Source organism: Actinomycetota bacterium (assembly GCA_019347575.1).
Taxonomy (GTDB): Bacteria; Actinomycetota; Nitriliruptoria; order Nitriliruptorales; family Nitriliruptoraceae; genus JAHWKY01.
This window is the reverse complement of sequence record JAHWKY010000017.1, coordinates 57,672-100,234: the sequence shown is the minus strand read 5'-3', so window position 1 is coordinate 100,234 and position 42,563 is coordinate 57,672. Positions and strand designations below refer to the sequence as shown.

At 70.4% G+C, this 42,563-nt stretch carries 42 protein-coding genes and 1 rRNA gene (1 of these 43 only partly in view); 2 read left to right on the top strand and 41 right to left on the bottom strand.

Annotation, left to right across the window (positions count from 1 at the left end; all coding sequences use genetic code 11):
• Positions 1 to 60 (bottom strand): 16S ribosomal RNA (locus KY469_13135); the annotation flags it as partial.
• Between the two features lie 655 nt (positions 61 to 715).
• Between KY469_13135 and KY469_13130 the strand changes: the two genes are divergently transcribed.
• Positions 716 to 1,168 carry a hypothetical protein gene (locus KY469_13130; protein ID MBW3664039.1) on the top strand — a complete coding sequence of 151 codons (453 nt, stop codon included), beginning with the start codon at positions 716 to 718 and terminating at the stop codon, positions 1,166 to 1,168.
• Between the two features lie 11 nt (positions 1,169 to 1,179).
• Here KY469_13130 and KY469_13125 read toward each other — a convergent pair whose 3' ends face one another.
• From KY469_13125 to KY469_13100, 6 genes are all read right to left on the bottom strand, one after another.
• Complete coding sequence (locus tag KY469_13125; protein ID MBW3664038.1) at positions 1,180 to 1,881, bottom strand: ABC transporter ATP-binding protein; 702 nt, start codon at positions 1,879 to 1,881, stop codon at positions 1,180 to 1,182.
• A gap of 228 nt (positions 1,882 to 2,109) precedes the next feature.
• Positions 2,110 to 2,886 carry an ABC transporter ATP-binding protein gene (locus tag KY469_13120; GenBank protein MBW3664037.1) on the bottom strand — a complete coding sequence of 259 codons (777 nt, stop codon included), beginning with the start codon at positions 2,884 to 2,886 and terminating at the stop codon, positions 2,110 to 2,112.
• Positions 2,873 to 4,084 carry a branched-chain amino acid ABC transporter permease gene (locus KY469_13115; protein ID MBW3664036.1) on the bottom strand — a complete coding sequence of 404 codons (1,212 nt, stop codon included), beginning with the start codon at positions 4,082 to 4,084 and terminating at the stop codon, positions 2,873 to 2,875. The genes KY469_13120 and KY469_13115 overlap by 14 nt, the downstream gene beginning before the upstream one ends.
• Positions 4,084 to 5,034: a branched-chain amino acid ABC transporter permease gene (locus KY469_13110; GenBank protein ID MBW3664035.1), complete on the bottom strand. Its 951-nt coding sequence runs from the start codon at positions 5,032 to 5,034 to the stop codon at positions 4,084 to 4,086. Before KY469_13110 ends, KY469_13115 begins: the two co-directional genes overlap by 1 nt.
• Before the next feature lie 79 nt (positions 5,035 to 5,113).
• Positions 5,114 to 6,697 carry an ABC transporter substrate-binding protein gene (locus tag KY469_13105; protein MBW3664034.1) on the bottom strand — a complete coding sequence of 528 codons (1,584 nt, stop codon included), beginning with the start codon at positions 6,695 to 6,697 and terminating at the stop codon, positions 5,114 to 5,116.
• A gap of 27 nt (positions 6,698 to 6,724) precedes the next feature.
• Complete coding sequence (locus tag KY469_13100; GenBank protein ID MBW3664033.1) at positions 6,725 to 7,864, bottom strand: DNRLRE domain-containing protein; 1,140 nt, start codon at positions 7,862 to 7,864, stop codon at positions 6,725 to 6,727.
• 153 nt (positions 7,865 to 8,017) lie between these two features.
• On the opposite strand from KY469_13100, the gene KY469_13095 reads away from it, so the two are divergent.
• Positions 8,018 to 10,465, top strand: coding sequence for a PBP1A family penicillin-binding protein (locus KY469_13095; GenBank protein ID MBW3664032.1), 2,448 nt, complete (start codon positions 8,018 to 8,020; stop codon positions 10,463 to 10,465).
• On the opposite strand, the gene KY469_13090 is transcribed toward KY469_13095, so the two are convergent.
• From KY469_13090 to metK, 34 genes are all read right to left on the bottom strand, one after another.
• Complete coding sequence (locus tag KY469_13090) at positions 10,438 to 11,115, bottom strand: DNA-3-methyladenine glycosylase (protein ID MBW3664031.1); 678 nt, start codon at positions 11,113 to 11,115, stop codon at positions 10,438 to 10,440. The two genes, KY469_13095 and KY469_13090, sit on opposite strands and share 28 nt — an antisense overlap.
• The gene (gene polX / locus KY469_13085; GenBank protein MBW3664030.1) at positions 11,085 to 12,830 is read right to left on the bottom strand and encodes a DNA polymerase/3'-5' exonuclease PolX; all 1,746 of its coding nucleotides are present in this window, start codon (positions 12,828 to 12,830) and stop codon (positions 11,085 to 11,087) included. Before polX ends, KY469_13090 begins: the two co-directional genes overlap by 31 nt.
• A gap of 23 nt (positions 12,831 to 12,853) precedes the next feature.
• On the bottom strand, positions 12,854 to 13,426 hold the full coding sequence (locus KY469_13080; GenBank protein ID MBW3664029.1) for a hypothetical protein: 573 nt from the start codon (positions 13,424 to 13,426) through the stop codon (positions 12,854 to 12,856).
• 25 nt (positions 13,427 to 13,451) lie between these two features.
• Complete coding sequence (gene argH / locus KY469_13075) at positions 13,452 to 14,849, bottom strand: argininosuccinate lyase (GenBank protein ID MBW3664028.1); 1,398 nt, start codon at positions 14,847 to 14,849, stop codon at positions 13,452 to 13,454.
• Positions 14,846 to 16,057 (bottom strand): argininosuccinate synthase, encoded by a 1,212-nt coding sequence (locus KY469_13070; GenBank protein ID MBW3664027.1) that lies wholly within the window; start codon positions 16,055 to 16,057, stop codon positions 14,846 to 14,848. Before KY469_13070 ends, argH begins: the two co-directional genes overlap by 4 nt.
• An 83-nt stretch (positions 16,058 to 16,140) precedes the next feature.
• Positions 16,141 to 16,635 (bottom strand): arginine repressor, encoded by a 495-nt coding sequence (locus KY469_13065; protein ID MBW3664026.1) that lies wholly within the window; start codon positions 16,633 to 16,635, stop codon positions 16,141 to 16,143.
• A complete protein-coding gene (gene argF / locus KY469_13060) occupies positions 16,632 to 17,546 on the bottom strand; it encodes an ornithine carbamoyltransferase (GenBank protein MBW3664025.1) in 915 nt (304 codons plus the stop codon). Before argF ends, KY469_13065 begins: the two co-directional genes overlap by 4 nt.
• A 10-nt stretch (positions 17,547 to 17,556) precedes the next feature.
• Entirely contained in the window at positions 17,557 to 17,940 is a 384-nt protein-coding gene (locus tag KY469_13055; GenBank protein ID MBW3664024.1) for a response regulator transcription factor, read from the bottom strand.
• Positions 17,933 to 19,174 carry an acetylornithine transaminase gene (locus tag KY469_13050; GenBank protein MBW3664023.1) on the bottom strand — a complete coding sequence of 414 codons (1,242 nt, stop codon included), beginning with the start codon at positions 19,172 to 19,174 and terminating at the stop codon, positions 17,933 to 17,935. Before KY469_13050 ends, KY469_13055 begins: the two co-directional genes overlap by 8 nt.
• On the bottom strand, positions 19,174 to 20,094 hold the full coding sequence (gene argB / locus KY469_13045; protein MBW3664022.1) for an acetylglutamate kinase: 921 nt from the start codon (positions 20,092 to 20,094) through the stop codon (positions 19,174 to 19,176). Before argB ends, KY469_13050 begins: the two co-directional genes overlap by 1 nt.
• Positions 20,094 to 21,278: a bifunctional glutamate N-acetyltransferase/amino-acid acetyltransferase ArgJ gene (gene argJ, locus KY469_13040; protein ID MBW3664021.1), complete on the bottom strand. Its 1,185-nt coding sequence runs from the start codon at positions 21,276 to 21,278 to the stop codon at positions 20,094 to 20,096. Before argJ ends, argB begins: the two co-directional genes overlap by 1 nt.
• A 26-nt stretch (positions 21,279 to 21,304) precedes the next feature.
• Entirely contained in the window at positions 21,305 to 22,393 is a 1,089-nt protein-coding gene (gene argC, locus KY469_13035; protein MBW3664020.1) for an N-acetyl-gamma-glutamyl-phosphate reductase, read from the bottom strand.
• 115 nt (positions 22,394 to 22,508) lie between these two features.
• Positions 22,509 to 22,934, bottom strand: a complete 426-nt coding sequence (gene arfB, locus KY469_13030) for an aminoacyl-tRNA hydrolase (protein ID MBW3664019.1) — start codon at positions 22,932 to 22,934, stop codon at positions 22,509 to 22,511.
• Between the two features lie 3 nt (positions 22,935 to 22,937).
• Positions 22,938 to 25,379, bottom strand: a complete 2,442-nt coding sequence (pheT, locus tag KY469_13025; protein ID MBW3664018.1) for a phenylalanine--tRNA ligase subunit beta — start codon at positions 25,377 to 25,379, stop codon at positions 22,938 to 22,940.
• A gap of 27 nt (positions 25,380 to 25,406) precedes the next feature.
• Positions 25,407 to 26,447 (bottom strand): phenylalanine--tRNA ligase subunit alpha, encoded by a 1,041-nt coding sequence (gene pheS / locus KY469_13020; protein ID MBW3664017.1) that lies wholly within the window; start codon positions 26,445 to 26,447, stop codon positions 25,407 to 25,409.
• A gap of 62 nt (positions 26,448 to 26,509) precedes the next feature.
• Positions 26,510 to 27,553: a PAS domain-containing sensor histidine kinase gene (locus KY469_13015; protein MBW3664016.1), complete on the bottom strand. Its 1,044-nt coding sequence runs from the start codon at positions 27,551 to 27,553 to the stop codon at positions 26,510 to 26,512.
• A 5-nt stretch (positions 27,554 to 27,558) separates the two neighbouring features.
• Positions 27,559 to 28,356, bottom strand: a complete 798-nt coding sequence (locus KY469_13010) for an RNA methyltransferase (protein MBW3664015.1) — start codon at positions 28,354 to 28,356, stop codon at positions 27,559 to 27,561.
• Positions 28,353 to 28,715, bottom strand: a complete 363-nt coding sequence (gene rplT, locus KY469_13005; GenBank protein MBW3664014.1) for a 50S ribosomal protein L20 — start codon at positions 28,713 to 28,715, stop codon at positions 28,353 to 28,355. The genes KY469_13010 and rplT overlap by 4 nt, the downstream gene beginning before the upstream one ends.
• Positions 28,716 to 28,778: 63 nt before the next feature.
• Positions 28,779 to 28,973 carry a 50S ribosomal protein L35 gene (gene rpmI, locus KY469_13000; GenBank protein ID MBW3664013.1) on the bottom strand — a complete coding sequence of 65 codons (195 nt, stop codon included), beginning with the start codon at positions 28,971 to 28,973 and terminating at the stop codon, positions 28,779 to 28,781.
• A 49-nt stretch (positions 28,974 to 29,022) separates the two neighbouring features.
• A complete protein-coding gene (gene infC, locus KY469_12995; protein MBW3664012.1) occupies positions 29,023 to 29,700 on the bottom strand; it encodes a translation initiation factor IF-3 in 678 nt (225 codons plus the stop codon).
• A gap of 219 nt (positions 29,701 to 29,919) precedes the next feature.
• Positions 29,920 to 30,354 (bottom strand): hypothetical protein, encoded by a 435-nt coding sequence (locus KY469_12990; GenBank protein ID MBW3664011.1) that lies wholly within the window; start codon positions 30,352 to 30,354, stop codon positions 29,920 to 29,922.
• Positions 30,354 to 30,581: a hypothetical protein gene (locus KY469_12985; GenBank protein ID MBW3664010.1), complete on the bottom strand. Its 228-nt coding sequence runs from the start codon at positions 30,579 to 30,581 to the stop codon at positions 30,354 to 30,356. The genes KY469_12990 and KY469_12985 overlap by 1 nt, the downstream gene beginning before the upstream one ends.
• Before the next feature lie 131 nt (positions 30,582 to 30,712).
• On the bottom strand, positions 30,713 to 31,588 hold the full coding sequence (hisG, locus tag KY469_12980; protein ID MBW3664009.1) for an ATP phosphoribosyltransferase: 876 nt from the start codon (positions 31,586 to 31,588) through the stop codon (positions 30,713 to 30,715).
• A gap of 1 nt (position 31,589) precedes the next feature.
• On the bottom strand, positions 31,590 to 32,048 hold the full coding sequence (gene ribH / locus KY469_12975) for a 6,7-dimethyl-8-ribityllumazine synthase (GenBank protein MBW3664008.1): 459 nt from the start codon (positions 32,046 to 32,048) through the stop codon (positions 31,590 to 31,592).
• Positions 32,049 to 32,068: 20 nt separating this feature from the next.
• On the bottom strand, positions 32,069 to 33,463 hold the full coding sequence (locus KY469_12970; GenBank protein ID MBW3664007.1) for a bifunctional 3,4-dihydroxy-2-butanone-4-phosphate synthase/GTP cyclohydrolase II: 1,395 nt from the start codon (positions 33,461 to 33,463) through the stop codon (positions 32,069 to 32,071).
• On the bottom strand, positions 33,463 to 34,083 hold the full coding sequence (locus KY469_12965) for a riboflavin synthase (protein MBW3664006.1): 621 nt from the start codon (positions 34,081 to 34,083) through the stop codon (positions 33,463 to 33,465). The genes KY469_12970 and KY469_12965 overlap by 1 nt, the downstream gene beginning before the upstream one ends.
• On the bottom strand, positions 34,083 to 35,141 hold the full coding sequence (gene ribD, locus KY469_12960; GenBank protein ID MBW3664005.1) for a bifunctional diaminohydroxyphosphoribosylaminopyrimidine deaminase/5-amino-6-(5-phosphoribosylamino)uracil reductase RibD: 1,059 nt from the start codon (positions 35,139 to 35,141) through the stop codon (positions 34,083 to 34,085). Before ribD ends, KY469_12965 begins: the two co-directional genes overlap by 1 nt.
• A gap of 102 nt (positions 35,142 to 35,243) precedes the next feature.
• Entirely contained in the window at positions 35,244 to 36,182 is a 939-nt protein-coding gene (locus KY469_12955; protein MBW3664004.1) for a response regulator, read from the bottom strand.
• Positions 36,182 to 36,871 (bottom strand): ribulose-phosphate 3-epimerase, encoded by a 690-nt coding sequence (gene rpe, locus KY469_12950; GenBank protein MBW3664003.1) that lies wholly within the window; start codon positions 36,869 to 36,871, stop codon positions 36,182 to 36,184. The genes KY469_12955 and rpe overlap by 1 nt, the downstream gene beginning before the upstream one ends.
• A gap of 53 nt (positions 36,872 to 36,924) precedes the next feature.
• On the bottom strand, positions 36,925 to 38,181 hold the full coding sequence (locus KY469_12945) for a hypothetical protein (protein ID MBW3664002.1): 1,257 nt from the start codon (positions 38,179 to 38,181) through the stop codon (positions 36,925 to 36,927).
• Positions 38,178 to 39,095, bottom strand: coding sequence for a methionyl-tRNA formyltransferase (gene fmt / locus KY469_12940; protein ID MBW3664001.1), 918 nt, complete (start codon positions 39,093 to 39,095; stop codon positions 38,178 to 38,180). Before fmt ends, KY469_12945 begins: the two co-directional genes overlap by 4 nt.
• Entirely contained in the window at positions 39,095 to 39,658 is a 564-nt protein-coding gene (def, locus tag KY469_12935; GenBank protein MBW3664000.1) for a peptide deformylase, read from the bottom strand. The genes fmt and def overlap by 1 nt, the downstream gene beginning before the upstream one ends.
• A 94-nt stretch (positions 39,659 to 39,752) precedes the next feature.
• Complete coding sequence (locus KY469_12930) at positions 39,753 to 41,606, bottom strand: hypothetical protein (protein ID MBW3663999.1); 1,854 nt, start codon at positions 41,604 to 41,606, stop codon at positions 39,753 to 39,755.
• 9 nt (positions 41,607 to 41,615) lie between these two features.
• Positions 41,616 to 42,563: the 3' portion of a methionine adenosyltransferase gene (gene metK, locus KY469_12925; GenBank protein ID MBW3663998.1), read on the bottom strand. Its footprint extends 180 nt past the window's final position; the window shows 948 of its 1,128 coding nt (coding positions 181-1,128); its start codon lies beyond the right edge, outside the window; it ends in the stop codon at positions 41,616 to 41,618.

The window sequence follows — 42,563 nt, the reverse complement described above, 5'->3', positions numbered from 1 at the left end:
TTGCATGTGTTAAACCCGCCGCCAGCGTTCGTCCTGAGCCAGGATCAAACTCTCCGTTGAGAAAACGAAAACTGATTGTCGTTTTGACACGACACAGCCGCTTCGTTGTTCAAAAGCGGAGAGCCAGTATGACTTGGCTCTCTATTTAAGGGTGTCAGTCGCTGGACCCCACCGAAGTGACGGTCCGCACTGACGTGTTAAAACTCCATCTGAGCTTTCAGAGCCGTAAAGGCTCGTCCTGCCAGACGGGGTGACTGGTCTCGCGACCAGTCGTTACTGGCTTTTGGCACGCTGTGCAGTTCTCAAGGAGCGGCCCGTGACGCCCCTCCGGGTTCCCTCCCCAGTGGGGAGCGGCTTCCGGAGCACCGCGTCGTGTGGGCTCCTCGCGCCCGCGACCCGAGGTCGGGGCGTCGCAGGTATGCCAGCCCGGCAACACCACGTGCTGCGGGCTGGACTCCGGAAGGTACTCCCGCTCCCAGGGAGTGTCAAACGAGCCGTCACGCCCCCGCCAGGCCCGCTCACCGCGCGGATGGGTGCGCTGAGCGGTCGCTGAGTGTACGGACCCGCTGCGTCAGCCGCGAGCGCAGCACCAGGCGCCATCGCCCGACTACGCTGCCCCGGCGCAGGAGAACGCCCCGTCGGCGGCGAACCCGTCCGGGACGTGGCACCTGCGGGGATCGGGCGCGCACGCGCAGGCGAGGCTGGGAGCGGAGACATGAAGGGCTGGTCCAAGGCCACGACGTACGTCGGCGTGATCATGCTGGCGACGGGGTTCCTGCTCATCGTCCTGGGCTGGAACGGGGCGGCGACCTTCGACACCCCCGAGCAGCAGCTGCCCTACGTGATCTCCGGCGGCCTGGGCGGCGTGGCGCTGGTCGGTGCGGGTCTGGCCCTGCTCGTGGTCCAGGAGCTGCGTCGCACCACGATGATGCTGTCGCAGAAGCTCGATGAGGTCGTGGATGCTGGGGCCGGGGCAGGCGCGACGGGCGGGCCCACAGCCGTCCCCGACTCGGGTGACGCCGTCATCGCGGGCCGCACGACCTACCACCGTCCCACGTGCCACCTCGTGGAGGGCAGGCAGGACCTGCAGGTCATGGCCCCGAGCACGGCTGCCGACCGCGGCCTGGCAGCGTGCCGGATCTGCGAGCCCGCCGAGAAGTCGGCGTAGCGGCTGGGGTCTCACCCCAGGAAGATCTCGCGCAGTCGGGTGGGATCCTCGAGTTCCTCGCCCCGGACCTCGGCGATGATCGTGCCCTGCTCCATCACCAGCCCGACATCGGCCACGGTCAGGGCACCCACGTTCTGCTCGATCATGATGACGGTCACGCCGTCCTCGTTGATCTGACGCACGATGTCGAACACGTCCTGCACGATGACGGGGGCGAGGCCGAGGGAGGCCTCGTCGATGATCAGGAGCCTGGGGTTGGCCATCAGTCCACGCCCGATGGCCAGCATCTGCTGCTCCCCGCCCGACAGCGTCCCAGCGAGCTGTGTCTCGCGCTCGCGCAGGCGCGGGAAGTAGTCGTAGACACGCTCGCGCTGCTCCTCCATCCAGCCGTGGGCCTTGCGCTGTGACCACGCCCCGACCTGCAGGTTCTTGGCGACGTTGAGATCGGGGAACACGCGCCGGCCCTCGGGGACGAGGACGATGCCGTTCTCGACGGCCCGAGGCGTGTTCCAGCGGGTCGCGTCCTGGCCGTCGAAGAAGATCGCGCCGCTCCAGGGCCTCACCGCCCCGCACAAGTTCAGCGCCGTCGTGGTCTTGCCGGCGCCGTTGAGTCCGAGCAGCACCGCCGTCTCGCCCTGCTGCACCTCGAAGCTGATACCGTGCAGGACCGGCAGCGAGCCGTACCCGGACGTCAGCCCGTCGACCGTGAGCAGCGCGGCGCCGTCCTGGGCGAGGGGTATCGGGGCGGTCGTGTACACGTCAGCAGCGGGCTCTTCGACCTCGATCTCCTCCACCGGCTCGATCTCGGCCTCCTCCGGCACACCGGCGACCTCCGGGCCCGGTTCAGCGTCCCCCTCGCTGTCGAGCGCGGGCTCGTCGCCGAGCGGCTCGGGTGGGGGTTGCTCGTCGCGCTTGCGCCGTCGGAACATGTGGGATCCTCGTCAGGCCAGGGTGGTCGCGCCCTCGCCCATGTAGGCAACGGCAACCTGCTGGTCCTGGCGGATGTCGTCAGGCCGACCCTCCGCCAGGAGCTTGCCGAAGTTGAGCGCGTACACGTAGTCCGCGACCCGCAGCACCAGCGGGACGTGGTGGTCGACGATGACGATCGTCAGACCGAGCTCGCTACGCATCTGCAGCAGTCGCTCGCCGAACTCCTCGGCCTCCTCGGGCGCCATGCCAGCCAGCGGCTCGTCGAGCATCAGCACGTCGGGGTCGGTGCCGAGGACGGCGGCGGTCTCGATCTGCTTCAACGTGCCGTAGGGCAGTCCGCTCAGGGGCTGATCGGCGAGGTCGGCGAGGCCCATGAAGTCCAGGATCTCCATGCCGCGCCCGCGCAGCTCGCGCTCGACCGCGTAGGTGGAGGGGAAGCCGAACATCCCCGCCAGGTCGCCGTAGCCGATCTTCTGGTGCTGGGCGACCATCACGTTCTCGATGACCGTGAACGAGCGCACCAACCCGACCTGTTGGAACGTTCGTGCGACACCCAGGTGCACTCGCTCGTCGGGCCGCAGCTCGGTCACGTTGACGTCGTGGACCAGGATCTGGCCCTCGTCGGGGCGGTAGAAGCCGGTCACGCAGTTGAAGAAGGTGGTCTTGCCCGCCCCGTTGGGCCCGATCAGTCCGACGACCTCGAACTCGTTGACGGTGAAGTCGACGCTGTCGAGCGCCTGGACGCCACCGAAGCGGATCGAGACGTTGCGCGCTTCAAGGACGGGCACTGGTGCTCCCTTCGACCGCCGCCGCCGTCACGTGGACGTCGTGGGACTTGAAGCGCTTGAACGCCAGCCAGCGCTGGAGGTGCTCCTGTTGCTGCGCGATCCCGCCGGGGAAGAAGATGAGCGTGAGCACCAGCAGTGCAGCGCCGATCAACGGCTCCCACAGCGCGGTGATGGCGTTGAAGGGCCAGAAGTGCCACGCCTGGTGGGTGCGGTCGAGCAGCGTGGGCAGGATCGCGAAGACGATGCCGCCCTGCACGACGCCCCAGCGGTTGCCCAGGCCCCCGATCACGGTCATGAGCACGAACGTCAGCGAGACGATGAAGGTGAACTCCTCCGACGATACGGCGCCGATCATGTGGCCGAAGAGGCCGCCGGCAACGCCGGCGAGGATGCCGGAGATCACGAACGCGAGGAGCTTGTAGGACGTGACGTTGATGCCCCAGGACGCGGCGACGCGCTCGTCGTCGCGCAGGGCCTGGATGGCTCGGCCCGCCTTCGAACTGATGAGGCGCCAATCGACGTAGAGCCCGATGGCGAGGATGACGAAGACGACGTAGCTGTAGACGATGTCGCCCTCGAAGACGTCGGGGCGCGGTGCGACGACGCCGGCGCCTCCGTGGAACACGCCGAGCTTGAAGAGGGTCAACTCGGCCAGGGCCCCGTAGGCGATCGTGACCAGGGCGAGGTACAGGCCGCGCAGACGCAACGCGATGAGTCCCAGGATCACTGCGACGATGGCGCCCATGATCCCGGCCATGCCGATACCGGCGGCGAACCTCCAGATCTGGTCGACCGTGCCCGTGAACCCGATGCCGTCAACGGCCTCGGGCGCGAGCACGTCGACCTCCTCGATGGTGCCGAGCCACTCGCTGACGACGACACCGGAGATGAACGCGCCGATGCCGTAGAAGGCGGCGTGGCCGAGCGAGACCTGCCCTGCGTAGCCCATGAGGACGTTCATGCTGAGTGCGACCAGTGCGAAGATCCCCGCCTTGGCCACGACCTCGCGGACGAGGACCGGATCGAGCGCGTTCACCCAGAACGGCGCCAGCAGGACGATGGAGAGGATGACGACGAGGACCGCGATGCGGGCCACCACGCCCCCGGGGCTGGGGCGCCACGGACCATCCTCGGTGCGATCTTCGGGATCGAGCTGCTCGATCTCGATGACCTCGGTCGCGTCGGTGTCGTCCGCCATCACGCCTCCTTCCCGAGCAGGCCGCGCGGTCGCAGGACGAGCACGAGCACGAGGATCGTGAACACCCCGATCTGCGGCCGTCCCGGCCACGTCGCCGGCAACCACGTGCCCGACGCCGCCTGGATCATGCCCAGTAGCACGCCCCCGACGACGACGCCGGGCATCGAGGTGATCCCCCCGAGGATGGCTGCGGTGAACGCGGCGACGAGGTAGCGGCCGGTGATCCACCCGGGCGTGAAGAGCTGGTCGAACGCCCCGGCGAGCACCCCACCGATGGCGGCGAGGCCGCCCGCGGCTGCCCATGTGATCACGGCCATCCGCTCGGTCGAGATCCCGTACAGACTGGCGGCGAACGGTTCCTGCGCGGTCGCGAGCAGTGCGGTGCCGGTCCGCGTGCGGAAGAACAGGGCCAGGATCACCGCGACGGCGGCGAGCACGCCCACGATCAGGATCGTCTGCCACTCGATGATGACCCCGCCGACGCGCCAGAAGCACGAACCGTCCTCCCCTCGTGTGATGCAGGGGGAGCCGTCGATGAAGGGAGGGAAGTTCCTGGGCTCGGCGCGCCCGATGATGATCTGGAGCTGGATGAGGAAGAGGGCCACGCCGGCGGTCGCGACCAGCGTGGTGACGCCGGGCCGGGCCCGCAGCCAGCGGACCACGAGGAAGTAGGTGGCGACAGCGAGGAGGACGCCGACGACGATCGCGATGCCCGCCGCGGCCCACATGGTCATCCCGAGGCCGCCGGTGACCAAGCCCCAGGTCACGAACATCGGGACCGTGCCGAACTCGCCGTGCGCGAAGTTGAAGACCCGCGTCGCCTTGTAGATCAGGGCCAGGCCGAGGGCGATCAGCGCGTACACCGCGCCGATGCGCAGGCCGATGATGATGACCGACATCAGCTCGCTGCCGATGCCCTGCTGTGCGAGCAGCACTGATGTCGCGCTCACCGTCGGCACCCCTTCAACCTCCCGGCGGCCGGGGGGCGCAGCCTAGAGGCACAGCCCCCTCAAGTGGTCGGTGTTCCGGTCAGAACGCCGACGCGAACGTCGCCTCGGTCAGGTTGATGCCTTCATCGCAGTCGGCCCTGAGCAGGTGCGCCGTGTTGGCCCCGAAGTGGTCGTCCGGCGAGTAGCTCAGCGCCGGGTAGATGCCCGACTGCAGGTCCTGGGTGGTTTCGACCACCCCCCGGTAGTCCTCGCGGGTCAGGTCGGTACCCAGGCGCGCCTCGTACGCCTTGAAGGACTCGTGAAGCGTCTTCCCCAGGCCCCAGATGGCGAGGAAGATGTCCTTGTCGGTGTCGGGGGAGTCGGCGAGGTCGAAGTGCTCGAGCGCCTTGTTGAACTCCGGATCGAGCTGGTCGATCACGTCGAGACCAGGGAAGGGGGAGAGCCACAGCGCCCCGTGGCCCGCGCGGCCAGCACGGCACGCGTTCACGGTGACCGTGTTCAAGCCCATCGTGATCCCGGCCCCCACGAAGTGGGGCCGCCAGCCCTGGTTGGCTGCCTCGCCGGCGAACTTGATGTAGTCGACGGGGGCGGTGAGGGGGTAGACGACCTGGACCTCCTGGCGCATCTGCACGATGGCCTGGGTGGTCCAGGTGTTGTCGCCCTTCTCGTGGCGGAAGAAGCCCCAGAAGTCACCCTCGAGCCCAGCCGCCTGCAGGCCGGCGGTGAAGCCCTCCTCGGCGTCCTTGAAGTTGGGGGTGTTGGTGACGACCATGGCGATCTTCTGGCCCGGGTAGCGCTTCTTGATGAGCTGGGCGATGAGCGTCCCCTGGGCCTTGTAGCTCATGGAGCTGGCGAAGTACCAGGGCAGGCCGATCAGCCCGTTCTCGGTCACACCCGCCGAGAAGTACGGCACGCCGTTCTGGTTGGCCCAGCGACCGCAGGCCTGGATCTGGTCGGTCCCGCCACCGCCGACGAGCAGGAACGACTCGCGCGACTGCGCCAGTTCGCGACACGTCTGGATCGCCGACGACGGGTTGTACTGGTCGTCCTTGAACACCACCTCGACCTTGGACCGGCCGAGCACGGTCTCGCCCTTGCCTTCGGTGACCCAGTTGAAGTAGAGGTCTGCCTCCTCGAAGGCCCGTGAGGGCAGCGGGGCGGCGCCGGTCACGGGTGCGTGGATGCCGATGCGGATCAGCTCGTCGGTGGCGCCGGTGCGGTCGGTCCCCTGGACCTGCCCACCGCCGCCACCGGTCGTTCCACCCGTCGTCCCGCCCGTGGTGCCGGTGGTGCCGGTGGTGTCATCGGTCGTCCCCCCGGTGGTGCCACCGGTCGTCCCGCCGGTGGTGCCGCCCGTCGTCCCGCCGGTCGTCGCCGGCTGCGTCGTCTGCGAGGAACCGGTCGTCGTCGTACCGCTGGTACCGGTGGTCCCCGTGGTGGTCGTCCCGGTCGTGGACGTGTCAGCCCCCGTCGTGGAGGTGTCCGCGCCGGGCGTGGTCTCCACGCCGTCCGCAGGTCCGGCGACGACGTCGCCGGCACCCTCGACGTGCACGCCGGGCTTCTGGCCACACGCGACCACCAGCATCGAGGCGATCGCGATGGCCGCGACCGCGCGCAGCGGTCGGGGTCCTCGAGAGGTTCGGGAGCGCGTTGTCGTCGTCACGGGGAACATCTCCTGGATGGGAGCGGGTCAGACCTGGAAGGACGGCTCCGACGGGGCCAGCGCATCGGCGGCGGGACCTCGACGGTTCCGGATCAGGCGCGTCGTCGCGCCCTCGCGCCGGGTCACGGCCACGGGGGTGGTGTCGGTGAGCGACCGGCCGAGCATGAGCATCCCCAGGAGGAACAGCGGGATGAGCGCCCAGACGTAAGCGGGTGTCTCCGCGTCACCGGCCACCGCAGGTGCCGCCACCGTCTCGGGGACGGGCTGCTGCCCGGCGTCGGGCGCGACCTCGGGTGCCAGCGCTCCCTCGTCGCCCGCGACGGGCGGTGTGAACGCCGGTCCCGCCTGCGGCTCGAACGACGGCGCGTTGCCGAAGAAGGGTTGGCTCGACGTGCCGGTGTCGGCACCACCCGCCTGGCCCGAATCCGCGGGTGGTGCCGCGGCCGGCGGTGGCGGTGGCGGTGGCGATGGCGACTCGGTGACCGTGTACTCGACCTGCGCCGTCGGTGCCCCCTCGAGCGTCACGCCGGCGAACTGCACCCGCCAGTTGGCTTCCTCCGGGGTGGGCGTGCCGCTGGGGAGGTTCGCGGCGGACTTGGGCAGCAGGACGATGCCGTTGTTGGGGATGATGACGTCCTGCCACGCCCGCGCGACGTTGGTCAGGTCCGCCGTCCACGTCCCGTCGTCGGCGGGACCGACGACGTCCGCGCTGAAGGCACAGTCGTGCTCGGGGGCGTTCGACCACTTCTGGTTGGCGCCCTCCGCCCACAGATCGTTGATGGCACAGACCTCGACGCCGGTCAGCGACTCACCCGGCTCGACCTCGGTGAGGGTGATGACGAACGAGTCGATGGTGGCGTCGAACGGCACCGCGCTGAGGTCGAACTGCAGGAACGACTTCCACTCCGGTTCGCCGGCGGCGAGCCCGACCGGCAGCGAGCCGGGTGGGACGGTCGCCGGTGCCACCGGATCGACCGGTACGGGCCCGAGGTTCCCGCCGAGCTCGTCCTCGACGGGCTGGCTGGGATCGTTTCGCTGGGCCGCCCAACCTTCCTGTTGCACCGACGCCTCGGCCTCTTCGCCGAACGCGGCGGACGTGGTGCCAGCACCTGCGGCTACCGCCACGGCTGTGAACAGGAACGAGAGGGCCACCAGGCGTCTGATCACGGATCGACCTCCCACAGGGCTGGGCCGGGACGGCGGGGGTAGATAGCGTACCCTTCGACGCTCACGCGCAGCGTTCCTCCCGTCCGCGAGGGTGAGTTCTCCCCCCGGTTCCTCCTCGGCGGCCACCACCGGAGGCGGAAGTAACCTCGCGTCATGCCCGTCCAGCGGGAGCACCCGCGCCGCAACCCTCTCGCCGTGCTCGTCGTCACGGCGTTGTTCACCTCGTCGTGCGCCAACATCGTTCAGCTCGAGGCGGGCGATCCGGTCGAGTTCGTGCAGCAGCCGCAGACCTCGCAGGTGCTGGCAGCGGACGGGTCGGTCCTCGTCGAGCTGCACGCCGAGCAGGACCGCGAGGACATCCCGCTCACGGAGATGGGTGACGCCATCGTCGACGCGGTCGTCTCGATGGAGGACCGCCGGTACTTCGTGCACCGCGGGGTCGACCTGGCCGCGATCGTGCGGGCCGCCGTCCGCAACATCGAGATCGGCGACATCGAGCAAGGTGGCTCGACCATCACCCAGCAGTACGTCAAGAACACCATGACCGGACCCGCACGCACGCTCGAGCGCAAGCTCGAGGAAGCGGCGTTGGCCTACCAGCTGGAGCAGCGCTACTCCAAGGAGGAGATCCTCGAGCGCTACCTCAACACGATCTACTTCGGACACGGGGCGTACGGGGTGCACGCCGCCGCCGAGCGCTTCTTCGGGCTGGAGCCCGACGACCTCGAGCTGCACCAGGCCGCCCTCCTGGCCGGCCTGATCGCCTCCCCCACCCGCTTCGACCCCTACGAACACCCTGAGGCCGCCCAGCACCGGGTGCGGCAGGTCCTCGGCGCGATGGTCGCAACGAGCCAGATCAGCGGTACCCAGGCCGAGCTCGTCGCCGACGACGACCTCGACCTCGCTCCGCTGGAGACCGACGAGCGCACCCCCGCCCCGCACTTCGTCGAGGAGGTCAAGCGCCTGATCCAGCACGACCCCGACGGCCGCTTCGCGATCCTCGGCGACGACATCGACGCGCGGGTGGACGCCCTCTTCACCGGAGGCCTGCGGATCCACACGACGGTCGATCTCGAGCAACAGGTCCAGGCCGAGGAGGCGGTCGCGGAGGTCCTGACCGCGCCGGATGACCCGTCGGCGGCCATCGTGGCCGTCGAACCGGCCTCCGGGGCGGTGCGTGCACTCGTGGGCGGCCGCGACTTCTACGACCGGGACCAACCGGACGCCCGTTTCAACCTCGCCACCCAGGCACGACGCCAGCCGGGTTCGTCGTTCAAGCCCATCGTCCTCGCCACGGCTCTGCAGCGCGGCGTGTCGTTGGAGCGCGAGTTCCCGGGCGGGACCTGCGTGTCGTTCCCGGAACTGGGGTGGGAGCCGTGCAACTACGGAGGGACGGCCTACCCGACGATGTCGCTACGCGAAGCCACCGTGCGCAGCGTCAACACCGTGTACGCGCGTCTAGCCGTCGAGCTGGGACCGGTCGCGATCGTCGAGATGGCCAAGACGATGGGGTTCGACTCCGAGCTGCCCCAGGTCCCCTCGATCGCGCTGGGCTCCGCGGAGGTCACGCCGCTCGAGATGGCCGGCGCGTACGGCGCCTTCGCGGCGCTCGGGACCTACCACGAGCCCTACCTGATCGAGCGGATCGAGACGCCGGACGGAGAGGTGCTGTACGAGCACGACCCCCGGGGCCTGCAGGTGCTCGACGAGGCCGCCGCGTACCTCGTCAACCAGGCACTGACCGACGTGGTCCGCCGCGGCACCGGAGTACGGGCGCAGGTCGACCGTCCCCAGGCGGGCAAGACGGGGACATCGCAGAACAACGCCGACGCGTGGTTCATCGGCTACACGCCCGACCTGGTGGCCGCCGTGTGGGTGGGCTTCCCCGAGGCGAGCATCCCGATGGAGCCGCCGACGACGCGCATCCGGGTTGAGGGGGGGCGCTGGCCCGCCGAGATCTGGAAGGGGTTCGCGGCCCGTGCACTGGATGGCACGCCACCCTCCGCCTTCCCCGTGCCCGAGGTCGACCTCGTCGTCGTCGACGTCGACGTGACGCGCAACTGCCTGCCCAACCCCTACACGCCGCAGGAGCTGATCGAACCACGCCAGTACCTGCGAGGCACCGAGCCGATCGAGCGCTGCAACGAGCCGACGGGTCCACCGCTCGACGACGTGCCGAGCGTCACCGGACTGCCGCTCGCGGTGGCGCAGCAGCTGCTGGAGGACAAGGGGTTCGTCGTGGCGACCCGCCCCGAAGCCTCGCTCGTCTTCCCACCGGGCATCGTGACGCGTCAGCGCCCGTCCCCTGGCGGGTCGACGCTGCCGATGGACGGCAACGCGGTCGTCCTGTGGGTGTCGCAGAGCGTCCGGTCCCAGGCACAGGTCCCCGACGTGCTCGGGCTCGACCGCGTCGACGCCATCGCCACGCTCGAAGCCGCAGGTTGGGTCGTCGAGGTGCGCCCCGAGTGCCCGCTCGACGGCTGCGGGTCCAACGCCGTGCCGGATCAGGTCTGGGGCCAGCAGCCCGCTCCCGGCACGGAGCAGCGCGAGCACAGCGCGGTGGTGATCCGCGTCTACCCCGACGAGACCGCCCCGGGGTGACGGAGGTAGCGGCTGACCTCGGGGACGCCGTCGAGCCACCACCGCCAGCGCCGGTCCGGTGCGTGCCGGACCCCGGTACGGGGGCCCTGACGCACCCTGACGCGGGTGGGCCGCCACGCATCACGCTCGAGGCGGACCGGTGCGTCGGCCTCCAGCAGGTCGGTGCCGTCGAGTTCGCGGTCGAGTCCCAAGCCGCGGGCCAGTGATCCGGGTCCCCGGAGCAGCTCGCGGTCGGGGCGGTCGGGCTGGCGCCGTTCGCGGATCGCTTCCACTCCGGAGATCGCCACCGCCGCACGCAGCAGCACGGCTGATCCCGTCCCGCGCGGCTCGCAAGACACGTTCACGCAGTGGTGCATGCCGTAGGTGAAGTACACGTAGAGGTGTCCCGGCGGGCCGAACATCGTCCGCGTCCGCGGCGTCTCGCCGCGGTACGAGTGGCTCGCCGGGTCGGTCTCGCGGTAGGCCTCGGTCTCGACGATGCGTGCCAAAGTCTCCGACCCATCGTCCTCGATCCGGACCAGCAGCGCCCCGAGCAGGCGGGGCGCTGCCCGGGTTGGGTGCACCGCGAGGTCCGCACGCGACAGCGGGGCGCGGCGCGGGTGGAGCTGGTCGTAGCCGCTCACGCCGACGCGCGCTTCGTCCCCGCCCATCCGAGGAACCGCTCGGTCTCCCAGGTGTTGGCGACCCGGTCGCGAGGCACGCCCCCGCGCCGGGCCTGGCGGATGCCGTGGCGGAGGTAGTCGAACTCGCGCACCGCGTGCGCGTCGGTCGAGATGACGAACGTGACACCGCGCGCCACGCCCTCCCGGATGATCTCGTCGGGGGCATCGAGCCGATCGAGGTTGGAGTTGATCTCGATCGCCGTGCCGGTCTCCACCGCCGCGTCGAGCACCCGATCGACGTGGAGGTCGATGCCGGGGCGCTTGCCGATACGTCGGCCGGTGAGGTGTCCGATGACGTTCACCGCGGGGTGCCGCATCGCCGTGATCACGCGCTCGGTCTGGGCGTCGGGGTCGAGGCGGAAGTGGCTGTGCACGCTCGCCACGCACCAGTCGAACGTCAGCAGGAAGTCGTGGTCGTAGTCGAGGCTGCCGTCGATCCCGATGTTGAGCTCGGCGCCGTGCAGGAGGCGGATGTCGTCGACCCCCTCCTGGAGCTCACGCAGGCGCCGACGGATGGCCAGCATCCCCGGCTTCGACACGCCGTTGATGCGCAGGTCCTCGGCGTGGTCGGTGACGGCGATGTACTGCAACCCGTGCTCGCGCGCGGCCGCGACGAGGTCCTCGAGCGACATCCGACCGTCTCCGGAGTGGTCGGAGTGGTCGTGCAGGTCACCGCGGATGTCCTCGAGCGACACGAGGTCGGGCAGCTCGCCGCGAGCCGCCAGCGCGACCTCATCGCGCCCCTCCCGCAGCTCCGGCGCGATCCAGGCGAGGTCGAGCGCGGCGTAGATGTCCTCCTCGGTCGACGCGGCGACGATCGCGTCCGTCTCCTGATCGGTCAGGGCGTACTCGTTGAGCAGCCAGCCGCGCTGGATGGCGCGTTGGCGCAGCTCGATGTTGTGGGCCTTCGAACCCGTGAAGTACACGAGCGCGGCGCCGAGGTGCCCGGGCTCGACGACGCGGACGTCGACCTGCATCCCGTCGAAGGTGAGGAACGAGGTCTTGGTGTCCCCACGTGCCAGCACCTCCTGGACCTGCGGGAGCGAGGCCACGCTGGCGTTCGCCGCGTCCACGTCGCCGGTGGCCACGAGGATGTCGATGTCCCCGATCGTGTCGCGGAAGCGCCGGAGGCTGCCCGCGTAGACGACCTCGTCGGTGTCGAGGCGGGCTCGCAGATCGGCGACGAGTTCCTCGGCGACCGGCAGCGCCTGGGCGATCGGCAGGCGACGATCGTGGGACGTGAGCTCGAACCGTTCGATGCCACGGCGAAGGTTCTCGACCGTCTTCTCGCCGAACCCGGGAAGCTCGGCGAGCCGGTCCCCGTCGAGCGCCGCGGTCAGCCCGGGGAGATCGGTGATGCCGAGCACCTCACGGAGCAGCTGCACGCTCTTGGGTCCCAGGCCCGGTACACGCAGCAGCTCACGCTGCCCCACGGGATGCTTGTCGCGGAGCTCCTCGAGCTTGCGGATCGTCCCCGTCTGCAGGTACTCGGCGAGCTTCGACGCGATCGCCTTGCCGATCCCCTTGACGCTGAGCAGCTCCGCCTCGGACATCTCGGAGATGTCGCGTCCCAGCCCCTTCACGGCCCGTGCCCCGTTCTGGTAGGCGCGCACGCGGAAGGCGTTCGGGTTGCCCTCGGCCAGCCCGGTCAGGACGGAGAGCTCGTTGAGCAGTCGCGCGGCTTCGTCGTTGGTCCTGGGCACGCCACCACCTCCGGACCTCGACGCTACCTGAGTGGTCGGGAGCGGAAGTCGTCCGCCCGGGCGGTGGCGAGGAACACCCGGAACCGCCGGATCAGACCGGCGTTCCCGCGCTCAGCACGCCGACGCTGACGCAGCCACTCCGCATCGTCGATGTCGTCGGCGGTCCGGCGGGACCACAGCAGCCAGACGATGAGCACCTGGGCGGCGGCGACCGTGACCCCGATCCACGCAGACGACGTCCCACCGAGACCGCCGAGCGTCAGCGGGACGAGCATCATCGCGAAGAACGAGAAGGTCAGCATCCCGCCGAAGCGCGCCCACTCCCGCCGGGCAACCAGGCCACCGGCCAGTACGAACGACCCGGCGCACAGCGCCAGGGTCAACGCCGCGGACGCCCCGACCAGACCGTTGCCGTCGGATGCCGGGATGCCGAGGCGGATCATCGCCTCGAGCCGCCTCCCGGTGGGCGGGGCGGGATCGAACGCCGAGCGCGCCAGACCCACCCCCGCGTCGAGGAACGGCAGCGTGACCAACACGATGAGACCGGCCGCGGCGAGCGTGGTCCAGGAGCGAGGGATGCGATCGGGACGCTGCATGGTGTGAAGGTACGGCGGACCGGCGTCACACGCCACGGTTGCGCACGACCGCGTCCCGGGCCCGGCGCAGCTGGGTCAGCACGCTGGCTGTCGCGGTGCCGAAGGGGCTCGCACGGCGTTCCACCGCCGCCCGCGCGTCGAGGACCTCCGCCACCGAACGATCGAGCGCCGCGTGCGCCGCCGCGATCCTGGCGACGTCGAGGTCCGCCACGTCGATCCCGATCTCGTCGGCATCGCGGACCAGCCCGCCCACGACGTCGTGGGCCTCGCGGAACGGCACGCCCCGCCGCACGAGCTCCTCGGCCAGGTCCGTCGCGAGGGCGTGACCGCCGCCAGCGGCGGCTTCGAGCCGGTGGCGGTCGAAGGTCAGCGACCTCACGGCCCCGGTCAGAGCGGGAAGCGTCAGCGCCAGCGTGTCGACGGCGTCGAAGACCGGTTCCTTGTCCTCCTGCAGGTCGCGGTTGTAGGTCAGCGGCAGTCCCTTGATCGTCGTCAACAGTGCGACGAGGTCGCCGATGACGCGTCCCGCCTTGCCGCGGGCGAGCTCGGCGACGTCGGGGTTGCGCTTCTGCGGCATGATCGAGGAGCCGGTCGAGAAGGCGTCGCCTAGCCGCACGACCGCGAACTCCGCGCTGCTCCAGGTGACCAGCTCCTCCCCCATCCGCGACAGGGTGGTCGCGAGGATGGCCGCCGCAGCGAGGAACTCGAGCGCGAAGTCGCGCGAGGCCACCGCGTCCATGGAGTTCTCGGCGACACCGGCGTACCCGAGGTGGCGTGCGTAGGCCGCGGGATCCACCTCGAGGGTCGTGCCAGCGAGCGCCCCCGCCCCCAGGACCGAGACGTCGCTACGCGTGGCAGCTCCGGCGAACCGGGCCGCGTCGCGGTCGAGCATCCACACGTACGCGAGCAGGTGGTGCGACAGCAGGACGGGCTGACCTCGTTGCAGGTGGGTGTAGCCGGGTGCCAGCCAGTCGAGGTGCGCCTCGGCCTGGTCGCAGATCGCCTCCTGCAGATCGGAGATGGCGCCGCGGATCTGGCCGCAGGCGCGCTTGACGTAGGCCCGTAGGTCGTTGGCGATCTGGTCGTTGCGGGAGCGGCCGGCACGGAGCTTGCCACCGAGCTCGCCGAGGTCCTCGACGAGCCAGCGTTCGATCGCGCCGTGCAGATCCTCGTCGGTCGGCTCGAAGCGGAAGCTCCCCTCGGCGAAGAGCGCGGCGCAGCGGTCGAGGCCCTCGAGGATGCGCTCGCACTCGTCGTGATCGAGCACACCGATGCGGAGCAGCTCCTGGGCGTGTGCCCGGGAGCCCGCGATGTCCTCGCGCCACAGCCGGGCATCGAAGCCGGTGGAGACACCGAGGCGCCAGGCGGCTTCGGCTGGCGCCTGGCCGAAGCGCGCACCCCACAGCCGTCCCTCGGGTGTCACAGGTCGTCGCCGAGGCGACGGGTGCGCCGCGCCCACGTCTTGAGCGGCAGCCCCCACAGCTTCACGAAGCCCTCGGCCTGGGTGTGGTCGAAGCGATCGCCCTCGTCGTAGGTCGCCAGGTCGAGGTCGTACAGCCCGACCTCGCTACGCCGCCCGACCGGCGCGGCCGTCCCCTTGTACAGCTCCACCCGCACCTCACCGGTCACGTAGCGGTTGGCCTCGTCCATGAAGGCGTCGAGAGCCCGCTTCAGAGGTCCCCACCACAGCCCGTTGTAGATCAGCTGGCTGTAGCGGCCCTCCTCGCCCCGCTTGTGCTCGGCCAGTTCCTGTTCGAGGCACAGGTCCTCGAGGTCACGGTGGGCCGCGAGCAGCGTCACCGCGCCGGGACACTCGTAGATCTCGCGGCTCTTGATGCCCACCAGGCGGTCCTCGACCATGTCGATGCGGCCGACGCCGTGAGCGCCCGCGCGACGGTCCACCTCCGCGATCAGGTCCGCGAGCGGCAGCTCCTTGCCGTCGACCGCGACCGGCAGCCCGGCTTCGAAGGTGAGGATCAGCTCCTCGGACTCGTCCGGGGCCACCTGCGGGCTCACCGTGCGCGCGTAGACCTCCTCTGGCGGCTTCGCCCACGGATCCTCGATGATCCCGCATTCCGCGGTGCGACCCCACGAGTTCTCGTCGATGGAGTATGGCGACGCCTTCTTCACCGGGATCGGGACGCCCCGCTCCTCGGCCCAGGCGATCGCCGCCTCGCGCGAAAGGCCCCACTCGCGGATCGGAGCGTAGGTCTGCAGGTCGGGCGCGAGGCACATCGTCCCCACCTCGAAGCGGACCTGGTCGTTGCCCTTCCCCGTGCAGCCGTGGGCGACAGCGGCGGCATCGTGAGCACGGGCCGTGGCGACGAGGTGCTTGACGATCAGCGGCCGGGACAAGGCCGACACGAGCGGGTACTTGCCCATGTAGAGCGCGTTGGCCCGCAGGGCGGGTGCGACGAACTCGTCCGCGAACTCGTCCCGGGCATCGATCACGATCGACTCGACGGCGCCGCAGTCGAGGCCACGTTGGCGGATCTGCTCCATGTCGTCCGCGTCCTGGCCGACGTCGATCGCGCACGCGATCACGTCGAGGTCACGGTTCTCGGCGAGCCAACGGATGGCGACCGAGGTGTCGAGCCCACCGGAGTAGGCGAGGACGACGCGTTGCTTCACGGGGAACTCCAGTGCTCAAGTAGCGGAGCGATAGCACAACCTTCCGTGCTCAAGTAGCGGAGCGGTAGCACGACCTTGCATCTTCAGTGCGGCGAGAGCTCGTCCACGAGCGCCAGCTCGCGGAAGCGCCGGGCCAGCTCATCGCCCGATACCCCAGCCGTGGCGACGACGAGGACGGTGTCGTCACCCGCGATGGTCGCGAGCACTCCGGGGAGCTCGGCGAGGTCTATCGCGCTGGCAACGGGCGGGGCGCCGGCGGGGGGCGTCCGGAGCACCGCGATGTTGCCGCTGGCGTCGACCCGCTGCACGTAGCGTCGGAGCGTGTCGGCGAGCTTGCCCCTGGCGGTCCCGGGGCCGGGATCGCTGACGACGCGGTAGACGAGCGATCCGTCGGTGCCCCGAACCTTCACCGCCCCGATCTCGTCGAGGTCACGGCTCACGGTCGCCTGGGTGGTCTCGATCCCGTTGTCGGACAGGACCGCCACGGCTTCGTCCTGAGAACGGACATCGTACTCGTCCAGTAGCCGTCGTAGCAGCGCCTGTCGCCGGTCCTTGCCGTTGCGCGCCGCCACGGTCAGCCCACCCCGCCGAGCAACCGGATGAGCAGTGCCTTCTGCGCGTGGAGACGGTTCTCGGCCTGGTCGAACACGTGGGACGCGGGACCGTCGATGACCTCGTCGGCCACCTCCTCGCCGCGGTGCGCCGGCAGGCAGTGGAGGAAGATCCCCCCCGATGCCGCCGCGTCCATCAGGCGCTGGTCCACGCGGTACGGAGCGAACACCCCCGCGCGCTGCTCGGCCTCGGATTCCTGACCCATCGACGCCCACACGTCGGTGTAGACCACGTCCGCGCCGTCGACGCCGTCGTCGGGATCGGTGGTGACCACGACGGCGTCGTCGCTACCCGCGATCCTCCGGGCGCGGTCGACGACGTCGGAGTTCGGGGCGTAGCCCTCGGGGTGGGCGACCCGCACCTGCATCCCGGTCAAGGCCCCGGCCAGGAGGAGCGAGTGTGCGACGTTGTTCCCGTCGCCGACGTACGCCAAGGTGAGGCCCTCGAGCTTGCCGAACACGCCGCGGATCGTCTGCAGATCGGCGAGCGCCTGGCACGGGTGCTCGCGATCGGTGAGGGCGTTGATCACAGGCACCGAGGCCGCTGCCGCGAGCTCCTCGAGCCGGTCCTGGCCGAAGGTGCGCACGACGATGCCGTGGACGTAGCGCGACAGGACCTGGCCCGTGTCGGCGATGGTCTCGCCCCGCCCCAGCTGCAGCTCGGCGGACGACAGCGGCAGCGGGTGACCTCCGAGCTCGGCCACCGCGACCTCGAACGACACGCGCGTCCGGGTGGACGGCTTCTCGAAGATCAGCGCGACCGTCTGGCCACGCAGGTCGTCACGCAGCGAGCGGTCGGAACGCAACCCGTCGGCGACGTCGAGCAGCTCGAACAGGCTGTGGCCGTCGAGGTCGTCGATGCTCAGGAAGTCCTGCATGGAGGCCTCCTCAGTCCAGCACCGCGCGGATGCGAGCGACCAGGTCGTCGGGATCGAACGGCTTCTCGAACACGTTCTCCTCCCCGAGCAGCTGTCGGCTCTGCTTCGCCCCTTCCGGTGATCCGGTGATGACGATGACCGGCACCTCGAGGTTGCCATCGCCCTCCTCGAGGAGCTGTTCGAGGACGCGGACGCCGTTGATGTCCGGCATCATGATGTCGAGCACCGCGAGGTCGGGCTGATCGCCTCGGAGACGGACGAGACCCTCGAGCCCGTCGGCGGCCACCGTCGAGTTGAAGCCCTCGTGTCGCAGGACCTCGACGAGCAGCTCCGCAACGGTGCTGTCGTCCTCGACGATCAGGATCGTCCGGCTGTCCACCGGTGCGTCACTCATCCTCACTCCTCTCTTCATGGGCGTTGTCGGCGCGCACGGACGTGAGCGCGTCGCGCAGCACGGCCAGTGCGAGGTCGATCTCGTCACCATCCACGGTCAGCGGCGGAGCCAGGCGGATGGCGTCCGGCGCGACCGCGTTCACGATCAGGAACCGCTCGCGGCATGCGGTCTCGACCTCGGCTGCGACCCGGTCGGGCAGGGTGACGGCCAGGAGCAGGCCCGCGCCCCGCACCCCCGTCGCGAGTCCGTCAGCGACCAGCTTCGCGATCCCCTCGCGCACCCGTTCGCCCTTCTCGGCAGCGGCGGTGACAAGCCCGTCTCGCTCGATGATGTCGAGGACGCGCACCGCCGCCGCGCACACGAGCGGGTTGCCTCCGAACGTCGTGGCGTGATCGCCGCGCCCGAGGGCTGCCGCCGCAGTGCCCCGCGCGATGCACGCCCCGATCGGCACGCCGTTGCCGAGCGCCTTGGCCACGGTGATGACGTCGGGGACGACCTCGGTGCCCTGGAACGCGAACCAGTGCCCGGTACGTCCGACACCCGTCTGCACCTCGTCGACGATCAGCAGGGCGGAGTGCTCGTCGCACGCCCGGCGGGCGGCCGCGAGCACGTCGGGGGGGACGGGTCGGACACCACCCTCGCCCTGGATGACCTCGAGGAGCACGGCGCACGTTCGGTCGGTGACCGCGGCCGTCAGCGCCTCGGCATCGTCGTGGGGAACGGTGTCCACGTAGCCCGCGAGCGGAGCGAACGGCGTGTGCTTGGCGGGCTGGCCGGTGGCTTCCAGGGTCGCGAGGGTGCGGCCGTGGAACGACCCCTCCAGCGTCACCACTCGGATCTTGTCGTCCGATCGCTGCTTGCCCCACCGCCGAGCGAGCTTGATCGCGGCCTCGTTGGCCTCGGCGCCGCTGTTGCACAGGAAGGTACGCGCGTCGGGCCATTCCGTGACGCGGGCGAGACGCTCGGCGAGGTCGAGCATCGGAACGGTGAGGTAGAGGTTGGAGGTGTGCACCAGCGTCCGTGCCTGAGCGGCGATGGCGTCGGCCACCTCCGGGTGGGCGTGGCCGAGGCTGGTCACGGCGAGACCGCTGAGGAAGTCGAGGTGGGCGCGGCCCTGCGTGTCGAACAGCGCCGTGCCCTCGCCCCGGACGAACCCGATCGGCTGGCGTCCGTAGGTGCCCATCACGTGGGCGGCGTCCCGCGCCTGCAGTTCCTCGAGATCGCGATCGGCCATCACGTCAGCTCCATGGTCACCATCGTGCCGACGCCCTCGTCGGTGAAGACCTCGAGCAGCACCGCGTGGAGCACGCGGCCGTCCAGGATGTGCGCCTGGGGAACCCCGGCCTTGAGCGCCTCGACGATCGAACGGACCTTGGGCTGCATGCCGGCGTGCAGGTCACCGTCGGCGAGCATGTGCTCGAGCTGCGCCACCCCGACCTCGCTGATGAGGTCCGTGGGGTCGGGAGCGTCGCCGCCGGTGCCGAAGTCGGCGTAGAGCCCGGGCACGTCGGTCAGGTACACGAGCTTGGTGGCCGCGAGCGCGGCGGCGATGGCACCGGCGGCCTCGTCGGCGTTGACGTTGTGGTCGGTGCCGTCGGCGTCGAGTCCAACGGTCGCGACGACCGGGAGGAAGCCGTCGGACAGCAGGTGGTGCAGGACACCGGGGTCGACGTGCTCGACGCGGCCGACGCGGCCGAGGTCCTCGCCCCGATCCCCCACGGCACGCCGGACCCGCAGCAAGCCGGCGTCGGTCCCCGAGACCCCGACCGCCGGGGCGCCAGCTCCCTGGACGAGTCCGACCAGCTCGGGGTTGACGCGTCCGAGCAGCACCATGCGCACCACGTCCATGGTCGCATCGTCGGTGACGCGCAGTCCGTCGACGAACGAGCTCGTGAGCCCCATCGATGCCCCGACCTCGTCGATCTGCGGGCCACCCCCGTGAACGATCACCGGCCGGAGGCCGACGTAGTGCAGCAGTGCGACGTCCGCGGCGAAGGAGCGCTTGAGGTCCGCGTCGATCATGGCGTTGCCGCCGTACTTGATGACGACGATGCGCCCGTGGAAGCGCGTGATCCACGGCAACGCCTCGCGCAGCACCGCAGCCTTGTGCTGGGCGGCGGCGCCACGTTCGTCGTGGGGGGCGACGGCGGCCATCAGGTGGTGTACTCGGCGTTGAACCGGACGTACTCGGGCGTCAGATCGGTCGTGAGGTAGGTCGCTGCACCCATCCCACCTCCGAGGTCGATGTCGATGTCGACCTCGGGCTTGCTCATCGCGATGGCTGCTTGACCGCGGTCGAAGACCGTCGCGGTCCCGAAGCGGCAGACGGTCACCCCGCCGCACGTCACGCTCACGCGCGCGGGGTCGAAGGCGACCCCGCTGCCGCCCATCGCGGCGAGGATGCGACCCCAGTTGGGATCGCCGCCAGCGAGTGCAGCGCGGAACAGCACCGATGCGGCGACGGCGCGTGCGAGCCGGGTCGCCTCCTCGTCGGATGCTGCGCCCCGCACGTGCAGGAACGCGCGCCGGTTCGTCCCCTCACCGTCCTCGACGACGGCGTAGGCGAGGTCCGCGCAGACCGCGGCGAAGGCGCGCTGCACGCTGGCGAGCGTCGGGGGTCGTGATGCGGTGCCGCTGGCGAGCGCCACGACGGCGTCGTTGGTCGAGCCGCACGCGTCGATAGAGATGCGGTTGAAGGACCGCTCGACCGCCTGCCGCAGCAGTGGCCGCAGGACCGGCGGGGGGAGGGGAGCGTCGGTGGTGATGACGCACAGCATCGTCGCCATCGCCGGCTCGATCATCCCGGCACCCTTGGCCATGCCGCCGACCACGCACGAGCCAGCGTCGTCGTCGACGCGGTAGGCGACCTCCTTCACGCGCGTGTCGGTGGTCATGATGGCGGTGGCAGCGCGCTCGTGTCCGTCGGCGGTCAGGTCGTCCACGGCGCGCGGCAGGCCACCGAGCACACGGTCCAGCGGCAGCCGCTGTCCGATGATCCCCGTCGAGAGCACCAGCACATCGTCAGTCGGGACGCCGAGCAGCGCCGCTGCCGCAGCCGCGGTCGCCTCGGCGTCTGCGAGACCCTGCGGTCCGGTGCACGCGTTGGCGTTGCCGGCGTTGATGACCACCGCACGAGCGTGGCCGTTGGCCGCGTGGCGCTCGGTGAGCACACACGGGGCCGCCTTGACGAGGTTGGTCGTCGTCGTGACCGCCGTCGTGGCCGGTCCATCCGCAGCGACCACCGCGAGGTCGGCGCGACCCGACGGCTTCAGCCCGGCGGCGATCCCTCCGGCACGGAAGCCAGCGGCGGCGGTCACACCGCCGGGCCGCTTCGTCAGCCCCCGACGATCATCCGGTCCCCAGGTCACGGGTACACCCCCAGCGCGGTGAGACCGGCGGCCTCCTCGAGACCGAGCATGACGTTGGCGTTCTGGACTGCTTGCCCGGCGGCACCCTTGCCGAGGTTGTCGATGGCGCTGGTGACCACGACGCGACCGGTGCGCTCGTCGACGGTGGCGCTGACCTGGCAGCCGTTGGATCCGGCGAGCGCCTTGGTGTGCGGGAACGTCCCGGGGGGCAGGACGTGGACGAACGGCTCGTCCGCGTACCGATCACGCAGCACGGCGTCGACATCTGCCTGCGTGGCGCCCTCCACGAGAGCGCCGTAGCACGTCGCCAGGAGCCCTCGTGACATCGGGATCAGGTGCGGCGTGAACGACACCGTCTGCGCGGAGGTCGGGCCGAGCGCCGCGAGGTGCTGCTCGATCTCCCAGGTGTGGCGGTGCGTCGGCGCCCCGTAGGCCACGACATCGCCGTGAACGTGAGGATGGTGAAGACGATCCGACGCACCCGCTCCCGCTCCGGACGTCCCCGACTTCGCATCGACGACGATCGATCCTGGGACGATCAGCGGCGCCAACGGCAGCAGTCCCAGCAGCGTCGCCGTCGGGTAGCAGCCCGGGTTCGCCACCAGGTCGGTCGCGGCGACCGCTGCGCGCGTGAACTCGGTGAGGCCGTACACCGCCGGTGCGAGCGCCGCTGCAGGATGCGGCTCGCCGTAGGCCTGCTCGAACGTGTGCGGCTCGAGCCGGAACGCACCCGACAGGTCCACGACGCGCGTCCCTGCCTCGGTCAGCGACCGTCCCAACTGCAGCGATGCTCCGTGAGGGGTCGCCAGGAACACCAGGTCGAGACTGGCGAGCCGGTCGGTGTCGACGACGTCGAAGGTCGCGTCACCCGGCAGGTTCGGGAACGCATCCGCGATGGGTGTTCCCGCCCGGCGCTGCGCGGCGACGACGGCCACCTCGACGGCGGGGTGGCCGTACAGCACGCGGAGCAGCTCGGCCCCGCCGTAGCCCGACGCGCCGACGATCCCGACCTTGGCGGTCACCTCACCCTCTCCCGGGCACCAACGCTGACACCCGCAGGTGCATATGTATACAGGACCCTGCATAGCACGTGCAAGCCCTGCGGCGCTGGCGCAGGTCGCTCTCGGCGTGGGGTGAACCCTGGATGGTGAACCCTGGATGTCGACCGTCCACCCGGCCGCTCCTGCCGTGGAGCGTCGCTCAGGAGGATTCGGGCGGCTTGCGCAGGTCCTTGATCCGCCCTCGGTGCTTCTTCTCCTGGAGCCGGCGCTCGTCCGCAGCGCGGCTCGGTCGCGTGGCGATCCGGCGCTTGCGCGGCCTCAGCGCCTCACGCAGCAGGTCACGCAGGCGCCGCCGCGCGTCCTCGCGGTTGCGGTGCTGGCTGCGTCGCTCCGCGGCCTGCACGAGCAGCACCCCATCCTTGGTCAGACGGTTGCTGAGGTGCTTGCGGATGGCGCGCCGCTGCTTGTCGGACAGCACTCCGCTGTTCGTGACATCGAAGCGGAGCTCGACCTTGCTGTCGGTGGTGTTGACACCCTGCCCACCGGGGCCGCTCCCCCGCGCGACCCGGACCTCGAGCTCGGCCGCAGGGATGGTCAGCTTGCGGTTCACGCGCAGATCGTCCACAGGTCACCTCCGCAGGGTCGCACCCTCACGCTCGGCTGCGGCCGCGACAGCCTCGATCACACGTTCGGCGTCCTCATCGGTCAGCTGCCGCTCGGGGGCCTGCAGTCGCAGCCGCACCGCGACGCTGCGCCGACCCTCTCCGATCTGCTCCCCACGGTACGTGTCGAACACCCACAACTCGTCGAGCAGCTCCCCCGCCCCGTCACGGATCGCGCGTTCCAGGCGTGCGAACGGGACGGTGTCGTCCGCCACGAGCGCGACGTCCACCGTGACCGCCGGGTGGCGGACCAGCGTCGGAGCACGTAGCGGCGGGCCCCCCACGAGTTCGAGCAGCGGCTCGATCAGCAGCTCGCCCAACACCACCGGCTCCGGCAGGTCGCGCGCGGCTGCCTCGTCGGGGCGGAGCTGGCCGACGACCCCGATCTCGACGCCGCGCAGGCGCAGGCCTGCCGTCCGCCCCGGGTGCAGACCGGGACGCGGCTCCTGGAGCCGCTCGAGGACCGCACCGGGCGCGACACGGCCGACCACGTCGTCGAACAGCGCCAGGATGGCCTGGACCTCCCAGGTCCCTCGCGTGTCCAGCCACCGATCACCGACGCGGACCCCCTGCGCCGCGACGCCGAGCACCCGAGGCTGGGTGGGAAGAGGCCGGCCCTGCGGATCGTCCCACCGCCACGCCTCGCCGAACGCGGCGAGCGCGTCGTCGAGCGACCCTCCGCTGGGCCGGAAGATGCGGGCGTACTCGAACAGCGCCGCCCCTGGACGACCCTGCCCGACGTTGTGCCGCAGCGCCCCGAGCAGACCCTCGGTGAGGGATGGACGTAGATCTCGGGCGTCGGCGGCGACCGGGTTCTCGACCGTCACGGCCCCATCGCCCGGTGCAAGCGGCACCAACGATCCCGCGGCCGAGACGAACGGCGAGGTCTGGGCCTCGTGGAACCCGGCGGCGAGGGCGGCGCCCCGGATGTCCCGCTCGGCCTGCTGGACCCTCGTCAGTCCGCCACGCAGCGGGATGGCCGGCAGGATCGTGGGGACGCGGTCGTACCCGTGGAGGCGGATGACCTCCTCAGCCAGGTCCGCGGGCCGGCGCAGATCACCGCGCCAGGACGGGGCGATCACCCGGAGGTTCCCATCGCCGTCGCCATCGACCTCGCAGCCCACGCGCTCGAGCAGCCGCGCCTGCGTCGAGGCGTCGAGATCGTCGACGCCGACGAAGTGCGCACACCAGGCGGTGTCGAGGACCACCGGCGTGCGGTCCCACCTCGGCTCCCCCCCGTCGGTCGCGCCAGCGTCGGTCGCGCCCGCGATCCGTCGCAGCAGCTCGACCGCCCGAGCCGCGCCGCGCCACGCCCCGGCGGGGTCGACCCTCCGCTCGAAGCGGGTGCTCGCCTCGGAGACGAGGTTCAGTCGCCGCGACGTCCGTCGCACGGTGAGCGGATCGAACACCGCGGCCTCGAGCAGCACTCGCGTGGTGGTGTCCGTGACCTCGCTGCGCGCCCCGCCCATCACCCCCGCGAGCGCGACCGCTCCCCGCGCGTCCGCGATGACCAGATCGGTGCTCAGCAGCGTCCGATCCTTGTCGTCGAGGGTCACCAGGTGCTCACCCTCAGCGGCCCAGCGAACCGAGAGAGTGTCGCCCTGGAGCCGGTCGAGATCGAAGGCGTGCAGCGGTTGGCCCAGTTCGAGCGCGACGTAGTTGGTCACGTCGACCACGGTGTTGATCGAACGCACGCCGGACGCTTCGAGCCTGCGCCGCAGCCACCACGGGGAAGGTCCGATGCGAACGGTCTCGACCACCCAGCCGACGTAGTGGCTACAGCCCTCGACCGCCTCGATGTCGACGGCGACGGGCCCGTCGTCGCGGGGTTGCGGATGGGCCGGGGCGCGATGCTCGCTGTCGAGGATCGCGGCGAGGTCGCGGGCGACTCCCACGACCGACAGGTGGTCGCCCCGGTCCGCCATGACCGCGACATCGATGACCGGTTCACCCAGGGGCAGCAGCTCGTGGATGTCCACCCCCGGGAGCGCGTCGTCCGGCAGGACCAGGATGCCGCTGTGATCGGCCGCGACCTCGAGCTCGCGCGGTGAGCACAACATCCCCGCGCTCGTCACCCCACGGATCTCCCGTCGCTCCAGCTGGACCCCCCCGGGCAGGGTGGCGCCAGGCGGGGCGTGGGGCACGACGTCACCCACCCCGAAGTTGTGCGCCCCGCAGACGACCTCGTGCTCGTCGGTCCCGTCGCTCACCCGAACGAGGACCAGCTTGTCGGCGTCGGGGTGGGGCTCGACCCGCAGCACCTGGACGGTCCGGACGCCGGTGACGCCTGCACCGGGGCGGGTGACGGTCTCGATCTCGAGCCCGTTGGCGCCCATGCGCTCGAGCAGCTCGTCGAGTTCGAGCTCGACGTCGACGAACTCCCGGAGCCAGGAGAGGGGGACCTTCACGGTTGTGCGACCTCGTAGGTTGGGTGGTCAGAAGGCACGCAGGAAGCGCACGTCACCGTCGTGGAAGTGGCGGATGTCGTTCACCTCGTGACGCAGCATCGCCACCCGTTCGACGCCGACACCGAAGGCGAACCCCGACACCTCGGCCGGATCGTGACCACAGTCGCTGAGGACCTGCGGATCGACCATCCCGGCTCCCAGGATCTCGATCCACCCCGTACCGCTGCAGACACGGCACGGCGCCCCGTCGCCCGCGCAGAACGGGCAGGAGACGTCGACCTCGGCCGACGGCTCGGTGAAGGGGAAGAACGATGGCCGGAGGCGCACCTCGCGGTCAGCCCCGAACACGGCCCGCGCGAACGACAGCAGGGTTCCGCGCAGGTCGGCCATGGTCACGTCGTCGTCGACGTACAGACCCTCGACCTGGGTGAAGAAGGGCGAGTGCGTGGCGTCAGGGGTGTCAGCGCGGTAGACGCGGCCGGGGACGACGACTGCGATCGGCGCCGGCTGAGCCAGCATGGTGCGCGCCTGCACCGGCGAGGTGTGGGGCCGCAGCACCACGTCGCCCTGGCGCGACACGTAGAGCGTGTCCATCTCCTGGCGCGCGGGATGGTCGGGAGGGATGTTGAGCAGGTCGAACGCGTACACGCCGGCCTCGACCTCGGGACCGTCGGCCACGCGGTACCCGAGCCCGACGAAGATGTCGACGATCTCGTCGCTGACCTGGGTGAGCAGGTGGGGCCGGCCGGGGCGGATCCGGCGGGGCGGCAGCGTCAGATCCTCGCGCTCGGCTTGCAGTCGTGTATCCATCGCCGCACGAGCGAACGCGCTGCGCGCGGCCTCGAAGCGCTCCTCGAACTCGTCCTTGAACCGGTTGAGCGCCTGGCCCAGTTCGCGTCGACCTTCGTCGTCGAGGTCGCGCAGGCTGCGCTGGATGGACGTCAGCGCGCTCTTGCGGCCGGTGAAGCGAACCCGGACGGCCTCCAGCGCGTCGAGATCACCAGCGGCTTCGAGGGCATCGAAGGCGTCACGTGCGAGCTCGTCGAGCTCGTCGAGGTGATCCGCCACAGCGCGCTCCGGTCAGGTCGATCGAGCCTACCGGGGCGCTTGCTGTCGGCAGATCCTCGTGCTCACGTCCCGTCGCTGAGCCCGGAGGACTGGGGCTGGAACGGCAGCCGCAGGTGGAAGGTCGCGCCCGTTCCCTCGTCGCTCGTGCACCACACGTCACCCCCGTGCGCACGCGCGAGGCCGCGGCTGATGTACAACCCCAGTCCGGTGCCCGCACGGCGGTTCTGACGGCCGCGACCGAACTTCTCGAAGATCCGGCGTTGCTGATCGTCAGGGATCCCCGGCCCGTGATCGATGACACGCAGGTCGAGCACGCCGTCGTTGGCCTCCCCCTCGAGGCGGACGTCGCTGTCCGGTGCGTACTGCAGCGCGTTCTCGACGAGGTTGGTGATGACCTGCTCGATCTTGTCCTGGTCGGCGAGCAGGGGCGGCATCGCGCGGTCCAGCGCCACCTCGACGGTGCGACCGTCCCCCTCAGGGCGCTGCTTCACCCGCTCGACGATGCGCGTGACCAGCTCGGGCACATCGATGCGCTGGGTTCGCAGCTGCACCCGGTTCGCGTCGATCCGCGAGACGTCGAGCAGCTCGGTGAGCAGTCGAGTGACCCGGTCCGCATCGGCGTTGATCGTCTCGAGCATGGTGTGCTTCTGCTCGTCGCTGAACCGATCCCACTTGAGCAGCAGCGTGCGGGTGAAGCCCTTCACTGACGTCAGCGGCGAGCGGATCTCGTGCGACACGGTGGCAACGAGGTCGCTGCGAGCCGCGTCGAGACGCTCGCGGCGCCCTCCGTGTCGGAAGGTCACCACGATCCGAGCACCGTGGAGGCGACCGGCGACCGCGACCGGCCGGAGCCGTCCGTCCGGCAGCCTCACCCGCAGGAGCCTCTCGGCCAGTCGCGGGGCGACGGGGTTGACCAACCCGATCAGGCCGGTGCAGTGGCCGCCGCTGTCGTCGATCAGCACGACGGCATCGTCGAACGGCTGCCCGACGACGTCCTGCCTCAGACCGAGCAGGTGGTCGGCGCGGTCGTTGCGGTGCTCGATCCGCCCGGAGACCGAGACCACGACCACCGCCTCGGGGAGGAGGTCGAACAGCTCGAACTGCATCGCCGTCACACCTGGTCCGCTCCGCCGGCGCCGGGGTCGATGCTGTCGTACACCGCGCTCGCGGTGGCGTAGGCGGCCACCGCTGTCGCCGCGGCCAAGTTTAGGGATTCCGCCCGCCCGAACCCCGGTATCCGACAGACGACATCGGCACGGTCGGTAACGCTGGCAGCCAGCCCGTGGGCCTCGCTGCCGACGATGAGAGCGCAGGGCGCGCTGATGGCACCGGGCGTGTCGATCCGGACCGGCCCGTGGGCATCGAGGGCGACGGTGCGCGTTCCCGAGGATCGACACGCGTCCAGCATCTCGTCACCGTCCACATCGACGACCAGGCGGACGTGGGTGGTGGATCCAGCTGCCGCACGGACCGCCTTGGGGTTCCACGGGTCGACCGATCCGGACGTGAAGATCACGCCCGCGGCCCCGAACGCGTCCGCGGTGCGCACCACCGTGCCGGCGTTGCCCGGATCGGCGATGCCGTGCAGCACGATGCAGTAGCCCTCGCCGAGCACGTCGGACAAGGTGTGAACGCGCCTCGTGCACACCGCCACGACGCCCTGCGGGGTGACCGCATCGCTGATCTTCGCCAGCACGTCGTCGCTGACGAGCGTGATCTCGATGTCGGGCGGCAACCGTGAGGCGCCATCCTCCGTCGCGTAGACGGTCTCGACCATACCGTCGCGGTGGGCCTCGACGACCGGTCCCGGCCCCTCCGCCAAGAAGCGACCCTCCCGCTCGCGGTACTTACGCTGGCGCAGGGCCGCGACCGCCTTGACGCGGGCGTTGGCCGTCGAGGTCAGTGTCAAGACGCCTCGAGCGCGGCCTTGGCCTGCGTCACCAGCGCCGAGAAGGCGGCCGGGTCGCGGACGGCGAGATCAGCGAGGTTCTTGCGGTCGACCTCGATCTCGGCCAGCTTCAACCCGTGCATGAGGCGGCTGTAGCTCAGCCCCTCGTTGCGGGCAGCGGCGTTGATGCGGGTGATCCAAAGCTTGCGGAAGTCGCCCTTGCGCTTGCGGCGGTCGCGGTACGCGTACCGCTCGGCGTGCTGGACGGCCTCCTTGGCGACCTTGAAGCGCCGGCTGCGGGCGCCGCGGAAGCCCTTGGCCCGGTCGAGGACCGCACGGTGCTTCTTCTTGGCGTGGGTGCCACGCTTGACGCGTGCCATGGTGTTCCCCTTCAGGACGTCGTGGATCGACGTGCGGTCGACCCGTGGCGGTGAGCGGTGGCGTCAGCCCTGGTTCAGCAGCCGCTTGATCTGCTTGGCCTGGTCGGGAGCCAGTGGGACCTGGCCCTTGAGACGGCGCTTGCGCGACGAGCTCTTCTTCTCGAGGATGTGGGCGCGGTTGCGCTGGCGGGTCATCACCTTGCCGTTCTTGGTGATGCGGAAGCGCTTCTTCGCGCCGCTGTGGGTCTTCTGCTTCACGTTGGTGCCTTCCACTTCCGGAGCCGCCTGAGGCGAGTCGAGATCGATCTCACCCGGCAGCGGTCGGCTGGGTCTCGTCCGCGGTGACGTCCGCCGTGTCGTCCATCGACTCGTCCGCCGAGGTGTCCTCGACGTCGGACGGCGAACCCGCGCCCGCCTCGCCGTTGTCGGCGGCCGCGTCGGGCTCGTCGCGTTCGGGCTTCTTCTCGGGCTTCTCGCGTTTCTTGATCGGGGACAGCACCATCACCATGTTGCGACCGTCGACCGTGGGATAGGACTCGACGTTGGCGAGTTCGCTCACGTCATCGGCGAGCCGGTCCAGCAGCTTGCGTCCGAGCTCGGTGTGGGTCATCTCGCGGCCGCGGAACATGATGGTCGCCTTGACCTTGGCGCCATCGTTCAGGAAGCGTCGCACGTGGCCGGTCTTGGTCTCGTAGTCGTTATCCGAGATCTTGGGCCGCATCTTGATCTCTTTGATCACGATCTGGCTCTGGCGCCGGCGCGCTTCCTTCTCTTTCTGCGCCTGCTGGTACTTGTGCTTGCCGAAGTCCATGATCCGGCAGACCGGCGGATCGGCGTTGGGCGCCACCTCGACGAGATCGAGCCCCTGCTCCCGGGCCGACCGGAGCGCCTCCGCGAGGGGGACGATGCCGACCTGCGTGCCATCCGCGTCCACGAGCCGCACACGCGGGACCTTGATCTCCTGGTTCAAGCGCTGTTCGCTGATGCTGCTCCTCCTGGGTGGGGGGCGGAGGTCACGAGCGCCCGCTGGAACGCCAACGGCGGCCTTCGAGGGCCGCCGCACGTTCAGACCGGTCCGCGCGCGGGGCGAGGGACCGGTGGAGTCGTGACCCGACGAGGTCGGTGACCTGCCGGGTGGGAGCCGTCGGACGGCCTCCGCTTCGCTGTTCGGTTGTGCCGGCCGGAGCCGGGTCCGAAGAGGGTATCAGCTCGCGCCAGGCGGCACCCAGAGCCGTGAGCCCGCCGAACCGGTCCCTCGTTGCTCGGTCTCGGACGGTACGGACGCGGCATCCGAGCCGCCGATCGGCGCCTCACCCGGCGAAGGGGACTGCGCCCCTCCCCCTGGGCTCGCAGCCACCTGCTGTTCGGCCTCGACCTGTGCCACGCGCAGCTGGTTGACGATGCCCTCGACCTCACGCCGGAAGCTGTCCTCGACGCCGTCGCCGGCCGCCTCCATGATGGCCGCCGTGGCGTCGATCAACGTCCGGCCGTCGGGCAGTCCGAGCTTGACCTGGGCCGCGTTGACGAGCATCGCGACCGCCTGGGCGATCAGGTCAGTCACCGGTGCCTCGCGGAGCTGACCGAGGTAGGCGGCCAGTTCCTCGTCCGAGGGGCCCTCGCGGGGCGGCTGGGCCGCCATCAGTGGTGCTCGTCGGACGCGGTGTCCTCGTGACGGGCAGCGGCGTCACCGCGCGCGTAGGCGTGTACGAACAGGCCCGCGCCGACGATCACACCCAGGATCAGCGCGAGGAGGATGCCGTCGATGTCCTCCTCGGCGCCAGCCTCGGCCTCGGTGGCGAGGGCCGGCAGCGCGCTCAGCCACAGGGCCACCGCGATCAGCGGCAGAGTCAGCAGGACGCGTCGCACGGGGTCACCTCCAGCGGAAGGCTGACCAGACTAGCGGTCGGCTCCGTTCGTCCCGAGCGACCGAGACCGCGCTCTCGGTCGCGGACGAGGCACCACGACAGCATCGACGGCGCGGATGCGCCATCGCCAAGTTAGGGGACGATCTTGGTGATGGGCAGTTCGAGGATGCCCGAGGCACCCGCGGCCTTCAGCTTGGGGATCAGCTCGTTGACGCCGCGCTTGTCGACGACGGTCTCGACCGCGAAGCCGTCCTCGTGGGCGAGCTGGTTGACGGTCGGGGCCTTCATGCTGGGGACGAGCTCGAGCACGGCTTCGAGATCATCGGTGGCGACGTTCAGCTTCAGCAATGCGCGGCCACGAGCGTCGATGGCACCCAGCAGCAGCGTCTTGAGGTCCTCCATGGCCTGGCGCTTGACCGGATCGGCGTACGACTCGACGTTGGCGATCAGCTCCGTCCGGGACAGCAGGAGCTCGTCGATGATCTTCAGACCCTGCTTGCGCAGCGTGCTGCCGGTCTCGGTCACATCCACGCACGCATCGACGATCGAACCCACCTTCGCCTCGGTCGCCCCGTAGCTGAGGAAGATGCGTGCCTTCTTGCCGTGCTGGTCGAAGAAGCGCCGCGTCAGCTCGGGCAGCTCGGTCGAGACCCGCACGTCGTCGGGTAGATCGGTGACCGACTTCCAGGCGCGGTCCTGCGGCACTGCGAGGACAACCCGGATGGGGTTGGCGGTGCGCTTGCTGTAGTTGAGCTCGGTGAGGGACTCGACCTCGGCCGAGGTCTCCTCGATCCAGTCACGCCCCGTGATCCCGAGGTCGAAGAAACCCTCCTGGATGTAGCGGGGGATCTCTTGCGGTCGCAGGATGGCGACCTCGCTGAGGCGGGGGTCGTCGATACGGCCGAAGTAGTCGCGGTCGCTCGCCCGGTGCAGTTCGAGGTCCGCATCGCGGAGCAGCTTGATCGTCGCTTCCTCCAGCGAGCCCTTGGGGACGACCAGCTTGAGCACCTCAGAGCTCCTTGAGCAGGTTGGCGGTCTCGACGGCGGCGAGAGCCGCCTCGGCCCCCTTGTTGCCCAACTTGCCGCCGGCGCGCTCGACCGCCTGCTCCCACGTGTCGGTCGTGAGGACCCCGAAGGCCACGGGCAGACCGAACTCGCGAGCGACACCCGCTGCGCCACTGGCAGCCTCGCCGGCGACGTAGTCGAAGTGAGGCGTCTGTCCGCGCACCACCGCCCCGATGGCGACGAGGGCGTCGAAGCGGCCCGACTCGGCCATGCGCCGCAGCACCACCGGGATGTCGAACGCTCCCGGCACCCACGCCACGTGGACGTCACCCGGCAACGCCCCGTGGCGCAGCAGCGTGTCCACCGCGCCCTCGACGAGACGCGCCACGACCGCCTCGTTGAACCGGCCCGCCACGATCCCCACCCGCAGCCCGGACGCGTCGAGGCGACCCTGGTGGGTCACGATGTCCTGCTCGCGGTCGTTCACGCGGACTCCTTGTCATCGGCGCGACTCGGTGGAGCTTGCCCGATACCACCCGGTGGTTCCGAGTCGGGTTCCGGTTCGGGGCGCGGAGGTCCCGGGGGTGCCATGCCGATCCCGCCCCGCTCGACGGACGGTGGGGCGGCCTCTCGCTGCGTCGCGATGTCGCCGACGCCGGTCGAGACGGTCGCGTCTCGACCCTCGAACACGTGGCCGAACTTCTCCCTCTTCACGGCGAGGTACGCCGCGTTGGCCTCGTTGGGGGCGATCTCCAGAGGCACACGGTCGACGATGCTGAGGCCGAACCCGGCGAGCCCGGCCCGCTTCGCGGGGTTGTTCGTGAGCAACCGCAGAGTGGTCAGGTCGAGGTCGGCGAGGATGGACGCGCCGGTGCCGTAGTCGCGCGCGTCCGCGGGCAGCCCGAGCGCGAGGTTCGCCTCGACGGTGTCGTGGCCCTCGTCCTGCAGCCGGTACGCCTCGAGTTTGTGCAGCAGCCCGATCCCGCGGCCCTCGTGGCCGCGCAGGTAGACGATGACACCCTCCCCCTCGTCGCGGATGCGGGCCATCGCCAGGTCGAGTTGCGGCCCGCAATCGCACCGCAAGGAACGGAACACGTCGCCGGTGAGGCACTCACTGTGCATCCGCACCAGCACGTCGGGGCGCCCTTCCGGCTCGCCCAGGACGAGCGCGATGTGCGACAACCCGTCCGCCGCGCTGCGGTACCCGATGGCTCGCCACAGCCCGTACGGGGTGGGGATCACGGTCTCGACGATGCGCTCGACCAGAGCGCGGTGCTCGCGTTCGTACGCGATCAGATCGGCGATGCTGACGATCAACAACCCGTGTTCCTCGGCGAATCGCTCCAGCTCGGGCAGTCGCGCCATCGTCCCGTCGTCGTTGACGATCTCGCAGATGACCGCGGCGGGTTCCAGCCCCGCCAACCGCGCCAGGTCGACCGATGCCTCCGTGTGGCCCGGTCGACGCAGGACCCCACCGGGGCGGTAGCGGAGAGGGAAGATGTGGCCGGGGCGGGTGAGGTCGTCGCTGGTCGTCGCCGGATCGATCAGAGCCTGGACGGTCGCCGCGCGGTCGGCAGCGCTGATGCCCGTCGAGATGCCCTCACGCTTGTCGACCGACACGGTGAACGCCGTGCGGTGCTGCTCGGTGTTCTCGGCGACCATGAGTGGCAGATCGAGCGCATCGAGCCGCTCGCCCAACAGCGGGACACAGACGACGCCACTCGTGTGCCGCACGATGAAGGCCATCGCGTCCGGCGTGACCTCCTGTGCCGCCATGACGAGGTCCCCCTCGTTCTCGCGGTCCTCGTCGTCGACGACGATGACCAAGCCACCGTCGGCGATGACGGCGATAGCCTGTTCGATGCTCGCCAGCGCCATCAGCACTCCCCTCCCCCGGCGAGGCGATCGACGTGGGGCTGTAGGTACTGGGCGACGTACTTGCCGACGACGTCGACCTCGACGTTGACCCGGTCGCCCTCGCTGAGCGCACCGAGCGTGGTGACCTCGAGGGTGTGCGGGATCAGCGCCACATCGAAGCCGTCGCTCCCGACGTCCACGATGGTCAGACTCACGCCGTCGAGGGTGACCGACCCCTTCGGCACCAGGTAGGTGGCGACCTCGTCGGGCACGCGGAACCGGACGAAGCGCGTGCCCTCCTCGTCGTGCACGTCGGTAACGGTCCCGACGCTGTCCACGTGCCCTTGGACCAGGTGCCCACCGAAGCGACCGTCCGCCGCGAGCGGTCGTTCGAGGTTGACACGCCGTCCCGGAGCGACGTCATCGAGGGTCGTGATGGCAAGCGTCGACGCGGCCAGGTCGGCGGTGAAGCCCCCGTCCACGAGAGCGGTAACGGTGAGGCACACCCCGCTCACCGAGATGGATGCCCCGACATCGGTCCCACCGAGCACGTCCTGGCAAGCGATCGTCACCACGACGCCGTCGTCACGGCGTTCGACCGCCGCCACCGTTCCGATCTCCTCGATGATGCCGGTGAACATCACCGAGCCTCCGGGACGGCGACGATCTCGAGGTCCTCGCCGAGGGGGCGAGCTCGCTCGCGCCTCCATCGCCAACCGGCATCCTCCGCTGGGACCACAGACGCCGGTGTGCTGGGGAGACTGGACCGGGCGACCGTCGTCACCGCGACGTGCAGCACGAGGATGTCGACGAGCTGCTCGGCCACGAACGACGCCGCGACGGAGGCGCCCCCTTCGACGAGGATCGACCGGATGTCGTGCATCATCAGCGTCTTGAGGGCCGCATCGAGCTGGATGCCACGGTGATCACCCGCCGGGACTAGCTCGACGGTGACACCTGACTCCGCCAGGGACGTGGCGTGAGCCGCCGGTGCCGCATCGGTCGTGAGCACGATCGTCCCGGGCCGCACCACCTTCGCGTCGAGCGGTGTACGGCCGCGCGCGTCGAGGACGACCGCGCGAGGCTGCCCCCCCGGGGCTTGCACGTGGCGCACGTCGAGCTGCGGGTCGTCTTCGATGACCGTTCCGGACCCGACCAACACGGCGTCCACTCGGGCACGGATGCGGTGCACCGCCGTTCGAGCGCGCGCTCCGGTGATCCAGCGCCCCTGGCCGCGGAGATCGCCGTCGAAGGTCTGCGCGAGCTTCAGCGTGACGTGGGGACGGCCGTGGGCGTGCACGTGGAGGAACAGGTTGTTCTGCTCCGCCACCCAGTCGGCGAGCAGGCCACCTTCCACCTGTACTCCGGCGTCGGCCAACCGCTCGGCCCCCCCGGAAGCGAGCGGATCGGGGTCACGCAGCCCGTAGACGACCCGCGCGACACCGCTCTCGATCAGCGCATCCGCGCAGGGACCGGTCCGGCCGCGGTGCCTGCACGGCTCGAGGGTCGTGTAGACGCTCGCCCCTTGCGCGCCATCGCCGGCGGCCCCGAGCGCGACGATCTCGGCGTGTGGACCACCGGCTCGCTCGTGCCACCCCTCCCCCACGATCTCGCCGTCACGCACCACCACGGCTCCGACGACCGGGTTGGGCCTCGTCGTCGCGCGGCCTCGCTCAGCCAACGCGAGCGCACGCGCCATAGCGCGGCGATCCGCCGTTGATCGGGGGAATGAGGACACGGGGCGATCTCGCTCTCGTCTCGTTCCCGACGGTACCAGCGCCCCGTCTCCGGACCCTTCCGCTCAGGGGGGCAGGGGTCGCGCGCGCTTGTCGGCGGCCCAGTTGGAGGCCTCGGTGCGCGTCTGCTTGGCGTAGGACTTCATGTCGGTGGCGATGTGCACAGGCCAGGAGGGGTGCTCGAACGGCGTCGCTCGCGTGTGGGCGACACCGATGGAGACGGTCACGATCGGGAAGCGGCGCAGCTCGCCCCGCCGGTCCTCGACCTCGATGTAGCCGCGGGCGCGGTCGTTCTCGTCGTAGAAGGCCGCAGCTCCGTCATCGAAGCGACGACAGATGTCGTCGGCAACGGCCTCGTACTCCGTCTCGGGACAGATCAGGATCATGTCGTCGCCGCCGACGTGACCGACGAACGAACCCTCGAGGCCGGCAGCGACCGTGGTCAGGACCTTCGCGAGGTGGCCGATGACCTCGTCGCCGCGGAGCCAACCGTACTTGTCGTTGAAGGCCTTGAAGTCGTTCAGGTCGGCGTACAGCAGGGCGAAAGACCCGTCGTTCTCGACGCGGCGGGTGATCTCGTGCTGGATGCGCGTGTTACCCGGCAGGCCGGTCAACGGTGAGACGCTGCGGGAGTCGTTGACCCGACGCAGGGTCGCCTGGACGCGCGCGAGCAGCTCGTCGGGATCGAACGGCTTGCTGATGTAGTCGTCGGCGCCGGCCTCGAGTCCCTCCACCTTGTCGCCGGCCATCGACTTGGCGGTCACGATGAGGATGGGGATGTCACTGGTCCGCGCATCTGCACGCATCCGGCGGCAGGCGTCGACCCCGTCGAGCCGAGGCATCATGACGTCCATCACGATGAGGTCGGGCTTCTCGGCCAGCGCTCGCTCGATGGCATCGACACCGTCGACCGCCTCGAGCACCTCGTAGTCGCTGAGCTCGAGGGTGACACGCAGGAACGTGCGGATGTCCGCCTCGTCGTCGACGACGAGGACGCGCGTCATCATCGATCCGCCGTCGCGGCGCCGGCCGCATCGAGGATCGCGCGCGCAGCGGCTGCGCGATCCGACTTGCGGAAGATGGCAGACCCAGCGACGAGCGTGTCCGCCCCCGCCGACACGGTGCGCGGCGCGGTGTCGGGATCGATCCCCCCGTCTACCTCGATGCGGTAGTGGTGACCCTGCTCCTCGCGGAGAGAACGGGCGAGTTCGATCTTCGGTAGGACCTCGGGCATGAACGCCTGCCCCCCGAAACCCGGCTCGACCGTCATGCACAGGAGCAGGTCGATGTCGCCCAGGAGGTCGGTGAACCGTTCGAGCGGCTCGCTGGGCCGGATCGCGATGCCGACCTCGGCGCCCTGGTCGTGCAGCAGCTGGATGAGTCCGCGGGGGTCGTCGTCCTCGGTGGGATGGAAGGTGATTGAGGTCGAGCCAGCCTTCACGAACTGCGGGCCGAAGGTGCGTGGGTCGGTGATCATCAGGTGGGTGTCGAAGGGCAGGTCGGTCACCGCCCGCAGGGAGCGGACGACATCCGGGCCGATCGTGAGGTTGGGGACGTAGTGCCCATCCATGATGTCGACGTGGAGCATGTCGCAGGACCCGGCGACGTCCTCGATCTCGCTGGCCAGTCGGGCGAAGTCGGCGGAGAGGATGGATGGCGCGAGCCGAAGATCGGTCGTGAAGGACGCGTCCAAGCACCTGCTCCCGTGTTGCTGCAGAGGGTAGCGAACGGCGGTTCCGCGACCGCTCACTCGTCCCGCTGGAAGGAGGCGACGAACATCCCGTCGGTTGCGTCTCGGTGTGGCCACAGCTGTCGGCGTGACCGCTGCGTCCAGCCAGGTCTGTCGGCGATGACCTCGACGACCCCATCGGTCTCGGGGCCCGTCCACGTGCACACCGAGTACGTCAACCGGCCACCGGGCGCCACCCGTGAGGCTCCCGCGAGGAGCAGCTCGCGCTGCAGCTCGGAGAGCGCGGCGACATCCGTTGGGGTACGGCGCCAGCGCACCTCGGGCCGTCGACGTCCCGTGCCCAGATCGGTGCAGGGGGCGTCTACCAGCACCTGGTCGTAGCCGTCACCCACGTCCACGTCGCGGGCGTCGCCGAGGACCACGTCGACCCGCACGCCGAGACGCTCGGCCAGGGAACGGATGAGCTCGGCACGGTGGGGGTGCAGCTCGATCGAGACGACGTCGGCGCCGAGCTGGGCGAGGTGTGTGCTCTTGCCTCCCGGACCCGCGCACAGATCCAGCGTGCGGTCCCCCGGACGTACCCCCATCGAGTGCACGACGAACATCGAGGCCTCGTCCTGGGGCACGGCGCGTCCTTCGGACACGGCGGCCAGTGCGCGCGGGTCGGCACCCGGGACCCGGATCGCTTCCGGAGCCCAGGTGCCGGCATCGGCTTCGTGGCCCTGGGCCTGGAGCTCGGTGACGAGCCCGTCCCGGTCGCCCAGAGCGCGGAGCGTGAGACCGGGCGGATCGTTGTCGGCGTGGAGAGCCGACTCCGCCTCGTCCCCGAGCTGGTCACGGACCTCCGCGATCTGCCACACCGGGTGGGCGGTCTCGAGCGCGAGCCGCTCCGCAGGATCGTCGGGGTACGACAGCTCGGTCCGCGCCAGGGCTCGCAGGACCCCGTTGGCGAACCGTGCCGCCCCCTCCGACCGGCTCCTAGGGACGGCGGTCCGGGCGAGGTCGACCGACGTCGAGATCGCCGCGTGTGCCGGCACCGCGGAACGGAGCAGCTGGAGCGCGCCGAGTCGTAAAACCCGTGCCAGCGGCGCCTCCACCGCGTCGAGCGGCCGGTCGAGGACCAGCTCCAGCGCCCACACGAGCGTCCCGTGCCACCGCAGCGTGTCGTAGGCGAGGTGGCTGGCGAAGGCGCGGTCGCGCACCTCGGGGAGGACGCCGACGGCATCGGGCACGACGAGGTTGGAGTACGCCCCATCGTCCTCGACCGCCCGGAGCGCGGTGAGCGCCGCTCGCCTCGCGGCCAGGCCGCTCACGCCCCGAACGACGTGGGCTGGTAGCCGTTCTCGAAGGCGCTGCCGGACATCCGCGACTTGCCCTCCGGCTGTACCTCGATCAGCACGAGCGCGCCCCCGGCCGTGGCAACGATCGGGCCGTCGTCGTCCCGGTCCACAACCTCGCCGGGGTCACCGGTCGGACCGGCGACGGGCCGCGACCGCCACACCTTGAGGCGTCTGCCGTCGAAGCTCGTGTGGGCACCTGGGGCGGGGTTCGAGGCACGTACGAGCCGATCGATCGATGCCGCGTCGCCGGTCCAGTCGATCACGCAATCGTCGGGACGGATGCGAGGCGCGATCGTGGCGCCCTCGTCGGGTTGGGGCGTCGGGGTCAGCGCCCCGCTCAGCCAGTCGTGGAGGCTGTCGGCGAGCAGTGCGGCGCCCTCGACGGCGAGACGATCGAGCAGCTCGCCGGCGGTCTCGTCGCTACCGATGTCGGTCCGCTCCTGTCGCAGGATCGGGCCCGTGTCCATGCCCTCGTCGAGCACGAAGGTCGTCAGTCCGGTGACGTCGTCGCCCTGACGCAGCGCGTGCTGGACGGGCGCCGCGCCACGCCACCTCGGAAGCAGCGAGAAGTGCAGGTTGACGAACCCGCGGCCGCCGGCGTCGAGCACCGAACGAGGCAGGATGGACCCGTAGGCCACGACCGCGCAGGCGTCGAGGCGCAGCGCCGCGAGCGCGTCCTGGATCTCGCGCGGCTTGTGCGGCTGCCACACCTCGAGGCCGTGGTCGATCGCGGCCTCCTTCACCGGGGGCGCGACCTCACGCTTTGAGCGCCCGCGGGGTCGGTCAGGGTTGGTGACCACGACGCCCAGCTCGAAGCGGTCGTCCGCGGCCAGCGCGGTCAGCGAGGGGACCGCCACGTCGGGGGTCCCGAAGAACCCGAGTCGCATCACCGCCTGCCGAGCAGCAGGTTCCCACCAGCCGGAGGATCGAGATCCAGGCCCTGCTCGAGGCGGTACTCGCGCATGTGCTTGAGCACCTCCTTGCGGTCGTGGGCCGCGAGGTGATCGATGAACAGGATCCCGTTCAGGTGGTCCATCTCGTGCAGCCAGATCCGCGCCGGCAGGTCCGACAGCTCACGCACGTGCTCCTCCCCGTGGACGTCGCGGTGACGGATGCGCACGACGAGGGGTCGTTCGACCTCGTAGAACAGCCCCGGGAAGGAGAGGCAGCCCTCGTCGCTCACGATGGTGTCGTCCGACGCGTCCTCGAGCACGGGGTTGACCACCGCCGCGCCGCCGAGGGCGGGGGCCTCCTCCTGCTCGAGCTCCCACACGAACACGCGCTTGAGCACGCCGACCTGCGGGGCGGCGAGTCCGACGCCGGGGGCGTCGCGCATCGTGTCGAGCATGTCCGACTCGAGCTTGCGGAGGCGCTCGTCGAAGTCGGTGACCTCGCGTGCGGTCTGGCGCAGCACGGGATCACCGAACAGTCGGATCTCGAGGATGGTCACGGCGGCTCCGGGTTCGGCAAGGCAGTTCGTACTACCGCTTCGCTACTTGAGTACTGACGGCTGTACTACCGCTTCGCTACTTGAGTACTGAAGCTTACGGGACCTCGATGGGATCGACCTCGATCCGGACATCGCGACTGGCGCGGCTCCAGGCATGCCGGAGCGGTCGCAGCGCCGCGACCGTCGTGACGCGGTCGTCGGTCTTGATCAGCCACACCGAGCGACCATCAACGGGCAGTGGGCCGAGGAGCTCGTCGGAACTGGGCAGCGCCTGCCTCAGCTCGCGTTCGGTCGTGGTCCCACCCTCACCCGTGTCGATCCGCACCGACGAGGCCGCGGGAGGGAAGCGCAGCTCGGCGCGCGTCGCGGCCTCGGTCTTCCAGAAGCCACCTGGATCCCACCGGATCAGAGCCTGGACCACGGGATGGGTGGGCTCGCCGGTCTGCACGATGACCTCGTTGGTCCAAGCTCCCGCGGTCAGCGCGAGGCGCAGCGCATCCTCTGAGGCGTCGAGACCCGGACGGCGAACGAGGGCGTCGAGGTGGGGTACGACGACCACGCCGACGTCGGCGGGGCGCTCGAGCGTTACCGAACCTCGCGTGGTCACGACGATCGCGGGTGGCTGCGGAACGTCGTGTCCGTAGCCCTCGAGCACCGCGACAGACACCTCGGGGAAGCTACGTGTCAGCTCCTCACCGAGACGTTCGGCCCCTGCGGCGAGGGGCGCGAAGCGCTGACCCTGACACCGTTCGCACACCGGTCGGCTGCGGTTGTGGTCCCCGCACGAGGGGCAGAACGTCCCTGGGGAGGCGCGCCGTACCGACGCCTCGCAGATGCGGCAGGTCAGGCGCAACCCACAGGCGCTGCACGCGAGCGCGTGCCCCTCGCCTCGTCGGGACGACAGGACGACCGCGAGTTCACCCTCGCGGGTGGCTCGTCGCACCGCCTCGGTAGCTCGCCGCCCCAGACGTGTGCCGGGTTGGGTATCGACGTGCACGGTCGGCGCGGCGGCGCGCTCGCGTCGTCGGGGCGCGACGAGCGGCGTGACGCGGCGATCGACCAGGAGCCGCCAGGCCAACGCGCTGGGGAGGTAGCCAACGAGGAGGCACACCGCGCCGACTCGCCGCGCGCGCTCGAGCACGACCTCGCGAGCGTTGTGGTAGGGCGAGCGGCGCTCCTTGAGCGCTGGACTGGCCTCGTCCAGCACGATGGCCAGTCCGAGTCGCGTCAGCGGCCAGAACGCGACGCCACGTTCGCCGATGACGACGCGCGCCTTACCCGTCCGTGCGGCGAGCCACGCGCGGTAGGTCCGGCGCTCCTTCGCCCCGCCCCGCACGTCCACCGCCAGGTCACCGACCACGGCGGCGACCGCGTCAGCCGATGACGACCTCGGGCCGGGGACGACCAGCAGCACGTCGCGGTCGTGGGCGAGCACGTGGGTGACCAGTTCGACCAGCCGCGTCGGCAGGTCCTCGCTTGGCAGTGGCCGCAGGTAGTAGGCGCCGGAGCCGTGTGCGGCGACGTCCGCGAGGTCGCCCGCCCCGTAGGCCCCCCAGTTCGGGTCGGGGCGAGCGCCCGTGTAGGGAGGTCGGGGCGCGGCTGGGTACCAGCCCTGCGCCGCGGCACGACGTTCGACGTCGACCACCCGGTTGGGTAGCGCGTGGCGGATCACATCGGCAGCGGGAGCCGCGTAGCGGTCGGCTGCCCAGCGCACGACCTCGAGCTCGTCGGCGGTCAGCCAGGTGTGCTCACCGAGGACCTTGCGTACCGGGCGGACCTGCTCGACATCGGTGGTTGCGCTGATGTCGGTGACGATCCCCCGTGTGCGACGACCTCCGAAGGTGACCTCGACACGCGCCCCGACGGGCGTGCTCTCGGCGATCTCGTAGTCGAACGGACGGTCGAGGTGGTCGGGTTCGACCTCGACGAGGACCCGTCCGTAGGGCACGGTGGGCCGTCAGCCCACGATGGAGCGCAACGCGTCCGCGCGGTCGGTGTTCTCCCACGGGAAGCCCGGGCGGCCGAAGTGGCCGTAGGCAGCGGTTGCCTTGAAGATCGGGCGCCGAAGGTCGAGGGCAGCGATGATGGCAGCGGGGCGCAGGTCGAAGACCTCCTTCACCGCCTTCAGGATCGCGTCGGGGTCGGCCTGCTCGGTCCCGAACGTGTCCACCATCATCGACACGGGGTTGGCGACGCCGATGGCGTACGCGACCTGGATCTCGGCCCGGGATGCGAGGCCGGCAGCCACGATGTTCTTGGCCACCCACCGCGCTGCGTACGCCGCTGAGCGGTCGACCTTCGAGGGATCCTTGCCACTGAACGCGCCGCCGCCGTGACGTGCTGCCCCGCCGTAGGTGTCGACGATGATCTTGCGCCCCGTCAATCCCGCGTCGGCCGCCGGTCCGCCGAGCTCGAACCTGCCGGTGGGGTTGACGAGGATGCGCAGATCGCTGCCGTCGACATCCTCGGGCAACAGCGGGCGGATCACGTGCTCCTCGATGTCGGGTCGCAGCAGGGACTCGAGATCGATCTCGGCCTTATGCTGGGTGGAGACGAGGACCGTGTCGAGGGCGACCGGCTGGCCGTCGTCATACACGACCGTCACCTGGGTCTTGCCGTCGGGGCGCAGGTAGGGCACCTCGCCGCTGCGGCGCACCTCGCTGAGCCGCTCCGCGATGCGGTGGGCGAGGTGGATGGACAGGGGCATGAGCGCTTCGGTCTCGTCGGTGGCGTAGCCGAACATCATCCCCTGGTCGCCGGCCCCGAGCTCGTCGTAGGGGTCGATAGCCCCGCCCATACGGACCTCGAGGGCCTTGTCGACGCCCATCGCGATGTCCGGCGACTGTGGATCGATCGAGATGCTGACCCCGCACGTGTTGCCGTCGAAGCCCGCCTCGGGCCGGTC

Bases quoted from the DNA above. Each gene is read 5' to 3' on its own strand.
- KY469_13130 (MBW3664039.1), top strand. From the start codon at position 716: ATGAAGGGCTGGTCCAAGGCCACGACGTACGTCGGCGTGATCATGCTG.
- KY469_13115 (MBW3664036.1), bottom strand. From the start codon at position 4,084: ATGGCGGACGACACCGACGCGACCGAGGTCATCGAGATCGAGCAGCTC.
- KY469_13095 (MBW3664032.1), top strand. From the start codon at position 8,018: ATGCCCGTCCAGCGGGAGCACCCGCGCCGCAACCCTCTCGCCGTGCTC.
- KY469_13090 (MBW3664031.1), bottom strand. From the start codon at position 11,115: ATGGGCGGGGACGAAGCGCGCGTCGGCGTGAGCGGCTACGACCAGCTC.
- KY469_13080 (MBW3664029.1), bottom strand. From the start codon at position 13,426: ATGCAGCGTCCCGATCGCATCCCTCGCTCCTGGACCACGCTCGCCGCG.
- argF (MBW3664025.1), bottom strand. From the start codon at position 17,546: ATGCAGGACTTCCTGAGCATCGACGACCTCGACGGCCACAGCCTGTTC.
- KY469_13055 (MBW3664024.1), bottom strand. From the start codon at position 17,940: ATGAGTGACGCACCGGTGGACAGCCGGACGATCCTGATCGTCGAGGAC.
- KY469_13050 (MBW3664023.1), bottom strand. From the start codon at position 19,174: ATGGCCGATCGCGATCTCGAGGAACTGCAGGCGCGGGACGCCGCCCAC.
- argB (MBW3664022.1), bottom strand. From the start codon at position 20,094: ATGGCCGCCGTCGCCCCCCACGACGAACGTGGCGCCGCCGCCCAGCAC.
- argC (MBW3664020.1), bottom strand. From the start codon at position 22,393: ATGCAGGGTCCTGTATACATATGCACCTGCGGGTGTCAGCGTTGGTGC.
- KY469_13015 (MBW3664016.1), bottom strand. From the start codon at position 27,553: ATGCAGTTCGAGCTGTTCGACCTCCTCCCCGAGGCGGTGGTCGTGGTC.
- rplT (MBW3664014.1), bottom strand. From the start codon at position 28,715: ATGGCACGCGTCAAGCGTGGCACCCACGCCAAGAAGAAGCACCGTGCG.
- KY469_12990 (MBW3664011.1), bottom strand. From the start codon at position 30,354: ATGGCGGCCCAGCCGCCCCGCGAGGGCCCCTCGGACGAGGAACTGGCC.
- KY469_12970 (MBW3664007.1), bottom strand. From the start codon at position 33,463: ATGGCGCTGGCGAGCATCGAACAGGCTATCGCCGTCATCGCCGACGGT.
- KY469_12965 (MBW3664006.1), bottom strand. From the start codon at position 34,083: ATGTTCACCGGCATCATCGAGGAGATCGGAACGGTGGCGGCGGTCGAA.
- ribD (MBW3664005.1), bottom strand. From the start codon at position 35,141: ATGGCGCGTGCGCTCGCGTTGGCTGAGCGAGGCCGCGCGACGACGAGG.
- KY469_12955 (MBW3664004.1), bottom strand. From the start codon at position 36,182: ATGACGCGCGTCCTCGTCGTCGACGACGAGGCGGACATCCGCACGTTC.
- fmt (MBW3664001.1), bottom strand. From the start codon at position 39,095: ATGCGACTCGGGTTCTTCGGGACCCCCGACGTGGCGGTCCCCTCGCTG.